Here is a 55241-nt window from a genome sequence, read left to right as displayed (position 1 = left end):
GCGCTGCGCCAGTTGCTGGCGGCCGCCCGCTTCCACGCCCCGGCATTGCGACCGGCCGTGCCGCTGCTGGTGCTGTCGTCGAGCGGTGACCAGCTGGTCGATCCGCGCTGCTCGCAACAACTGGCGCAGGCGTGGCACGCCGAACACCGCATCCACCCCAACGCCGGCCACGACCTGCCGCTCGACGATGGCGACTGGGTGGCGCAGCGGGTGGCGGCGTGGGTGGCTTGCGGCGACCTGGCTGCAGAAGCGCGGTAAAATACCGCCCCATGACGACTTCCTCCACCGCAAGCACGACATTGGCCTGCCGCCCGAACTGCGGCGCCTGTTGCATCGCTCCTTCAATTACTAGCCCCATTCCTGGAATGCCAGAGGGGAAACCTGCAGGCGTGAAATGCGTTCAGCTTGGGATTGATAGCCGGTGTCTTATTTTCGGCAAGCCAGAACGACCCGCATTCTGTGCAGGGCTACGACCTTCCGAGGAAATGTGCCGAACCAACCGTGGGCAAGCTATTCAATGGCTCGACGAGCTGGAATGGGCGACAATGCCCGGCTAGTCAGGGATGAACTACCCCCCTTATTTGCCGTGGTTGTCCAGCCGGGTTTATTCTTGTCGCCGGGATGCAACTGGACCACGTGCTTTTTTTCCTTGTCGATATGGAGCACGTTACCCTCATAAGACCTGGTAGCGCCGGACTTGGCATAAGTGCCCTCTTCCTTATTACAAAGTACGCGTGTGGGCCAGTGTGCGGTAACGCGTTCGTTCGTAAGGTGCGGCAGACGACTCAGCAGCCAAGGTCTGAATTGTGACATCCATGTAAATACTCAAAATGTGGTCGTTGATTTCCACGATGATAATCGGGTAGGGTCCGATAATTGGCTTGGGCTGATATATACTCGCCGGATCGGCTTCATGCAGCACCACATGATCGGGAAATACCTCGTCGAGATCTACGTCGGTGGACAATCGAGCTCCATCAAGCGCATTCCATTCAGCGTGTACTATACTTGCGAAAGTGCGGTATGTGCCGAATTTGCCATTTGTATAGCGCTGATCGTCAGCGGCTGTGCGTGCAGGAGCGATTTCACCATCGCTCCACCGATTGTGGGCGTGACCAGCATATATTATCTCCACGTTTGAAGCGGAGTAGCAGAAAATCGCGAAATCGTGCTCGGAAAAGCGTAGTACATCAGTGGTGATCATAGTGGTTCCTCATCAAATTCATCATGATATAAAATCCCGCCTGATGATTCGCAGGTCATCGCAAATCAACGTTCCGAGTTTTTGCCCCTGTCGATCATTTGCCCCATCGCGAACGTAATCAACTTGGTCATGCCGAGGGAGAAATTCCATCCTTCAGCCTCAAGCTGCTTTGCAGTGGCAATGGCTTCTTCGGACGTTTTGGGTTGCCGGGCCAGCCGCCCACCTACCACGCCAATAGCGCATGGGTTAAATCCGATTCAACATTGACAACCGCAGCCATTGTATATGGAGAAACAGTTGGGGGCACATTGCTATGCCATCGCCAAAAACTCCATCATTGTTGCATCTTCGATATCTATATCTATCCAACAGTCATGATAACTCAGCTTATCCGTCAACATAAGATTTATGGCAATTTTTCTAGTTTTCGCGCGTTGTGGTCGATGGCAAGTGTACGATCCACTAGCCTCGCTGCGATTCAGTTTCAGCAATGATAATTTGTTTTAAACTATGCTGTACGACTGCTAGTTCCTGAATACAAGGCCCAGGTAGACTCCGAACGCCTGGACGGAATGCAAGACTGCAGGCCGCGGTTTATAAACCATGAAAGGTGTTAATCATGTCCAAACAAGTGCAGATGACTGTTTCGGTCAGCCCGGAATTGCGCGCCGAATTTATGGAAGCGGCTGGACCTCAAGCAGTCGACGATGTGCTGCAACAATTAATGCGTGAGTTCGTCCAACAGTCGCTAGAGCGCACGCGTACAGTGCCAAACGCGGAAATTTCGGTTGAGGAAATGGAGAGGCGTGAGCGCGCAGTGAATTTCGCACGCGCTTCCGTTTTCCTGGAAGGCTTTGATCTTTCCGAAGCCGTAGAAGCGGCATCGCGCGACTACGTTGCCGGCCGACTCACTTTCGCCCAATACCTGAAAAAGACCACAGGAATAGAGAAGTCCGCTAATGACTAAGACACGGGACAATGAGTGACCTCGCAAAGCCACATGTTCAAGATGAAGAGACCAAGCGCAAAATTGTTTCCACCAATGAAATTGACGCGGTAGCAAGAATCGGCTAGGGTAGTTGCACAATACCGACCAGAGCGCCGCATGAATGAAATAAAACGCGTGATAGCCATAACGCTGCTGGCCATTCCTTGGGCTGCGGCTGCGCTGGCGGCAACCCTGGCCGCGCCTTTGGACAGAGCGCCCGTCACCATCCGCTACATCCACAAGGTCGAAGACGCGCCGGGCGAGACTGTCGTGTCGCGCCGTTCGGGCTTCCAGGAGGCGCTGGGGGCAGCGCTGGCGCGCCAACTCAAGCGGCCGGTGCGCTTCATGCCGCTGCCGCGCAAGCGCATGATGGGTGCGCTCGAAGCGGCCGAGGGCGATATCGTGTGCGGCTATTCGCCAGCCTGGTTCAAGGGCAAGGTCGACTGGACCCTCCCCTTCATTCCCACCTCCGAAGTGCTGATCGCCTCGCGCCGGGTGCCGCCGCCGGCCACGCTGGAAGATATTCGTGGCAAGACCGTCGGCACCGTGCTGGGCTTTCAGTATCCACAAGTCCAGGGCCGCCTCGGCGACGGCTTCGTGCGCGACGATGCGCCGTCGCTCGAGCTCACCTTGCGCAAGTGGCAGGGTGGCCGCTTCGATTATTTCCTGGCCACCGGCGTCACGGTCGAGCGCCAGTTTGCCAGCGGCGAGCTCGATGCCGGCTTCAGCCAGCTGGTGATCAGCGAAGAAAGGACCGGCTGCGCGCTCGCCCGCAAGGGCACGTTGCGGGTGGCCGACGTCAACGCCGCCATCGACGCCATCGAGAAAAGCGGTGAACTGAAGCGCTTGCTGCGATTGCGCTGAGCAGGCCGCAGCGGGCGATTTTGCTGCAACGCAGCCGTTGAACGCAGCCGGGCGTGGCAATCTGCCGCCCGCATCATATTTCCGCAGCGCACCATTGCACATTACAGCTTGGTCAGATTGCAAATAGTGCCCCCCGAACATGGTAAGCTTCGCCCCCGGTGCGTTCGTATTGGCAGCCATTTCCCTCCACTTTCAACCCTTTTTATAATTAACTTCATGGATATTGTTCTCGTCATTAAAGCCATCATCATGGGCGTGGTTGAAGGTCTTACGGAATTCCTGCCGATCTCTTCTACCGGTCACCTGATCCTGACCGAACACCTGCTGGGCTTTGCAGGCATGGAAGACAAGATGAAAGTGTTTGAAATCGTGATCCAGGCCGGCGCCATGATGGCGGTGATCTGGGAGTTTCGTGCCCGTATCGGCCTGGTATTGGCGGGCATCTTCAGCGATCGAGTGCAGCAGCGCTTCGCCCTCAATGTGCTGATCGCATTCCTGCCGGCCGCCATCCTGGGCTTGCTGTTCTCGTCGGCCATCAAGGCCCACCTGTTTGCACCGATTCCGGTGGCGACCGCCTTCATTGTCGGCGGCTTCATCATCCTGTGGGTGGAAAAGCGCGCCAAGGACAACCCGGCCGTTGAACGCATCACCTCGCTCGACCAGATCACCCCGCTCGATGCATTGAAAATCGGCGTGGCCCAGGCCTTTGCCCTGATTCCCGGCACCAGCCGTTCGGGCGCCACCATCATGGGCAGCATGATCTTCGGCTTTTCGCGCAAGGTGGCGACCGAGTTCTCGTTCTTCCTGGCCATTCCGACGCTGATCGGCGCGACCGTGTATTCGCTGTACAAGGACCGCGCGCTGCTGTCGATGGACGACCTGTCGTTCTTCACGATAGGCACCGTGGCCGCGTTCATCTCGGCCTTCCTGTGCATCCGCTGGCTGCTGCGCTACATCATGACCCATACGTTCGTGGTTTTTGCCTGGTACCGGATTGTGTTCGGCCTGATCGTCCTCATAACCGGGTACTATGGCATCATTGTTTGGGCCGACTAATACCATCACACTTTCGTTGTAGAAATGAGCAGTAAATGAATCAGGAAAACCAGGAGCGCGCTCTCCATTTGCTGGAAACCGTGTTCGGCTACCCGGCCTTTCGCGGTCACCAGGCCGAGATCGTCGATCATGTCAGCAACGGCGGCGACGCCCTGGTCCTGATGCCCACCGGCGGCGGCAAGTCGCTGTGCTATCAAATCCCTGCCCTGCTGCGCGACGGCGTCGGCGTCGTCGTCTCCCCCCTGATTGCGCTGATGCAGGACCAGGTCGATGCGCTCGAAGAAGTGGGCGTGCGCGCCGCCTTCCTCAATTCCACCCAGACCTACGAAGAAGCCAACCGCATCGAGCGGCTGGTGCGCACCGGCCAGATCGACCTGGTGTACGTGGCGCCCGAGCGCCTGATGACCGAGCGCTGCCTGAACCTGTTCCAGGATTCGAAGATCGCGCTGTTCGCCATCGACGAGGCGCACTGCGTGTCGCAATGGGGCCATGATTTCCGTCCTGAATATATTCGCCTGTCGGTGCTGCACGAGCAGTTTCCCGACGTGCCGCGGATTGCCCTCACCGCCACGGCCGACCCGCAAACCCGCGCCGAGATCGTGCACCGCCTGCAACTGGGTGACGCGGCGCAGTTCGTCTCGTCGTTCGACCGTCCCAACATCCGCTACCAGATCGTCGAAAAAGCCAACGGCCGCAAGCAGTTGCTCGATTTCATCACCACCGAGCACACCGGCGACTGCGGCATCGTCTACTGCCTGTCGCGCAAGAAGGTCGAAGAAACCGCCGAGTTCCTCAACGAGAACGGCATCCGCGCGCTGGCGTACCACGCCGGCATGGACCACGCCAAGCGCGCCGCCAACCAGGCCCGCTTCCTGCGCGAAGAAAACATCGTCATGTGCGCCACCATCGCCTTCGGCATGGGCATCGACAAGCCGGACGTGCGTTTCGTCTGCCACCTCGACCTGCCGAAAAGTATCGAGGGCTATTACCAGGAGACCGGCCGCGCCGGCCGCGACGGCGGTCCGGCCAGCGCCTGGATGGCCTACGGTTTGCAGGACGTGGTGCTGCAACGCCGGATGATCGACGAATCCGAAGCCGACGAAACCTTCAAACGCGTGCTCGGCAACAAGCTCGACGCCATGCTGGGCCTGTGCGAAACCCTGAGCTGCCGCCGCGTGCGCCTGCTCGATTATTTCGGCGAGCAATCGGGCCCGTGCGGCAATTGCGATACGTGCCTGATCCCGCCGGTGTCGTTCGACGGCACGGTGCCGGTGCAAAAGCTGCTGTCGGCCGTGTACCGGGTCGACCAGCGCTTTGCCGCCGGCCACGTGATCGAAGTGCTGCGCGGCGTGGAAACCGACCGCATCAAGACCTGGCACCACGACAGCCTGTCGGTGTTCGGCATCGGCGCCGACCGTAGCGAGCACGAGTGGCGCGCCATCCTGCGCCAGATGATCGCGCTGGGCCTGCTCACGGTCGATCACGAACAATACAGCTCGCTGAAACTGACCGACGCCGCCCGCCCGGTGCTCAAGGGCGGCCAGAAGGTGCAGCTGCGCCAGTACCAGAAGCCGGTCAAGCAAAAGACCCCGCGCGCCTCGAAAGGCTACGTGGAAAGCGACCTGTCGCCGCAGCAGGAGAAAATTTTCGACCGCCTGCGCAGCTGGCGCATGGGCACGGCGCGCGAGCACAACGTCGCTGCCTACATCATCTTCAACGACGCGACCCTGCGCGAAATCGCCAAGGCCCGCCCCACCGCACTGGACGACCTGCGCGGCATTTCCGGCGTGGGCGAGAAAAAGCTGGCGTCGTATGGCGACCAGATCGTCGAGCTGATCCGCGAGTTCGAGTAAGCCCTCAGCGGGCAAGCACGCTGCGATAGCGCCCCGGTGCGGCGCCCACGGCGTCGCGGAAGCGGTGGCTGAAGTGGCTCAGGTCGGCGTACCCACAGGCGTCGGCAATCTGCTGCAGCGGCTGGCCCGTGTGCTGCAACAGCCGCCGTGCATATTCGATGCGGCGTGCGGCGATCCACGCCGACGGCGTCATGCCGAACGATACCTTGAACATGCGCAGCAGGTGATATTCCGACAGGCAGGCCAGCTGCGCCAGCATTTGCAAGGTCATCGGCTGCGCCAGGTGCGCTTCGATATAGTCGGCCAGCAGCCGCCGCACGGCCGGCGCCAGGCCACCGCGCACGCGGCCCTGGTGGCGCGGCAGCGACTGTGCGTGCAGCAGGTGCGACAGGGTTTCGTGGGTCATTTCGTTGGCGCGCAGCCGGGCGTCGGGGCCGTCCCAGTCCGTGCCGGCCAATGCGGCGCACAACTGGCCGATGCGTTCGTGCTCGAAATAGGTGCGGTCGGCCAGGGTCAGCTCGCGCGGTTCGCGGTCCAGTTCCACCACGGCGCGGCGGGTGAAATGCTCGGGCAGGAAATACACGTGAAAGAAGCGCACCGCGCCGCGTACGGTCCAGCGCGACTCGTGCCAGTCCGGCAAAGTGCACAGGCGCTGCGGGGCGCCGAACAGGCCAGGCAACTCGTCGCGCTCGGTGCGGTAGCCGCCGCCCATGTAGTACGACAGCGTGTGGTGGCCGGGCTGGCAGTACGAGGTTTCGGCGCACGGCGTGTCGCGCCGCCAGATCGCCAGCGCCAGCTCGTCGCCGAGCCAGGTAAAACGCTCGAGCACGGCATCGGTCTCGGACATGGTCTTGAACACCGAATGCGACAGCCGGCCTTCCGGCAAACCGGGCGCAGGCAGCAAGGTGGCGGGCAAATCGAGTGGTCGGCGGTTGGGTAAATCCATGGATAAAGTCTAGCACGCGCCATCACGCCAACAATCGCAGTCGTGGCGATAAGCGCAATTTCAGACAAGCGCCGCCACTGCCCAGCCCTCATGCTGGCGCCATGAACATACTCCTCTACCTGCTGACCGTCCTGATCTGGGGTACCACCTGGATCGCCATCACCTTTCAACTGGGCGTCGTGCCCGCGCCGGTCTCGATCGCCTACCGCTTCTGGATCGCTGCCGCGCTGCTGCTGGCGGCGTTACTGGTCACGCGCCAGCGCTGGTGGCCGCCGCGCCAGGCCTGGCGCTATTTGTTCGCACAGGGCATTGCGCTGTTCTGCCTGAACTTCCTGTGCTTTTATTATGCCGCCCTCTACATCACCAGCGGCCAGGAGGCCGTGGTGTTTTCCACCGCGCCGCTGTGGATCGCGCTCGCTGGCCGCCTGTTCCTCGGTCGGCCGATCCGGGGCCAGGTGATGGTCGGCGCGCTGTTCGGCCTGGCCGGCATCGTGCTGCTGTTCGCGCCGCAAATGAGCGGCCACTGGAACGACAGCGGCGTGCTGCTGGGCCTGGCATTGTCGCTGGGTGGCACCTGGTGCTTCGCCTGCGGCAACCTGCTGTCCTCGCGCATGCAGTCGCTGGGCCTGACACCGTGGCTCACCAACACCTGGGCCATGCTGATCGGCGCCACCACGCTGGGCGTGGCCGCACTGGCGCTGGGCATGCCGTTCGCGCTCGACCCGTCGCCGCGCTACCTGTGGGCGCTGCTGTACCTGGCCATCCCCGGCTCGGTGATCGGCTTTACCGCCTACCTGCTGCTGGTCGGTCGCATTGGCCCCGACCGCGCCGCCTATTCCACGGTATTATTCCCCATCGTCGCGTTGACGATTTCAACCATTTACGAAGGCTACCAATGGACACCGGCCGCGCTGTGCGGGCTGGCGCTGGTGCTGGCGGGGAATGTGCTGGCGTTCCTGCCGCCCACCCTGCGGGCCCGTCTCAAGGCAGCCTTCTAGCGCCTGAGATTCTGGAGACTGCATGACCCGACCCGGTTTATTCGCCCTGCTGGCACTGACGTTTGCCACCGCCCATGCTGCTGCGCCGGCCGACACCGTCTACCGCAATGGCACCATCGTCACGGTGGACGCGAAAGACAGCGTGCAGCAGGCGCTGGCCGTGCGCGGCGGGCGCATCGTGTACGTCGGCGACGATGCCGGCGCGACCAGGCTGCAGGGCAAGAAAACCAAGGTCATCGACCTGGCCGGCAAGATGCTGATGCCGGGCCTGATCGACGGCCACATGCACCCGCAGTCGGGCGGCAGCCGCCTGCTCAACTGCAGCCTCGACTACCTGCCGCTGACGGTGCCGCAATTCCAGCAGCGCATCCAGGCCTGCATCGACAGCGATGTTCGCCTGGGCAAGGCCGATCCCAGGCGCTGGCTGGTGGTCGTCAACTGGTTCCAGCAAGGCATGTCGCCCGACGGCGTGACAACCACTGCCGCTACCCTGGACGCGCTCAAGACCGATCGTCCGATCCTGGTGCGCTCGTCGTTCGGCCACTCGTTGCAACTCAACAGCAAAGGCATCGCGGTGGCCGACATCACGGCGACAACGCCCGACCCGGCCGGCGGCAAGATCGCCCGTGACGGCAACGGCCAGGCTACCGGCCTGCTGGAAGACGCCGCGCAGGACATGGCGATGAATTTGCTGCCGCCGCTCACGGTGGCAGAGAACCTGGCGGCCTCGACCAAGGCGCTGGAAGCGATGCGCAAGCAGGGCATCACGTCTTTCCTCGACGCCTACACCGACCCCGAAACCATGACGGCGTTCACCGACCTGCAACGCCAGGGCAAGCTCACCGCCCGCGCCCACTTCGCGGTGCTGATCGATCTCGACAAGGGCGCCACGCCGCAGCGCGCCGTGGCCGAACTGCTGCGCCAGAAAAAGCAGTTCGACCAGGGCCCGACCAAAGTGGCGCCATCGATGCAGGTGCGCCACGCCAAGCTGTTCATGGACGGCGTGATCTCGGCGCCGGCCTTTACCGGCTCCATGCTCGAGCCTTACCTGGTCAACAAGGGCACCGAGCAGCAACCGGACTGGCAGCCGGGCCCCAGCAACGGCCCGCCCACCTATTTCTCGCAACCGGCGCTGCGCTCCACGCTCGACGTGCTGGCGCGCGCCGGCATCGACGCGCACATCCACGTCGACGGCGACCGCGCCGTGCGCGAGACGCTCGATGCAATTGCCTGGCTGCGCGGCACGCCGGCCGGCAAGAAGGCACGCCCGGCGCTGGCCCACGACGAGATCGTGGCGCCAGCCGACTATGCCCGCTTCGCCAAACTCGATGTGACGCCGGTGCTGTCGTTCCAGTGGGCCAAGCCGGCGCCCGACACGCTCGGCGCGCTCAAGCCCTACATGGGCCCGCAGCGCTACCCGCTGGTGCAGCCGCAGTCGGTGCTGCTCGACGCCGGCGCGCGCATCGCCTACGGCAGCGACTGGCCGGTCGATCCGCTCGATGCATGGTTTGCCTTGAAAGTGGGCGTGACCCGCACCGCCGCGCCCGACGCCGGCGCCGAATACGCAGGCCGGCTGGGTGACGTGGCCGGCATGCCGCGCGCAGCGGCCCTGCGGGCGATCACGCTCAACGCTGCGTACACGCTGCGCCAGGAAAAGCTGACCGGCTCGCTCGAGACCGGCAAGCTGGCCGACCTGATCGTGCTCGACCGCAATTTCTTCACGATACCGGCCGAGGACATCGCCCACATCAAGGTGCTGCAAACGGTGGTCGGTGGCAAGGTGGTGTACCAGTCGGCGGCGATGCAGTAGGCACGTGCGTGATCGGTTAAGATGGCGGCCTGATACTGCTGCCCGGTTACCTCATGCAACTCCTCATCTCCATCCTGATCATTGCCGTCACCGCGCTGGTGGTCTACCGCATCGTCAAATCCAACCCGGCGCAAAAAGTGGCGCTGCCGCCGCTGCCGGCCGCGCCGTACACGCCGGTGCTGCCCGACACCCCGGTCGCCCATTACTGGTCCGACGGCGGGCGCCTCCTGGTGGAGGTGGTCAACGAGTCGCGCTACCAGCCGGTGCTGAAGGCACTCGCTGGCGAGCATGGCGACGCTGCCGCGCGCGCGCAGCACACGGCCATGCTGTTCTGCGACGACCGCAACGCGTATGAAGACGCGGCCGTGGCCGTGTTCCTGCAAGGACAAATGGTGGGATACCTGGAAGCCAAGGCGGCGGTGGTGTTCCGCGCCCGCCTCAAGCGCGACGGCTTTGCCGGCCAGCTGACCAGCTGCGATGCGCAAGTACGCGGCGGCGGCTTATGGCAAACCGCGCGCCTGTCGTACCACGTGGTGCTCGACCTGGAGCCGCTCGAGAAGCGGTAGGCCGAACCCCGATTACTTCTTCGAAAACACCAGGTCCCACACACCGTGGCCCAGCTTGATGCCACGGTTCTCGAACTTGGTCAGCGGACGATAGGCCGGCTGCGGCGCGTAGCCGTCGGCGGTGTTCTGCAGGCCCTCTTCCGCGCTCAGCACTTCCAACATCTGTACCGCGTAGTCTTCCCAGTCGGTGGCGCAATGCAGGTAGCCGCCGGGGGCGAGCTTTTGCACCAGCAGCTTGACGAATGGCGCCTGGATCAGGCGGCGCTTGTTGTGACGCGCCTTGTGCCACGGGTCGGGGAAGAAGATGTGCACGCCATGCAGCGAGGCATCGGGAATCATGTGGTTGAGCACCTCGACCGCATCGTGCTGGATCGCCTTGAGGTTGGTGAGCTTTTGCTCGCCGATCAGCTTGAGCAGGCTGCCCACGCCCGGCGTGTGCACTTCCACGCCGATAAAATCCTTCTCCGGCATGGCGGCGGCGATGTGGGCCGTGGTGCCGCCCATGCCGAACCCGATTTCCAGCACCGTGGGCGCCTGGCGACCGAACGCCTGCGCGTAGTCGAGCGGCGCTTTTTCGTAGCCGATCAGGAACTGCTGCTGCTCTTCCAGCGCGCGCGCCTGGGCCGTGGACAGGCGCCCGGCGCGCGTGACGAAGCTGCGGATGCGGTGTTCGGTCGGGTCGTAGAGCATGCCCCGCGCTGGGGGTTCTTTGGGAGTATCGGAAGACATGGTGGCGGTGCGGTGAAAGAATGAGGCGGCATTATATCAGTGCGGTCAGGTCCTCTACCGGCCGGCGCGGCCATTCCACCCGGCTTGTTGCGTGCCGGCGCCGCTGAACAATGCCACCGTGTTATCAAATGATTGACACTGGATGGGAGTTCGGGTTTAATCTCCGCATCCGCTTGAAATCGTTTTCAAGCCCTCTTCCACCTGCAAGCCGACCCACAGCCGACCCATGACCGCCATTCGCCACGAGTTCACCCAATTCCCGCCATCGTTTACCTGGGGCATCGCCACCAGCGCCTTCCAGATCGAGGGCGGCGCCACCGCCGATGGCAAGGGTGCGTCGATCTGGGACACCTTCAGCCACACGCCCGGCAAGATCATCGACGGCACCAACGGCGATGTCGCCTGCGACCATTACAACCGCTATCCCGAAGACGTGGCCATCATGGCCAGCCTGGGCGTGGACGCCTACCGCTTCTCGATCGCCTGGGCCCGCGTGCAGCCGCAGGGCAAGGGCGCGTGGAACGAGGCCGGCTTCGCTTTCTACGACAAGCTCCTGACCGAGCTCGAGAGCCGTGGCATCGCCGCCCACGTCACGCTGTTCCACTGGGACCTGCCGCAGGGCCTGCAGGACGAAGGCGGCTGGCTCAACCGCGATACCGCTTACCATTTTGCCGACTACGCGGCCGAGGTCGCCCGCCGCTTCGGCAACCGCGTGAAAACGATTGCAACTCATAACGAGCCTTGGTGCACCGCCAACCTTGGCTACGGCAACGCCCAGTTCGCGCCCGGCGTGGCCGACATCAAGCAGTCGGTGCAGGTGTCGCACCACCTGCTGCTGTCGCACGGCCTGGCCATGCGCGCCATGCGCGACGTCGCCAGCTCGGCCCAGCTTGGTATCGTGCTGAACCAGTGGCCGGCGCACGCCGCCACCGACAGCGCGGCCGACATCGTCATGGCCGAATTCGAATATTCGCGCTCGGTGGAATGGTTCATGGACCCGATCTTCAAGGGCCACTACCCGGCGCTGGCGCTCAAGGTCCACGGCGACAACGCCCCGGACGTGCAGGATGGCGACCTGGCCATCATCCAGGGCAAGCTCGACTTCATGGGCCTGAACTACTATTTCCGCTCGTTCTGCAGCGCCGAAGTGCCGCCGCGCCAGCCCGAAAACAAGCTGGGCACCACCGACATGGGCTGGGAAATCTACCCGGACGGCCTGACCGAACTGCTGCTCAAGCTGCACGCCGACTACGACCTGCCACCGATCTACATCACCGAAAACGGCATGGCCAACGCCGACACCATCGTCGATGGCGAAGTGCCGGACGAAGCGCGTATCGATTTCGTGCTGCGCCACCTGAAAGCCATCAACGACGCCCGCCTGCAAGGCGTGGACGTGCAGGGCTATTTCCTGTGGAGCCTGCTCGACAACTTCGAATGGAATTCGGGCTACGCCAAGCGCTTCGGCATCGTCCACGTCGATTACGAAACCCAGAAGCGCACCCTGAAGCACAGCGCAATTTGGTACCGCGACTACCTGGTGCAGCAGCGCGCCGACGCCAAGCTGGAACAAGCCGCGTAATCGGCTGAGCACCGAGCAACCGAGCAACGCAACCGCAGTACAGTAGTAGTCCTTCGGCGTTCGCGCCGGAGGACCCGCAGAGCCGGCCGCAGAGCCCGCCCGCGCAGCTATACTCCATAGAGAACAACGAGGACGACACCATGCACCAAGAATCCACGCAGCCAGTGCAGCCCGTGCAGCCGCACGCTGCGCCCAAGCCGCAGCGCCTGCCGCCCGGCGCCGAGCACCCGTCGCTGCTGGCTGCCATGTTCCGCCCCGGCACGCCGATGCTGTGGGTGCCAAGCAGCTATTTCGCCATGGCGCTCACGTACATGATGCTCACCAGCGTGACGTCGATCATGTTCAAGAACCTGGGCATGGACAACGGCAAGGCTGCCGAATACGCGAGCTACCTGATCCTGGCCTACACCATCAAGCCGCTGTTCGCGCCGTTCGTGGAAATGTACCGGACCAAGAAATTCTTCGTGCTGTGCACCCAGGTGATCGTGGGCGTGGGCTTTGCCGGCGTGGCACTGGCCATGTCACTGCCTAACTACATGGTGGTGATGGTGTTCCTGTTCGGCCTGCTGTCGCTGGTGGGTGCGACGCAAGACATCGCCTCCGACGGCGTGTACGTCACCTCGCTCGACTCGCGCGCGCAGTCGCTGTTCTGCGGCATCCAGAGCCTGAGCTGGAACGTCGGCCCCATCGTCGCCTCGGGCGGCATGGTGTACCTGAGCGGCTGGCTGCACACCCGTTATTTCGGCCACCCGGCCGGCGAGTTCGGACCGCAGTGGATCGAATCGTGGCGCGTGATCTTCTTCATCGTTGCCGCCATCATCATCGTCTCGGCGATCTGGCACGCACGCGTGATGCCGGACGGCGCCAAGGCCGAAAACGCCCCGAAGTCGGTCGGCGAAGCCGGTTTCATTTTATGGGATTCGTTCGTCACCTTCTTCCAGAAGCGCGACGTCTGGCTGATGGTGGGCTTTGCCTTCCTGTTCCGCCTCAGCATCGGCCTGCTGGAAAAGATCGGCCCGTTCTTCATGGTCGATCCGGTCGCCAAGGGCGGCCTCGGCCTGTCGAATGAAATGCTGGGACTGGTTTACGGCACGTACGGTCTGATCGCCGTGCTGGTGGGCTCGCTGCTGGGCGGTATTTTTGTCTCGCGCCGGGGTTTGCCAGCCACCCTGTTCATCCTGTGCTGCGCGGTGAACATTCCGAACGTGACGTTCCTGTTGATGAGCATGTACCAGCCGGAGAGCCTGTGGGTGATCAGCGCCGGCGTGGCGATCGAGAAATTCTTTTACGGCTTCGGCTCGGTGGGCTTCATGATCTACCTGATGCAGCAATTGGCGCCGGGCAAGTACAGCACCACCCACTATGCATTCGGCACCGGCCTGATGGGCTTGTGCATGATGGTGACCGGCGTGGTCAGCGGCCACCTGCAACAGGCGCTCGGCTACGTGCACTACTTCTGGCTGGTGATGGCGGCGACCATTCCGTCATTTTTGGTGACGTGGTTTGCGCCGTTCCATCACAAGGACTGAACTGCCTGCAAGTCTTCAGCGCGGACCTGGCGCTCGGGGCCCAGCACGCGGGCGATCACCTGCGGGTTGAGCCCGATGTTTTGCAGCAGTTCCACCGCGCCCGGGGTGCCGATGTCGCGCTGCACCTGCAGGGCCTGGCGCACGATGAAGTCGAAGGAATGCCAGCCTGCGGTTTCCGATGTTTGCGACGTTTGCGGCTGTCGTTGCCGTCTGTCGAGCTCGGGTGTCATGGCGCTCTCCTGTTCAGAAGGCTCCAGCTTAGCGCAAGCGGCAAGGTCTTGCACGCCTGACACTACCGTGCGGACTTACTTGCATCCCGCATCTGGCGTGGCCAAACGTTCGGCGCCTGGCACCGCCGCACCGTTTTTTGCCCCCAGCCGCTGCAACTCGCCCGAGCGCACCATCTGCTCGAGCAGGGCGTTGTATTGCCGCCGCGCACCGGCAAAAGCGGCCGCGCGCGGGAACGCCAGGTAGCTGTCGATGGTGCCAATGTCGGGACACAAGGCAGTCAGCTTGTCAGCCAGGCCCAGCGCACGGACCAGATTTTCGGTATGCGGCCTGTTGCCCGCGAACAGGTCCACCCGGCCTACCGCCAGCATCTGCAAGCCATTCTCCACCTGCGCCACTTCGCTCAGCTCGAACCTCGGGCGCGCCGCATCGAAGGCGTTGCCGTAATACCAGCCACGCACCGCGGCCACCCGCTTGCCGGCCAGGCTGGCGTACTCGCCGTGCCACGTCATGCCACCCTGGCGCCTGGCATAAAACACCAGGCGGTCGCGATAAAAAGGCTGGTCGAGGAAGTCGAACCGCCTGAGCCGTTCGGCGGACCGGTAAGGACCGATCAGGATATCGGCCTGGCCCCGTTCGACCATGGCCTGCGCCCGCGGCCATGGATACATCTGGTAGCGGATGGTGTCGCCGGCGCGGGCCGCGAGCGCGTTGAGCACATCGACGCCCAAGCCACTCACACGACCTTCGGCATCCTGCTCGAACAGGTAGCGAAAGCTCGCGCCAACGGCCAGCCGCTCCACGGCCAGCGCCGGGAGAACGACACCGGCTGCCAGGGTCGATGCCAGCAAGCATTTGCTCAACACGGTGACGTGCATGGGCTCATCTTTCTAGTAAGAAACCCATCGATCTTAGCATGGCTGCCAGGCGGCAGGTGCTTGCGCTGTCTCGGGATTGACCCGCTATTTTTCGGCATCGCACGATTGGAACGAAGCCACCAGATTGATAAAGCTTGAGTATGATGAGGGCACAAAACAACAGCATAAGGAAGTGCGCCATGCCTACCCAGAATTCACGGTCCAGCAGCGTCGGTATCGAAGCGGGCCATGATTCGTCGGCGGCGGACATGGAAGACATCCGCCGCCAGATCGAAGATCGGCTCAGCCAGGCCCTGCCCGACCATGGCCGGGCCGATCCTCTCACCGGCGCCATGCGCGCCGCCGCGCTCGGCACCGGCAAGCGCATGCGCCCGTTGCTGCTGATGGTGGTCGCGCGCGACCTCGGCTGCACTTCGCCAGCCTTGCTCGACGCCGCCTGCGCGGTGGAACTGGTACACGCCGCCTCGCTGATCCTCGACGACCTGCCATGCATGGATGACGCCAAGCTGCGCCGTGGCCTGCCCACCGTGCATCGCCAGTTTGGCGAGCACGTCGCCATCCTGGCCTCGGTCGCCCTGCTCAGCCGCGCCTTCCAGTTGCTGTCGCAGGCGCCCGGCATTCCGGCCCACGTACGCACCCGCCTGGTCGGCGCACTGGCCGATACCGTGGGCGCGCAAGGGCTGGTGCGCGGCCAGTTCCTCGACCTGCACGGTAACCCGCAGCGCTCGCTCGACGACATCGCCCGCACCAACGAACTGAAAACCGGCGTGCTGCTGGGCCTGTCCGTGGAAATGGCCGCCCTCATCGCCGAGGCCGACGAACGCGTGCTGCAAGCACTGCGCGCGTTTGCGCTGTCGGCCGGCCAGGCGTTCCAGATCAAGGACGACCTGCTCGACGACGCCGACGCCGCCATCACCGGCAAGGACGCCGGCCAGGACGCCGGCAAAGCCACCTTCAACGCCACGCTGGGACGCGAACGCACGGCCGGCCGCCTGGCCGACCACCTGCGCGAAGCCGATACCTACCTGAGCGACGCCATCGGCGGCAAGCAGGGCACGCGCAGCCTGGTGGGCACGCTGTTCCGCAACGCCAGCCCGCTGGCCGCTGCGCGCGCGTCGTGACCGCCGAGTTACGCGCGCCGCGCCATTTCGGCGTGGTGGCGCCGGCGTTTCCCAGCCATTTCAGCGCGCTGGCCGCGCTGGCTGGCGAACTGGTACGGCGTGGCCACCGCGTGACCTTCCTGCATCGGCCCGATGCGGCTGCCTACCTCGGCCCCCGCAGCGCCCACGCCGCTAACGGCGGCATGGACCGCAGCCCCGGCACTGGCATAGGCCATGGCGGCGGTTGCATCGGGGGCGTTATCGTTCCCGGTATCGCCTTCCACGCGCTCGGCGCCGACCGTTTTCCGTCCGGCTCGCTGGAGGCGGCGCTGCGCCGCGCCGCCAATCCTGGCAGCCCGCTAGGCCTGCGCAAGGTCATCCTCGACATGGCCGCCGCCACCGACATGCTGTGCGAGGAATTACCAAACGCCATCGAGGCATTGCGCATCGACGCCCTGCTCGGCGACCAGATGGAAGCGGCCGCCGGCCTGGTGGCCGAGGCGCTGCAACTGCCCTTTATCTCGGTGGCGTGCGCGCTGCCCGTCAACCGCGAGGCAGCCGTGCCGCTGCCGGTAATGCCCTTCGGTTACGACGCCAGCGAACGCGGCCTGCAAATGGTGGCCGGCAGCACCGGTGTATACGACTGGATCATGACCCCCCACCGGCGCGCCATCGAACGCCAGGCGCGTCGGCTGGGCTTGTCCGCGCGCGGCGCCATGCACGAGTGCCTGTCGCCGCTGGCGCAGATCAGCCAGACCATCGCCGGCTTCGACTTTCCGCGCCAGCACCTGCCTGCCAGTTTTCATCACGTGGGGCCACTGCGCTCCAGTGACGGTGCAGGCACCCGGGCCACCATCACGCCGCTGCCCGCGTTCGATCCGGACCGGCCGCTGGTGTTCGCCTCGCTGGGTACCTTGCAGGGCCAGCGCTTCGGCGCCTTCCAGCGCATCGCCCGGGCCTGCCGCGCGCTGGACGTGCAATTGCTGGCAGCCCACTGTGGCGGCCTGTCCGAACACCAGGCCAAAGCCATCGAACACGCCGGCACGCCAGGCGCCACCACCGTGTGCGCGTTCGCGCCGCAGCAGGCAGCGCTGGCACGCGCCAACGCCGTGGTCACCCATGCCGGCCTCAATACCGTGATGGATGCGATTGCCACCGGCACGCCGATGCTGGCGCTGCCGATCGCCTTCGACCAGCCCGGCGTGGCCGCGCGCGTGAGCCATGCGGGCATCGGCCGGAAGGCGTCGGCACGCATCACTGGCGCCAGCGCGCTGGCTGCGCACCTGCGCGCGCTGCTGAACGATCCGTCGTACCAGCGCAGCCTGGCGCCGCTGTCGGCCGAACTGGCGCAGGCCGGCGGCACTGCGCGCGCGGCCGATATCGTGGAACAGGCCTTGGCGCGAACACCGGCAGGAGCAGCAGCGTGAGCACCAGCCATGACGACGCCAGCCGGCGCATGCGCCACAGCACCGGCAACGGCGCCGGCACCGGCGCAAAGCCCTACGACCTGGTCCTGGTCGGCGGCGGCCTGGCCAATGGCCTGATCGCCTGGCGCCTGCGCACGGCGCGCCCCGAGCTGCGCATCCTGCTGCTGGAACAGGACGCGCAGATCGGCGGCAACCACACCTGGTCGTTCCACGACAGCGATCTCGATGACGCCCAGCGCGCCTGGATCGCGCCGCTGGTCTCGGCGCGCTGGCCGCGCTACGACGTGATCTTCCCGGAACTCAAGCGCACGCTGGCAGGCGGCTACGCCAGCATCGCGTCCGACGATTTCGCCCGCGTGCTCACGCCGGTGCTGGGTGACACCTTGCGCACCAACACCACGATTGCCTCGCTCACGCCCACCACGGTCACCCTCGTCGATGGCACCGTGCTGCACGCTGGCGCCGTCATCGACGGACGCGGCGCGGCTGCCAGCAGCCGCCTGGCGCTGGGCTTCCAGACCTTTCTCGGCCAGGAAGTGCAGCTGGCCGCACCGCACGGCTTGACCGCGCCGATCCTGATGGACGCCAGCGTGGCCCAGCAGGGCGGCTACCGTTTCGTGTACGTGCTGCCGTTCGGGCCGGACCGGCTGCTGATCGAAGACACCCATTACGTCGATGCACCCGGGCGCGATCCCGAGCGCCTGCGCGCCAACATCGCCGCCTACGCGGCCGCGCGCGGCTGGTCCATCGCGCAAGTGCTGCGCGAGGAACGCGGCGCGCTGCCGATCACGCTGGCGTCCGACCACGACGGCTACTGGGACGACCTGCGCGGCCAGCCCAGCGCAGGGCTGCGCGCCGGCCTGTTCCACCCGACTACCGGCTACTCGCTGCCTCACGCGGTACGGCTGGCCGAACGCATCGCGCAACAACCAGACCTGCGCGCGCCGGCGCTGTTTGCCGCCATCCGCCAGCACGCCACCGGCGAATGGCGCCGCCAGCGCTTTTTCCGCCTGCTTAACCGCATGCTGTTCCTGGCCGGAGAAGCCGACCACCGCTGGCGCGTGATGCAGCGCTTTTATACGCTGTCCGCCCCGTTGATCGCCCGCTTCTATGCCGGCCGCCTGACCCTGGGCGACCAGCTGCGCGTGGTCTCCGGCAAGCCGCCAGTGCCGGTGGGCCAGGCCGTGGCAGCCGCACTCAAAACTCAACCTCAACAGATCAGGACATCCGCATGAACCAAGCAAAACAGGCCGTGGTGATCGGCGCCGGCTTCGGCGGCCTCGCGCTCGCCATCCGCCTGCAGGCGGCCGGCATCCAGACCACGCTGCTCGAACAGCGCGACAAACCGGGTGGCCGCGCCTACGTGTACCAGGACCAGGGTTTTACCTTCGACGCCGGCCCTACCGTGATTACCGATCCGTCGGCACTGGAAGAACTGTTTACGGTCGCCGGCAAGCGCCTGTCCGACTACGTGGAGATGCTGCCGGTGGCGCCGTTCTATCGCCTGTGCTGGGAAGACGGCAGCCACTTCGACTACGCCAACGACCAGGAAGCGCTGGACCGCCAGATCCACGCGCGCAACCCGGACGACGTGGCCGGCTACCAGCGCTTTCTGGCCTACTCGAAAGCCGTGTTCGACGAGGGCTATTTGAAACTGGGCGCGGTGCCGTTCCTGTCGTTCCGCGACATGGTGGCGGCCGGCCCGAAACTGGCCAAGCTCGAAGCGTGGAAAAGCGTGTACGGCATGGTCTCGCGCTTCATCAAGGACGAGCAGCTGCGCATGGCGTTCTCGTTCCACTCGCTGCTGGTCGGCGGCAATCCGTTTGCCACCTCGTCGATCTACACGCTGATCCACGCGCTCGAGCGCAAGTGGGGCGTGTGGTTTCCGCGCGGAGGCACCGGCGCCCTGATCAACGGCATGGTCAAGCTGTTCGAAGACATCGGCGGCAAGATCGAACTCAATGCCAGGGTGGCAGCGATCGACACGTCCGCCAACCGCGTCACCGGTGTGCGCCTGGAAGACGGCCGCACCTTTGCCGCGCAAGCAGTGGCGTCCAACGCCGACGTGGTGCACACGTACGGCAAGCTGCTGGGCCAGCACCCGCGCGGCCCGGCGCAAGCCAAGTCGCTGGCCGGCAAGCGCCATTCCAATTCGCTGTTCGTGCTGTACTTCGGCCTGAACCACCACCACAGCCAGCTGCAGCACCACACCGTGTGCTTCGGTCCGCGCTACCAGCCGCTGATCAAGGAAATCTTCAATGGCAAAACGCTGGCCGAAGATTTCTCGCTGTACCTGCATGCGCCGTGCGTGACCGATCCGTCGCTGGCGCCGCCGGGCTGCGGCAGCCACTACGTACTGGCGCCGGTGCCGCACCTGGGCAACGCCGACATCGACTGGGACGTGGAAGGTCCGCGCTACCGCGACCGCATCCTGGCCTACCTGGAAGAGCGCTACATGCCGGGCCTGCGCAGCCAGCTGGTCACCAGCCGCTTCTTCACGCCATTCGATTTCCGCGACCAGCTCAATGCCCACGTTGGTTCGGCCTTCTCGCTCGAACCGATCCTCACCCAAAGCGCCTGGTTCCGCCCGCACAACCGCGACGCCGACCTGGCCAATCTCTACCTGGTCGGCGCCGGCACCCATCCCGGTGCGGGCGTGCCGGGCGTGGTCGGATCGGCCAAGGCCACCGCCGGCCTGATGATCGCGGAAATGATGGAAGGAGCGCGATGAGCGAAGCCTTGATGGAGCACGCCACCGAGACCATCAAGGTGGGCTCGAAAAGTTTTGCCGCCGCCGCCACGCTGTTCCCGGCCGACGTGCGGCGCAGCGTGCTGATGCTGTACGCGTGGTGCCGCCATTGCGACGACGTGGTCGATGGCCAGGAGCTCGGTTTTGCGCCGGCGGCCGTGGCGCCTGCTCACGATGCCTACGCCGAACTGGCCATACTGGAAGATCAGACGCGCCGCGCCTACGCCGGCGAGCCAATGAAGGAGCCGGCGTTTGCCGCGCTCCAGGAGGTGGCGCTCGGTCATGCAATTGCGCAGCAGTACGCCTACGACCACCTGGCCGGCTTTGCCATGGACGTGCACGACGCGCGCTACGAAACCATCGATGACACGCTGCGCTACTGCTACCACGTGGCCGGCGTGGTGGGCCTGATGATGTCCACCATCATGGGCGCCAAGGACGCCGCTGTGCTCGACCGCGCCTGCGACCTGGGCCTGGCCTTCCAGCTGACCAATATCGCGCGCGACATCGTGGCCGACGCCCAGATCGGCCGCTGCTACCTGCCTGCGGCCTGGCTGCGCGAGGCGGGCATCCCGCCCTCCGAACTGGCGCTGCCGCAGCACCGCGCAGCGCTGGCCACCGTGGCGGCGCGGCTGGTCGATTACGCGGAACCGTATTACGACTCAGCCAACCAGGGCATCGTCGCCCTGCCCTTGCGGTCGGCATGGGCAATCGCCACTGCGCGCAATGTCTATCGGCAGATCGGCGTCGAGGTCAAGGCGCGTGGCGCGCACGCGTGGGACGAGCGGGTGGGCACATCGAAGGCAGCCAAGCTGTGGCTGCTGGCCAAGGGTGGCGTGAGCGCGCTTACTTCGCGCTGGCGGAAGATGGACCAGCGTCCTGCTGGCCTGTGGCAGCGCCCTCCGCCGGAACGGCGTCGCGCTGAAGACGGCCTTCGAGCGAGCCGCCGTGCAGGGCCTGCAGCTGGCGCTTGAGGTCGGCCACGGGCGGCGCGTACAGGAAGCCGAACGACACCGCGCCGTGCTTGCCCGGCACCGCGTGGTGCATGCGGTGAGCCTGGTACAAGCGCTTGAGGTAGCCGCTGCGCGGCGTGTAGGAAAACGGCCAGCGGCGATGCACCAGGCCGTCGTGAGCGATGAAGTACAAGGCGCCGTAGGCAGTCATGCCGGCGCCGATCCATTGCAGCGGCGCATAGCCTTCGGTGCCGAACCAGATCAGGGCGATCGCCACGCCGGCAAACACCACCGCAAACAAGTCGTTTTTCTCGAACCAGCCGGTGCGCGGTTCGTGGTGCGACTGGTGCCAGCCCCAGCCGAAACCGTGCATGATGTACTTGTGCGCGACGATGGAAAACAGTTCCATGAACACCACGGTCAGCAATACTATGCCCGTATTTAATAACGCATTCGATAACGCATTCGATAACATCGCCGCTCCAACCCACTGTTCACACAAAGGAAACACTATGAGCACAGCCTACCACAAGCCCCTTTTCCCGCGCGCCATGCTGTGGCTGGCCTGCGCCCTGTTTGCCGGCTCGGCATCGGCCGCCAGCGTGGAAGTCAAGGTCAGCGGCGTGGCCGGCGGCAAGGGCAAGATCAATGCCGCCGTCTGCGACAAGGAACACTTCCTCAAGGATTGCGCCTACTCGGGCTCGGCCCCGGCGCAAGCAGGCCAGACCACGGTCACCATCGACAACGTGCCAAAAGGTACGTGGGCAGTGCTGGTCTACCAGGATGAAAACCAGAATGACAAGCTCGACCGCAACTTCATCGGTGTGCCGAAGGAAAACTATGGGTTCAGCCGCGCTGCGCGCGGCAAGTTCGGTCCGCCCGATTTTACCGATGCGGCAATTGAGATCGGTGACGACAAGATCGTGGTGCCGGTCACGCTGAAATAAAAAAATGCCCCCACGGCAAACCATGGGGGCTGAAGACCACAGACAACACTGGACCACATGACCCGCAAAGGCCTTGAAATCGTTTTCATACTACCGAGTATCGGTTAAGGCTGTCAACGTAAGTTTGCAGCCCATGTTGTTTGTCGATCAGCTTTTTGCGTTCGCGCCCAGGCGGGCGCTGGCGGCAATCGCCAGCATCGCGCCACCGAGGCCTGCAAAGGCCACGGTCAGACTCGATGCGTGGGCGACGAAGCCGATCACGGCCGGCCCGGCCAGGATGCCGGCATAGCCGATCGTGGTGATGGCGCCGATGGCCAGTCCGGCCGGCATGGCGTCCTGGTTGCCGGCGGCGGTGAACAGGATCGGCACCACGTTCGAGGCGCCCAGTCCCACCAGCAAAAAGCCCAGCAGCGCCAGCGGCGCCGAGCTGGCCATGACGGCCAGGAAGAAGCCGAGCGCGCTGCACAGGCCACCGAGCAGCATCACCCGCTTGCCGCCCAGCCTGGCCACCACGCGATCGCCGGTCAGGCGGCCGATGGTCATCGCCGCCGCAAACGCGGCATAGCCGAGGCCGGCGCGGGCCGCGTCCATGCCATGCTCGGCCGTGAGCAACAGCGCGCTCCAGTCGAGCACGGCGCCTTCGGCCAGGAAGCACAGGAAACACAGCACACCGATGAAGATCACGGCGCCGTGCGGCACCACGAACATCGGCGCCTCGCGGTCGGCCGCCTCGGGCTCGCGCAGGAAATGCGGCGCGCCGAACAGCAGCGCCAACGCCACCAGCACCGCCACGATCACGATGGCCAGCACCGGCGTCAAGCCCAGCCACAACATGGCCGCCATCAGCCCGGCGCCAACAAAACCACCGACGCTGAACAGGCCATGGAAGCCCGACATCAATCGTCCGCCGCTCTCGCGCTCGACGATCACGGCCTGTACATTCATGGCCACGTCGAGCGCGCCGAGCGAAGCGCCAAAGCCGAACAGCGCGGCGCCCAGCGCCAGCGGCGTGGGCGCGATCGCCAGCGCAGGCAGGATCAGGCACACGCACAGTCCCGCCACCAGCATCACGATGCGGCAACCGAAGCGCGCGGTCATCAGGCCGATGGCCGGCATCGCCATCAGCGAACCAGCACCCAGGCACAGCAGCAACAGACCGAGGTCCGCTTCGCCGAGCTCCAGCCGTGCCTTGGCAAACGGCACCAGCGGCGCCCAGGCCGCCATGGCAAGACCGGCGGCAAGAAAAGCGAGGCGGGTGGAGCGGCGTTGCTGGGGACCGACGTGCATGGGGATTCCGGGATTTGAGCGAGGTGAACCGTGAAGTATACGGCAACCTGGCGCAGGGCGTGCAACGCGGCAAGAAACCTGCTATAAAGTGTCTGTCGAAAGAGCGCAGACCAGATGGTAGCCCGGTCACCGCCCCGCCCCGGGGTGGCAGCTTTTCCCTACAGGGTATCCGCGACACCTGACCCGGCTTTTGCCGGTCGTCCAGGTGTGCCTGCGGCATCCGTCCTTTCGTAGGCACGCCTTTCTTAAACTCGAGAAAGACAGCGACATGAATCTCACCAATAACACCATCCTCATCACCGGCGGCGCCGCCGGCATCGGCTTTGCACTGGCGCGGGCCCTGGCACTGCGCGGCAACCGCGTGATCATCTGCGGCCGCAACCAGACAGCGCTCGACTCGGCCCAGGCGCAGGTACCGGAACTGGTTACGCGCGTGTGCGACCTCAACGACAGTGCCAGCCGGCGCGCGCTGGTCGGGTGGCTGCACGCCGCCCATCCCGACCTCAATGTGCTGGTCAACAACGCCGGCGTCCAATACCGGCGCCAGCTGGCCGAGCCCGATGCGCTTGATGGCCTGGAGCTGGAAGTGGCCACCAACTTCACAGCGCCGGTGCTGCTGACCGGCGCCCTGCTGCCCGCGCTGCAACGCCACCCGTCAGTGATCATCAATGTCAGTTCGGGTCTGGCGTTTGCACCGATGGCCGACGTGCCCGTGTATTGCGCCACCAAGGCTGCGCTGCACTCGTACACGCTGAGCCTGCGCCACCAGTTGCGCCATACCAGCGTGCGGGTGGTGGAAATGGCGCCGCCCATCGTCGATACCGGACTGGGCGGCGGTGCCCGCAGCAGCGGCACAGCCAGCGCGCCGATGATGTCGGCCGACGACTTCGTCGCCGACGCGCTGGCGCAACTGGCCACCGGCCAGGACGAGGTGCTGGTCGGACTATCGGCCGGTTCGCGCAAGATGGGCGAGGCGCTGTTTGCGCGCATGAACCGCGCGTGAGGTCAGCGCAGCACGCTGGTGACAGGAACTGGCACCAGCGTGCGCTACATTGAAGCCTTACCAGCCCAACAGTGAGCATGACCATGATGAAACGACTCGAGTACCAGCAATACGGCGGCCCGCAAGAGATGCGCGTGGCGCCGTTTACGCTGGAAGCGCCCGCCAAGGGCCAGGTGGCGGTGCGCGTCACGGCTGCCGCCATCAACCCCATCGACTGGAAAATGCGCCAGGGCGAGATGAAAATCGTCACCGGCAAGCGCTTCCCGCGCGCCATGGGCATGGACCTGGCCGGCACGGTGATGGCGGTGGGGCCCGGTGTTACCCGCTTCAAGGTGGGCGACGAGGTCTTCGGCCAGTCGCGCTTCAAGCAGTGCGGCGCGCTCGGCACGGCCGTCATCGCCAACGACAGCGCACTGGCGCGCAAGCCGGCCAATCTCGATTTCGACCAGGCCGCCTGCCTCGGTACGCCCGGCGTCACAGCCTGGAACGCGCTGTTCGACAAGGCCGCCCTGGCAGCTGGCCAGCACCTGTTCATCAACGGCTGCATGGGCGCGGTGGGCGAAGCGGCGGTGCAACTGGCGCGCGGCGCCGGTGTGCGCGTATCGGGCACGTGTAGCGAGGCCGACATGGAACGCGCGCGCGCACTCGGCGTGGAGCACGCGTACGATTACAGCAGCACCGATTTGTCGCGCCTCGCCACCCGCTACGACGCCGTCTTCGACACCGCTGCCAACCTGACCATGGCGACCGGCTTCGGCCTGCTCAAACCGGGCGGCGTGCTGCTGGACCTGCATCCCACGCCGGGCAAATTTTTGCGCGCCGTGTTCGACCGGCGCCTCAAACTGGTGATGTGCGCGCCGCGCGCAGACCTGCTCGATCAACTGGCGCGCCAGGCCGGCGACGGCGCGCTGCGGCTGTCGATCGGCAAGGTGGCACCGCTGGGCGACGCGATCGCCATCATCACCGCGCTGGAACAGGGGCAACGGCTCGGTGGCAAGGCCGTGATCAGGATGGACCGGCCATGACGCGCAGTCACCGCTTGCAGGACCTGATGCAGGTGATGCGCCGCCATCGCGGCACGGTGGCCGGCGCGGTGCTGGCGCGCGAGACGGGCGTGTCGCTGCGCACGCTGCGGCGCGACATCGCCACCCTGCAAACCATGGGCGCCGACATCGCCGGCGAAGCAGGCGTGGGCTATCTTTTGAAACCCGGCTACACGCTGCCGCCGCTCACCTTCACCGAAGAAGAATTGCAGGCACTGGTGGCCGGCGCCCAGTGGGTCAGTCGCCACACCGACGAAGGCCTGGCGCGCGCGGTGCAAAACGCGCTGGCGAAAATCGACGCCGTGCTCACGCCGGACCTGCGCCGCACCCTCGACGACAACGCGCTCTACATCAGCCGCCACCAGGACCACGCCGGCGTGGTCCTGGGCCGTCTGCGGCGGGCGGTGCGCGAACAGCGCAAGGTGCGCGTCAGTTTGCTCGACGATGCCGAGCCGCGCGCGGCACTGGTCATCTGGCCGGTGATGCTGGGATTTGTCGATTCGCGCTGGTCGGTGGCGGCGTGGTGCGAGACCAGCGGCGCGTTCCGCGTGCTGCGCGTGGACCGCATCGCCACACTGGCGTTTCTCGACGAGTGCTACCCGGGCCACCGGCGCCAGCTGGTGAAGCAGTGGCGCGCGGATGTGAACAATCCGTGCCGCCAGCGCGATTGTGGCTGAAGGTTGGTGCGCGAACATACACCTGCTCGTCCTTGGCGCATGATCACCCCTGCCTGAATCACATTCAACAAGGAGCAATCATGCATGCACAACCAGCAGGACCGGGAGCGACAGTCGTCAGCCGCGAATCGAGTGACAATTTATCTTCGGGCGTATCGTGGGGGGCCATCCTGGCCGGCGCCGCAGCCGCGTCCACCCTTTCGTTCATCCTGCTGATCCTCGGCATGGGCCTGGGCCTGTCGTCGGTCTCGCCGTACGAGTACAACAACGGTGGCGCACTGGGCGCCGCCGCCATCGGATGGATCGCCTTTACCCAGCTGGCCGCAGCGGGCATCGGCGGCTACATGGCCGGCCGCCTGCGCGTCAAATGGGCCGGCGTGCAAAGCGATGAAGTGCACTTCCGCGACACTGCCCACGGCCTGCTGGCCTGGGCCGTGGCCACGCTGGTCACTGTTGCCGTGCTGGCCGGCGGCGTGCGCGCCGTGATCGGCGGCGCCATCGACACCGCCGGCGCCGCCGCACCGGCGGTCACCGCTGGTGTTGCAGCAGCTGGCGCCAAGGACGACGGCACCAACTACTTCTCCGACATGGTGCTGCGCTCGCCGGGCGGCTCGCCAGCGACCGAGGCCGAGCGCGCCGAGATCAACCGCATCCTGCTGGCCGACCTGGCCAACGGCAAGATCAACGCCGACGACCGCAACTACATGGCGCAAATCATCGCCAAGCGCACCGGCCTGACCCAGGCCGAAGCCGAGCAGCGCGTGGACCTGATTTACGCCCAGGCCAAGCAAGCGGCCGCCGACGTCAAGGCCAAAGCCAAAGCCGCCGCCGACGAAGCGCGCAAAGCCGCCGCCCACTCGGCCCTGTGGATGTTCGTCGCCCTGCTGCTGGGCGCCTTCGTCGCCAGCCTGCTGGCCACCGTCGGCGGCCGCCACCGCGACCATGCCCGCGTGTTCGTACGCACCACCATTTAATCGAAGGAGACCACCATGCGCTCGATCCTGTTGCTGTTACTGGGCATCCCGCTGCCAATCGTGATCCTGATTGCGTTGTTCGTGCATTGATTTTGTGCTGACGACGTTTTAGGGATACAAGCTGCGCCCTCGTGGTTCTATGGACTGCGGGGGCGTTGTGTCGTTTACCACGGGCGGGTTTGAAAAGCTCCAGACAAAGAGTATGCTAAGGTAATACCTATCAATAACGTACAGGAGTCCTGACATGACGGACAACATTGCCCGCCCCGTATCGGTAAAGCTCGACCCGGATACCCGCGCCCGTTTGGACCTCCTTGCGCAGTCTCGTCGCAGAACCCCGCACTGGATGATGCGAGAAGCGGTTGCGCAGTACCTGGAGCGCGAAGAGAAACGTGAAGCCTTCCGGCAGGATACGCTCAAAGCATGGGAACAATTCCAGGCCACAGGTTTGCATGCCACCGCCGAAGAAGCCGATGCGTGGCTGGCACAGCTGGCTGAAGGCCATGATGTTCCGCCCCCAGAATGCCACCGCTGATCTGGTCACCTCCGGCGCTGCACGATGTCCAACGCCTTTATCGCTTCCTGGCAGATAAAAATCCAGGTGCTGCGAAGCGTGCTGCTCAAGCGATCAGGCAAGGGGTGCAGGTATTGGAAAAGCAGCCGCAAATCGGTCGGCCAATAGAGGATATGGATGAGCCATTCCGTGAATGGCAAATCGATTTTGGCGATAGCGGCTACGTGGTGCGGTATCGCGTTGCGACATCTGCGGTGACGATATTGGCGGTGCGCCACCAGAAAGAAGCTGGCGAGTGAGACACCTGGAGCGGGTGAAGGGAATCGAACCCTCGTATGAAGCTTGGGAAGCTGCCGTTCTACCATTGAACTACACCCGCGTGGCTGGCATTTTACGCGCTGGCGGTAAACAACACCAGCATCACCGCTAAACATCGCCCCCGGCACACCGACTACTTGAACAACCCTGCCCCCACCCGCTACATTGTGCCCAGTTCACCTCAAGCGGATTCCACATGCCCACCACCTCCAGGCTAGCCGCCTGCCTGCTCGCCCTTTCGGCCTTAGTGACCACCTGCGCCACCGCCGGCCCCCTGCGCGCAGCGCCCGTGGATCCGGCCGCCAACGCCAAAACCCGCGCCATTTATACCTACCTGCGCGATACCTGGGGCAAGGCGGTCATCGCCGGCCAGACCGACCTGAGCTGGGACGACAGCATCGACATGGCCGAGCGCGTGCATGCCGATACCGGCAAATACCCTGCCCTGATGGGCTACGACTTCATGGACTACGGCCGCACCGGCGCCAACCTGTCCGGCCAGCGCCAGGTCGAGGAAGCGATCGCCTTTGCCGGCAGGGGCGGCCTGGTGACGTTCCACTGGCACTGGCGCGATCCGGCGCTGCTCAAGACGGCGCAGGTGAACCAGGCCAATTTCTATGCCGGCGGCGACGATCCGGCCAGGCGCACCGACTTCACCATCCCGATGGCCAATGGCGCGCTCGATCAAACCAGCCCGGCGTTCGCCCAGCTCAATGACGGTATCGACCTGGTGGCCACGCAACTGAGGCGCCTGCAGGATGCCGGCGTGACCGTGCTGTGGCGCCCGTTGCACGAGGCGGCCGGCAGCAACGGCGCGGGGTGGTTCTGGTGGGGCCGCGCGCGCACCGACGGCCAGTCGGCTGCTGCCGCCAATATCGCGCTGTGGCGGCATATGTATGACCGGCTGGTGCGCGTGCACGGCCTGCACAACCTGATCTGGGTGTGGAACGGCCAGGATGCGCGCTGGTATCCAGGCGACGACGTGGTCGATATCGTCGGCTACGATGTGTACGACACCACCGACAACCGCAGCTACCGCTCGCAGATCGACACCTATCGCAAGACCGCCGCCATGACGGGCGAACCGAAGACGGTGGCGCTGACCGAGACCAGCTACATCCCCGATCCCGATGCGATGGCGCAGGACGGCGCATGGTGGTTGTGGTTCATGGTGTGGAACGACGGCGGCGGGCCGGCCGGCGTCACCAACGCCAACAACTTCTGGACCGGTGAGCAGTACAACACCAGCGCCCACAAGCGCAAGGTCTACCAGCATCCGAATGTCATCACGCTCGACAAGCTGCCAAAGTTCTAAAAAGGCTGCGCACGCTTGAACTGCGCTTGAACTGTTCAAGCAGGCCACACTGATGCAAAATGGCAAAGCTCCCACCATCGACCAGAGGACTTTCCATGAAATCAGTTGTTTCGCTCAGTGTTGCGCTGGCGTTTGCCGCACCGCTGGCACTGGCCCAGGCTCCCACTTCCCAGGCTCCGGTGCAAACTGCTGCGCCGGTTGACCCGATCGCCACCCTGGTCGGCCAGCTGGAACTGGAAAAATACAAAGCCACCATCAAGAGCCTGACCCTGTTCGGCGACCGCCGCCAGGGCACGCAGCGCAACCGCGATGCGCTCGCCTGGATCGAGGCGCAACTGAAATCCTACGGCTGCAGCAACACCGAACGGATGCAATACCAGTACACGGAACTGGCCAAGGACGCGCCGCGTCCCAGGCGCGCGGCGGGCATCGCCAGTGGCGGCGCCGGCGGTCCGCCGGGCCAGGGCGGCAGCACGCTGTTCGGTAACCGCATCAAGACCGGCGTCAACAACGATCCGCTGTTGCAGCCCGATGAAAAGCTGCGCGCCATCAATGCCGAGCCGACGCCGCTGGGCACCTCGCAGCGCGAGAACGTCTACTGCACCAAGGTGGGCAGCAAGCATCCCGAGGAAATGTATATCGTCAGCGCACACATGGACGGCATCGGCTTTGGCGAGGCCGCCAACGATGACGGCTCGGGCACGGCGCTGGTGATGGAACTGGCGCGCATCTTCAGCGCGCCTGGCGTGGAAACCGACCGCTCGATCCGCTTCATCCTGTGGAACAACGAAGAGACCGGCCTCAATGGCGCCGCCGCGTACGTGGAGCAGCGCAAGGGCTTGCAGGGGATCGAGTCGCCCAAAGGCTCGGGCAAGTACCCGGAGCCGAAGTGGCTGGGCATGATCCAGCACGACATGATGTTGTTCGACCATGGCATGCCGTTCCAGAAGATCGACGGCTACGGCAAGCCGGTGGTCGATGAGCACGGCGAGCCGGTGTTCGTGGCGCCGCCCGAGCAGCGCCTGGAAGCGGACGTCAACATCGAGTACCAGTCGCAGTCGAAGCAGTCCGAAGGCTCGGCCAAGCTGGCCTGGCACTTCCGCAGCGCCAACGACAAGTACGCCTCGCACTACCCGGCAGCAGTGGGCTTCCACATGACCAATACCGATTCGACGCCGTTCATGGACCTGGTGCCGTCGATTTCGCTGCGCGAGAACGAGCGCGGCCAGCAGATCGGCGCCGGCTGGGATCCGCACTGGCACCAGCCGACCGACCTGTATAAAAACTTCTCGGACAAGGACTTCATGCTGGGACTGAACGCCGCCCAGACCACGCTGTCGGGCGTGGCGCAACTGGCCGGCGTGCGCATCAAGAAGTAGTTACTGGGTCATGTAACGGTCCGAACGCGGACCGTACAGGATGCCCTGCGCACCGCCTGCCGTCAGCAGGCGGGCATTGGCCACGCCAGCTACCGGATGCGACGCATCGGTGGTGCTGTTGATGATCTGCTTGACGGCAGCAGCCACCAGCGCGCCGATCAGGCCGCCACCACCATTGTTGCCGCCCTCGTTGTTGGAGGCGCTGGCCTTGCCGTTCCACAGCAGCGCGCCCGTCTTCAGGTCCACCAGCTTGGCTTCCACCGTCACGACTGCCACGCTGTTGAGTACCGTGTAGGTCGCGCCGTACTGGGAGATGGTGACGTACAGGCCGGCATCGGCGCCGAAGATCTCGTTGAGTTTTTTCGGGTCGAGGCCGTGGATGTCGGCCGCCGTGGTCATGCCGTTCTGCTTGAAGGTCTCGGCCACCACCGCCACCGGCAGCACGTAGTAGCCGCTCTCGGCCAGCGGATACGTCACCTGCGCATACACGCTGTTGCCGGCGTTGACTTCCGGCGAATTGTTCAGCGGCGGCAGCACCACGATCGAGCGCGGCTTGGCGGCCTTGAAGGCGGTGTAGTCGTACGCCGCCTGCTTGGTGGCGCAACCGAACATCAATACCGCCGCGCCAACACAGGCGCCCACTTTTAACAAACGACGCATCATGACTGGTCACCTTTCTTTACTTTGGCCAGCAGGAAATCCATGTAGGCGGCCGATTCGGGGAACAACTTCTTTTCATCTTCAAACTGCGCGACCATCTGGTCGGTCTTGCCGGTGACCGAGTACAACATGCCCAGGTGGGCATGGAAGCCCGGCGGCGCGCTGCCGCCCTTGGCGCTGAACAGCATCAGGTCTTTTTCCATGGCGGCGATTTGCTGGTCGGGGCTCTCGCCTTTCAGGTATTGATACACCTGCGGCTGGTAGCCGCCCCACTGGTACAGGGTTTTCGGTGGCGTGGCGCAGCCGGTTAGCAGCACGGCGCCAGCCAGCGCCAGCACGCCGGCGCATTTTTTCAATACGGACATCGTCATCATCGGCCTCACTGTGCTTGCAATTTCAACGCACCGGCATCCACGCCGGCCACCAGGCGGTCCACCGCTTCGCGCATGGCCAGGTCCAGCACCTTGCCGTTGAGCGTGGAGTCGTAGCTGGCGGTGCCGCCAAAGCCCAGTACTTCGCGGTTCGACAGGCTGTACTCGCCCGCACCGGACGCCGAATACACCACCTCCGAAGTCGTGATGTTGACCACGTTGAGCGTGACCTTGGCGTACGCTACCTGGGTCTTGCCACGGCCCACGATGCCGAACAGCTGATGGTCGCCCACTTCCTTGCGGCCGAATTCGGTGACGTCGCCGGTGATGACGAAATCGGCGCCCTTGATCTTCTGGCCCTGCTGCTTGAAGCCGGCTTCCTGCTGCAGTTCCTTCAGGTTGTCGCGGTCGAGCACATTGAAGCGGTTGGTGGTTTGCAGTTGCGCGATCAGGATGGTTTTCGACTGGCCGCCCAGGCGGTCGACACCGTCGGAGAACACGCCGCGCATGAAGCTCGAACGGTTGTCGAATTTGCCGACAGCGATCAGGGTGCGCGGACCGACGTACGGTGGCGGAGTGACGGCGCTGGCGGGAATCGCGACTGCCACGGCGCGCGACGATTCGGTGGCACAACCGGCCAGGGCGGAGACGATCAGCGCAGAAACCAGCGCGCCGGCGAGACGAGTATTCATGGACATCCTTGGAGTGAGAATTACTTTGAAATAATAAATTTTCTTATGAGAAATTATACGTTCTTGATGAGCGCTACAATCTATCCAATAATCACTGCGGCTTCTCCACCACATAGCCCTTGGCCTGCAACGCTGCCATCGCGCCTTTCGGATCGAGCAGGTCGTTGAGCGACAGCGTGGCGAAAGTCGAAGCATTGGCCGCCAGCGCTTTTTCGGCCGCCGCCAGCCAGCTCTCCTGGATGCGCGCTTCGATCGAGCGCATGCCGGGACGGCTCTGCATCACCGCGCTGTTGAAGACCGCGGTATTGCAGGCGCCGCGGCGGTCGGCGTAGCTGAGCTTTTCAATGACCGCCAGGTCGCCCTTGGCCCAGGCGTTGGCGCGCACGCGCATGGCGTCGATGTCGTCCTCGAGCCGCGCCAGCGTGTTGGCGAAGCAGGCGGCGTCTTCCAGCGGGGTTTTCTTGAACTCGCGCAGCATGGTGACCGGGTCGTCGATCGCGACCTTGACCTGGGTGTCGGTCTGCTTGATGCCGCTTTGCTTGATCAGCTTGCCAAGGGACTTGCTCAGCTCGCCGTCGTACAGGTCGGCCTGCCTGAGCGCCTGGTCGTACAGCGTGGCGGCGGCAAAGATCGGCCGTTCGCGCTCGATGCCGTCGTCCTCGCCCAGGTATTTCGACTTGAGCACCAGCCAGCGTGCATAAACCGGTGCGGGCACCAGGTCTTTCAACGTGGCGCCGTCGGGATTTTTCTTGACGCCGATGGCAAACGGCAGCATCGCCACCTGCTTGAAAAAGCCCACTTCGGCGTGCATGCCGGGCGGTTTCAGGTATTCCTGCGACTGCGCCAGGATGGTTTCCACCTGTTGCGAGCGCCATTCCATGTTCTTCGGCAGCGGGCCATAGATGCCGAACACCCACAGCACGTGGTCGCCCTGGCTCACTTTCCACAGGCCCGGGCCGGGGCGCTGGCCGGTGACCAGGATGATGTCGGACGCCGGCGCCTGCTCGGCGCCAGGATCGGCAACCACTGCGGGGACAACGTTGGCCGCTGGCGCTGCAGACGGCGGTGGCGGGGCCCCGGTCTGCGACCGGGCCGGCGCAACCGCCAGGGACAGGGACAGGGACAGGGAGGCGACCACGACCAGGCGGGGCCACAATGACAATCGCAACATATCCGAGCGCAACATATCGTTCTTCCAGGAGGGAATGGAGTTGCCGATTGTATTTTTCAATGTGGAAACCTGTAGCGGCGGGACACAAAGTATCGTCGGCCGCTACCAGTCGTAGCGTTTGCGGTTCAGGCGGCCAGACCGGGCACGTTGTCTAGCCTGGCACGCGCGTGCGCCAGTTGCTCGGCATCGAGACGGGCAGCAGCGGTCGCCAGGTAGCGGGCGGCGCTGGCGTGGCCGCTGCGCTCGGCCAGCGCCAGCCAGGTCCAGGCCTGGGTGGCGTCGGCGCGGGCGCCTTGCCCGGTCAGGTACATCAGCCCCAGGTTGAACTGCGCGCGCGCATGGCCCTGGGCGGCGGCCAGCGCGTACCAGTGCAGCGCCTGGGCATAATCCTGCGCCACGCCCTGGCCGTTGTCGTAGCGCAGGCCCAGCGCGAACTGCGCCAGCGTGTGGCCGTGGCGCGCCGCGCGGGCGTACCAGTGACCGGCCTGTTGTGGATCGGGCTGGGGGCCGGGTTGGGGGCCAGATTGCGGGCTGACATCGCGGTCGTACAGCAGCCCAAGGTGGAACTGGGCTGCCGCGTAGTCCTGCTCGGCGGCGCGGCGGTACCAGGCTTGCGCCTGGCGCAGGTCGTGCGGCGCACCGCGTGCCGTTTCATAGCGCAGACCGAGGTCGAACTGGGCGCGCAGGTGGCCCTGCTCGGCGGCCTTGCGATACCAGTCGGTCGCCGCCTCGGCATCGGCCGGCACGCCGAGGCCGGCGTCGTGCAACTGGGCCAGGTGGTACTGCGCACCGGGAAAATTCTGCGCGGCCGATTTGGCATACCAGGCGTGTGCTTCCAGGTAGTCCTGCGCCACGCCCTGGCCGTGGTGGTAGCGCAGCCCGAGGTTGTTCTGGGCGCCGGCGTGGCCCTTGGCGGCGGCCTTGCGGTACCAGTCGAGCGCCTTGTGTTCGTCGCGCGGCACGCCCTGGCCGTTATCGTAGATCAGGCCCAGGTTGAACTGCGAGCTGGCGTGGTCCTGCTCGGCCGCGCGGCGATACCAGAGGATGGCCTTCTGGCTATCCTGCGCCACGCCGTCGCCCTTGTCGAAGCGCAGCGCCAGGTTGAACTGCGCCGGCGCGTAACCCTGCTCGGCCGCCTTGCGGTACCACGACATGGCCTGCCCCACGTCCGCCATCTCCGGCGTGAGACCCTGGCTGTTCTCGTAGCGCAGGCCCAGCTGGTACTGGGCGCGTGCATAACCCTGCTCGGCGGCCTTGCGGTACCAGTGCAGCGCCTGCACCGGGTCTTGCGGCACGCCCTTGCCGGTGTCATACATCATGCCCAGGTTGTGCTGGGCGCCGGCGTCGCCCTGGCTGGCGGCCTTGCTGAACCAGTGCATGGCCTGGCGCGTGTCGGCCGCCACGCCCTGGCCCCTGGCGTACAGCCAGCCAAGGTTGTACTGGGCGGCGGCATAGCCCTGGCTTGCTGCCAGCTGGTACCAGGCAGCGGCTTCCTGGAAGTCCTGCGCCACGCCCTGCCCTTTCTGGAACATCACGCCCAGGTTGTACTGCGCCTGCGGCATGCCCTGCAACGCGGCCTGGCGGTACCACACCACGGCCAGTTCGTAGCTGGCCGCCACGCCCTGGCCGTTGAAGTACATGAAGCCCAGGCTGTGCTGGGCGGCAGCCACGCCGCGTTCGGCCTGGCCCCTGGTGCGCAGGAATTCCGCCGTGTGCGTGGCCTGGTTCATGCCTGTACAGCGACCAGCACCGGCTGCGCGTGCAGCATGGGCGGCACATCATAGTCCGGCATCAAGCGCACCTGGCCTTGCAGTATCTCGATAAAGCGCGGCAGCGGCACCGGCCGGTGGTACAGGTAGCCCTGCATGGTGGTGCAGCCGTTCGCTTGCAGGTAGCGCGCCTGCACAGCGGTTTCCACGCCTTCGGCCACCAGGTGCAGCCCCAGGCCGCGCGCGATCGAGATGATCGCCAGGATCACCGGGTAGTGGCCGTTTTCGTCGTGGATCTCCTTGACGAACGACTGGTCGATCTTGATGGTGTGGATCGGGAAGCGGTGCAGGTACGACAGCGACGAGTAGCCGGTGCCGAAATCGTCGATCGCCACCGACACGCCCAGTTCGCACAGCTTGTTCAACTGCTCGATGGCGTCCTGCGGGTTGCGGATGCAGATGTTCTCGGTGATCTCCACCTCGATCTGTTCCGGCGCGATGCCGTAGCGGGTGAGCGCGCCGCGCATCTTCTCGAAAAAGTCGCCGCGGTCGAGGTACTGCGGCGACAGGTTCAGCGACAGCTTGACCTGCTCGCCGCCGGCCGCGTTCCAGCGCACCAGGTCGCGGCACAGGGCGCCGAGCATCCAGTCCGAGATCGGCAGCATCAGGCCGTTGTCCTCGGCGAACGGCAAAAACTCGCCGGCCGACAGCACGCCGCGCTGCGGATGGTTCCAGCGCATCAGGCCCTCGGCGCCGACGATGCGCCCGGTGGAGACGTCGATCTGCGGCTGATAGTACATTTCCAGCTGGTTCAGTTCCAGCGCCTGGCGCAGGCTGCGTTCGAGCGCGATCTTCTGGTGCGACACTTCCTGCATCGACTGGTGGTAGAAGGTGTGGCCGTTCTTGCCCAGCGCTTTCACCTGGTACATGGCAATGTCGGCGTGGCGCAGCAGCTCGTCGATGCTCTCGCCATCGTGCGGATAAACGGCGATGCCGATCGAGGCCGAGATGTGCACCTGGTGGCCATCGAGGTCGAACGGCGCTTCCAGGCTGTCGATCAGTTTCTCGGCCACGGCCCGGGCCTCCTGGCGGTCCTGCAATTCCGGCAGCACGATGGTGAATTCGTCGCCGCCCTGGCGCGCCAGCGTATCGCCGCGCCGCAGGCAGTCCTGCAGGCGCCGCGCCACCTGCTGCAGCAGCTCGTCACCCTTGACATGGCCCAGCGTGTCGTTGACCAGCTTGAAGCGATCGAGGTCGATGAACATCACCGCCAGCTCGGCAGCCTTGCGCCTGGCCTGGATCACGGCCAGGCCCAGGCGGTCCTTGAACAGCATGCGGTTGGGCAGGTCGGTGAGGATGTCGTGGTAGGCCTGGTACGAGATCATCTCTTCGGCGCGCTTGCGGTCGGTGATGTCGCGCGCCACGCCGTAGGTGCCATACGTGTCCTGCGGACCGATGGCGTTGGGCGCCATCGAGGTGAGCGTAATGCTGAAGGTGCGGTCGATGCCGTTCTTGCACTTGAGCCGCAGCTCGGCGGTGCGCCCGCCCGTGTCGCTCACGCGACTGCGGACCAGGCCCTGGCGCTCGCCAAAGGCAAAGCGCGCGCGGTCCTGGTCGTCGTCGTGTACCAGCACCGAGTAATGGCGCCCCACCACCTCGTCGCGTTCGAAACCGAGCAGCTGCTGCACGCGGTCGTTGACAAACGTGACGCGGCCATCGGGGGCCAGCGTGTAGATGATGTCGGGCGAGCTGTCCACCAGGTAGCGGTACATCTTTTCCGACGTTTCCAGCTGCGCGGCGATGCGCTCGTTGTCGAGCGCCATGCGGCGCTTTTGCAGCACGTTCTCCACCGTCTTGAGCAGCTCTTCGCGGCCGTACGGCTTGCGCAGGTAGTCGTAGGCGCCGCGTTTGAGGGCGCCAATGGCGGCGTCGATGCCGACTTCACCGCTCATCACCACCACGTCGCCGCCGATGGCGCGCGCGTTCATGAAGTCCATGATGTCGTGGCCGCTCATGTCGGGCAGGCGCAGGTCGAGCAGCACCAGGTCGAACGGTTGCCGCGCCAGGTGGACCAGCGCCTCGGCGCCGGTGGCGGCGGTAAACAGCAGGTAGTCGCCGCCGGCGTGACTGCGCAGTAGCTCGTACAGCGACGACAGCAGGCGCGGTTCGTCATCGACCAGCAGCAGGCGCGGTCTCGAATCGTGGAGGGGGACGACGGGGGTTGGGTCGTCCTGAAAATTCAGGTTCATCATGGCCTTAAACGGAATCCATCAACCGGGGGGTTTGGCCGGCGATGGAACTTGCAACGGAATGAACTGCGGGCAGCAGGATTTCGAACGTGGTGCCGCCCTTGCCGGAACGGCAGGCGATCAGCCCCCCCATCTTGCTCACCAGGCTGTGGACGATCGACAGTCCCAGGCCGTGGTGGGGGCCTTCCTTGTTACTCTTGACGGGGACGAACAGGTTGGCCAGCAGTTCGGCCGACAAACCGGGGCCGGTGTCGGCCACCACCAGTTCCAGGTACAGCTTGCGCTCGCGGTTGACCAGGCCGCGGTTGGCGATCTCGATGCGGCCGCCGTCCGGCATGGCTTCCACCGCGTTCTTGACCAGGTTGACCAGTATCTGCTTGAGCAGGTCGGCGTCGCCTTCGATGGCGCCCGGGCCGTCCTGCGTGCGCACCACCATCTGCACCGAGGCCGGTACGAAACCGGTGGCGCGGAACAGCCGCAGCACGTCGTCCACCACGCCGGCCACCTCGGTGGTCGTGTCCGCGCCCGACGCATCGCCCGGCTGCAGGTCGGCCAGGCCGTTGATCAGCTGGCCCACGCGGTCGATCTCCTCGTTCAGGATCGACAGCTCGCCGACCACCGGTTCGCGCCGCGCCAGCTTGCTGTCGAGGACAGACAGGTAATTCTTGATGATCGACAGTGGGTTGTTTACCTCGTGAACCACGCGGCGCGACGCTTCGCGGTATTGCTCGGCCATTTGCGCCTGCTGGCGCCGCGCGTGACCGCGCTCGGACAGCGCCGACTCCAGCGCGCTGCCGGCCTGGGTGGCGAACGATTGCAGGAAGCGCTCACGCTGCTGGCAGCTGGCCAGTTGCCAGCCCGGCACACCGCCGATCAGCACCCCCAGGCAGCGCTGGCTGGCCACCAGCGGCAGGCATACCAGCGCTTCGCTGCCGAGGATGCGGAACAGCTGTTCTTCGGCCACCGACAGCGGCGCGCCAAGGCCCGCATTCGTGCCGGCGCGGCTGGCATACACGGGCTTGCGGGTGCGCGCCGACTGCGCCACCTGGCCGCCCTGCTGCGGGTCCAGCGCCAGCATGAACTCGGCCAGGCGCCCGGGATGGTTGCCGGTGGCGGTGCCCAGTAGCGCCTGGCCGGTGGGATTGGCCAGCATCACCACTACGTTTTCGAAATCGAACAGGATGCGCGCCGAACGTGTCATGGCGTCGAGCAGGCCGGTCTCGCCATCCTGGCGCGCGAACGTCTGCGCCATCTCGGAGACCAGCATCATGTTGCGCACTTCTTCCGACAGCCGCTGCTGCACCGGATCGACCGGTGGCGGCGGCACGTACGCCGACGGCGCGACGATGTCGTCGGCGCCGGCCAGGTCGATACCGAGGTAGTCGGCCGATGCCTCCACCTGGCGGGCGGCGTTGGCGAGGATGGGTTCGAGCGCGGCATCGTCGATGCCGCACAAGCTGGCCGCATCTTCGATGGCCTCCGGTGCGTCGCCGTGGCAGCACAGCAGGTGCGCCAGGCGCACCATGCGGATCAGGGGATGGGCCGCAGCCAGGCGCGCCACCGGCTCGTGGTGATAGAGCACGCTGTCGGCCAGGAAGGAGTCGAGCTGCCAGCGTTCGATCAGCCAGGCGCCCGCCTCGGCGTGGGTGATTTGCAGGGTGCGCTGCTCGACCGCGCACAGGTCTTCGTCGTCGCGCGCCATGAAGTTGACGGCGTATTCGCGCGGCGCGGTGGCCAGCAGCGCCAGGCGGCCAACGTTGTGCAGCAGGCCGGCCAGGTAGGCTTCCTCGACATGCGGATAGTCCATCTGGCGGGCCAGGTCGCGGGCGATGACGGCCGCGGTGAGCGCGCTTTTCCAGAAAGCGCGCAGGTCGGCGCTGGCAGAATGGGGAAAACTGTTAAAGGTCTGGAACACCGATTCGCTGATCACCAGCGTCTTGATCATGTCGGTGCCGAGCGCCACCAGCGACTGCTCGAGCCCCACCGTGCGGGCGACATTGCCATGACTGTTGCGGTGAAAGGCCGAACTGCTGGCGACCGACAAAATCTTGCTGGCCATGGCAGGATCCTGGGCGATCAGCGCGGCCAGCTCGGGCATGCCGGCGTCGTCGGCCTGCAAATGCTCGATCAGTTTGATCAGTATCTGCGGCATCGCCGGCAAGCGTGCGATCAGCAGCCGGTGGCGGATATCAAGGTCGGGTTGCAGCATCGTCATCTACCAATAATCAAGTCAAACCGGAAACGAATAATGCCGAGAAAGAACTTATATTAGCATAAAGTGTGATAGCAACTTGGCACTTGCAACCCTATCGTGCCGGTGCCGTTATCATTTACCAATGAAAACTTTTATTGTTCCGCGTGGGGTAAGAGAATGCGCCGGTAACGGCGTGCAGTCAACCATAAAACCAGCGCGGAGCCGGTAAGTACCAGTTGTCCGAGTGCTAAAGACAACACCGAGTGCGACAGCGCCGGCGCCATCACGCCAGCGACAATGGCGCCCACCATGGTGGTGGCAAACGACTGGCACGACGCCACCGTGCCGCGAATGTGCGGGAACAGGTCGAGCGCCAGCAGCGTGGCGCCCGGCGCCACGATCGACATGCCGAAGGTATAGAACAGCATCGGCAGCACGGTCCACGGCAGCGCCGGCGGCAGGAACACGTGGTATAGCGTGTTGCACACGGCGGCGGCGATCAGGAAGCAAAAGCCGATGCCGATCTGGCGCGAGAACGAGATCTTGCCGGCGAAGCGGTTGGCCACCAGGGCGCCCAGGAAAATTCCGCTCACCGAGGGAATGAACAGCCAGCCGAACTGGCTCGCGCCCAGGCCCAGCGAATTGGGCAGGAACTCGGGCGCTGCCGCGATGAACAGGAACAGGCCGCCGAAGTTGAGCGCCACCACGCCCGACTTCAGGTGGAACAGCTTGGAGCGCATGATCTCGGCGTAGTTGCGCGCCAGGTGGCGCGGGTTGAACGGCTGGCGCTTATGGACCGGCAAGGTCTCGGGCAGGTTGCGGTAGCAGTAGATAAACAGCAGCACGCTGTAGACCAGCAGCGACAGGAAGATCGCGCGCCAGTCGAACAGCGTGACGATCCAGCCGCCCAAAATCGGCGCAATCGCCGGCGCGATCGAAAAAATCATCGTCACCAGCGACAGCAGCCGCGCAGCAGCCGCATCGGAATACAGGTCGCGGATGATGGCGCGCCCCACCACCACGCCGGCGCCGGCCGAAATGCCCTGCATTACGCGGAACGCCCACAGGTAGGGCACCGAATGAACCGACGCGCAGCCCAGGGTACCGATCGCGAACATCACCAGCGAGACCAGGATGACATTGCGGCGCCCGAACGCATCGGACAGCGCGCCGTGCCACAGCACCATCCCGGCAAAGGCCAGCATGTAGAAGGTGAGGCTTTGCTGCACTTCCAGTGGCGTGGCGCCCAGGGTGGCCTGGATGTTGGGGAACGCCGGCAGGTAGGCATCGATCGAGAACGGCCCGAGCATCGACAGCAGGGCGAGGATCACCGCCAGCGCGGTGGCGCTGAGCACCTTGGGCGTCGATGGCGGTGGCGGCGGGACTTCCTTGACGGGATCGGGGAGGACGTTGTCGGGCGGGGTCGGGTACATATAACGCTTTCCAGGTGAATCAGGCGTGCACCCCTACCCGCAGATCGAAGACTGGGGTCGGACCCCATCCGGGGTCCGACCCCGCCCGGCCCTGCGGGGTTCAACGGCGGCGCAGCAGTGCAGACATCAGATTTCTTTGGGCTTGGCAGCTTCGCGGCGGTTGAAACCAGCCACCATGTCGAAGCGGAACAAACGGCATTCCAGCGCGCCGTTGAAGAACGGCGTCTTGCGCGATTCTTTCAGGCGCAGCATCTTGGGCAGGCCCAGGTCGGCCGTGAACAGGTACACGGTCCAGCCGGCGAAGCGCTGCTTGAGGGTGCCGCTGAAGTCCGAGTAAAAACTCTTGGCCAGTTCGTCCTCGCCCAGCGAACTGTCGCCGCGCACGCCGATCCGCTCGCCGTACGGCGGGTTGGTGAGCATGATGCCCGGCTGCTCGGTCGGCGCTTTCACTTCCTGCGCCTCGATCTGCTTGAGCGGCACGTCGAACATGATGCCGGCCGCGCGCAGGTTGTGGCGTGTCATGGCCACCATGTCGCCCGAAATGTCGGAGCCGAAAATCGTCGGTTCGGTCGGCAGCGGGTTCGGCTTGATGGCGTTTTTCATGTCGTTCCACGGCGCCGGGTCGAAGTCGTTGAAGGCTTCGAAGGCGAACCGGCGACGCGCGCCCGGCGGCACGCCCTGCACCATCTGCGCCGCTTCGCACAGGATGGTGCCGGAGCCGCACATCGGGTCGAACAATGGCATGCCCGGCTTCCAGCCGGCTACGCGCAACAAACCGGCCGCGAGGTTTTCGCGCAGCGGCGCGTCACCGGTTTCTTCGCGCCAGCCGCGCTTGAACAGCGCCTCGCCCGAGGTGTCGAGGTAGATGATGAACTGGTGGGCGTCGAGGAAACCGACGATGCGCATGTCCGGCTCGCGCGTATCGACCGACGGGCGCTTGCTGTACATGTCGCGGAAGCGGTCGCAGATCGCATCCTTGATTTTCAAGGTGGTAAATTCCAGGCTTTTCAACGGCGACTTGACGGCAGTAACATCGACGCGGATGGTGTGGTCGTAGGTGAACCAGTCTTCCCACGATTGCGCCAGTACCAGGTCGTAGATGTCGTTCTCGGTCTTGTAGCCGGTAACGGCCATGCGCATCAACACGCGCGAGGCGATGCGCGAGTGCAGGTTGATGCGGTACGAGTCGATCAGCTCCCCGGAGCAGTGGACGCCGCCGGGCACCTGGTTGTGCACCTTCATGGTGGTGCTTTGCTGGGCGATTTCGCCCAGTTCTTCGGCCAGCGCCGCTTCCATGCCGCGCGGGCATGGGCAAAAATATGAAGCCATAGGGGTACCTTTTATCCGTTAGTAAGTATGGTTGTGCGTGGTCAGAAGGGTTTGACCACCACGAGGATGATGATGGCCAGCAGCAGGAACACCGGCACTTCGTTAAACACGCGGAACCACTTGTGGCTGCGGGTGTTGACGCCCTTCTCGAATTTTTTCAGGATGCGGCCGCACGCATGGTGGTAGCCGACGATCAGCACCACGAACAGCAGCTTGGCGTGCATGAAGCCCGGCATGTGCGCGCCGTACAGCATGTACAACAGGATCGCGCCGAACACGATCGCCGGCACCGCGATCCACATCGAAAAGCGGTACAGCTTGCGCGCCATGAGCAACAGGCGTTCGGTAACGGCGGTATTGGTCTCCATGGCCAGGTTGACGAAAATGCGCGGCAAGTAAAACACGCCCGCCATCCAGGCGATGACGAAGAAGATGTGCAGCGATTTAATCCAGAGCATGGCGATCCTTTAGGGTGACGAGCAGGTTATTGACGGATTTCGCCGTGGCCGAACACGACGTACTTGAGTGAAGTCAGGCCCTCGAGCCCCACCGGGCCGCGCGCATGCAGCTTGTCGTTGGAGATGCCGATCTCCGCACCGAGGCCATACTCGAAGCCGTCCGCAAAGCGGGTGGACGCGTTGATCATGACGGAGGCCGAATCGACTTCGCGCAGGAAACGCATGCCGGCGCTGTAGTCTTCGGTGATGATCGATTCGGTGTGCTTGGACGAGTACTGGCTGATGTGGTCCATCGCCTCGTCGATGCCGTCGACGATTTTCACGGCCAGGATCGCGGCCAGGTATTCGGTGGACCAGTCTTCCTCGGTGGCTGCGGCCAGGTGCGGGTAGCCGGCCAGGATGGCAGCGGCGTCGGCGTCGGCGCGCAGCTCCACTTCTTTGGTGGCGTACAGCTTGGCCAGTTCCGGCAGCACCCTGGCCGCGATGGTGCGCGCGACCAGCAGGGTTTCCATGGTGTTGCAGGTGCCGTAGCGGTGGCACTTGGCATTGAAGCCGATATCGACCGCCTTTTGCAGGTCGGCCTTGTCGTCGATGTAGACGTGGCAGATGCCGTCGAGGTGCTTGATCATCGGCACCGTGGCTTCTTCCATCAGGCGCGCAATCAGCCCCTTGCCGCCGCGCGGCACGATCACGTCCACGTATTGCGGCATGGTGATCAGGGCGCCTACGGCGGCGCGGTCGGTGGTGTCCACCACCTGCACGGCGTTTTCCGGCAGGCCGGCGCCCAGCAAGCCTTCCTTGACCAGCTGCGCCAGCGCGCGGTTGCAGTGGATCGCTTCGGAGCCGCCGCGCAGGATGGTGGCGTTGCCGCTCTTGATGCACAGGCCGGCCGCGTCAACCGTGACGTTGGGGCGCGACTCGTAGATGATGCCGATCACGCCGAGCGGCACGCGCATCTGCCCCACCTGGATGCCGCTCGGGCGGAATTTCAGGCCGGAGATTTCACCAATCGGGTCGGGCAGCGCGACGATCTGGCGCAGGCCCTCGACCATGGTGGCAATCGCCTTGTCGGACAGCGCCAGGCGGTCGAGCATGGCCGGGGCCAGGCCGTTGGCGGCGGCGGCATCCATGTCGAGCCGGTTGGCCGCGCGCAGGGCATCGGCCTCGCGCTCGATGCCGTCGGCAATCAGCGTGAGCGCACGGTTGCGGGTGGCGCTGTCGGCACGGGCCATGGCGCGCGAAGCCTTGCGCGCCTGCTGGCCCAGTTGTTCCATGTAATGCTTGATGTCGAGCTTCGTGTCCATGTTTGTCCCGTTTCGATTCTTTTTAGCCGCGCGCGACTTTGAGCCCCAGCTGCAGCATGGCATCCCACGCATCGCCACTGTGATTCTTCGCGCGCAGGCCCTTGATCATCTTGTCCACCTGCGCGGCGTCCTTCATGGCCGCTTCCAGTGTGGCCAGTGAAATGCGCCGCAGCGCCGGGTCCATCATGCGCTCCTTCGGACCCCAGATACGGTATTCCTTGAGCAGCGCACCGAGCGGCCGGCCTTGCGCCATGCCCGACTTGAGCTTGAGCAGCGTGCGGATTTCTTCCGACACCGCCCACAGCACCAGCGGCAGCGCCTCGCCCTCGCCCTTCAGGCCTTCGAGCATGCGCATTAGGCGGGCGGGGTCGCCCATCAGCATCGCTTCGCTCAGTTTGAACACGTCGTAGCGCGCCACGTTGAGCACGGCGTCGTGCACCTGCTCGTAGGTGAGCTTGCCCGGTTCGTGCAGCAGGGCGAGCTTCTGGATTTCCTGGTGGGCCGCCAGCAGGTTGCCTTCCACGCGATCGGCGATGAAGTCGATGCTTTGCCGGTCCGCGCTCTGCCCTTGTGCGGCAAGGCGCTGGCCTATCCAGTTGGGCAACTGCGCCCGTTCGATTTGCGCGATGTCGATGTACACCGCCGCCTGTTGCAACGCCCCCACCCACGCCGCCTTCTGGGTTTGCCAGTCGAGCTTGGGCAGGGTAATCAGCGTCAGATTATCGGGGCTCAGATCTTTTACATACGCTTGCAGCGCAGCGCCGCCATCCTTGCCCGGTTTGCCGGTGGGGATGCGCAGCTCGATCAGCTTTTTATCGCCGAATAGCGACAGCGCCTGGTTGGCCGCCAGCAGTTCGCCCCACTTGAAGCTGCGCTCCACGGTCAACACGTCGCGCTCGGAGTAACCCTGCGCGCGCGCGGTGCGGCGGATCTTGTCGGCCGCTTCCAGCGCCAGCAGGTGCTCGTCGCTGGTGATGACGTACAGCTGCGACAGCGACTTGTTCAGGTGGCCGTCGAGCGCGTCCAGGCGCAATTGCATGGTGCCGCCTTACAGGATCGGCACGGCAGGCGCGGCCGACGGATCCTGCGGCGCCGGGCCCGGTGCGGGCACCGACATGCGCGTGGTTTTCACGGCTGCCATGCGCCGCATCATCTGCTGCACCAGGTCGGTTTGCATGTCGCGATACAGCAACGCTTCTTCCTGCTCCTTGGCCAGCAACTGGGTTTCGTTGAAGTCGATCGGACGGCTCAGCGCAATCGTGGTGGGGCCCAGCAGCTCGGCGCCCTGGCGGTCGAGCACGCGGAACACGATCGTGTATTGCAGCAGGTACTGGCGCACGCGGCCATTGCTGTTCAACGACAGAATGGTCTTGGTCTTGGTAGTTTCCGGGTTGGACAGCACTTCGACCACGCCGTCGGCATCTTTCGGGTTGTTCACCACGGTGGTGTTGCCGTTGACGCGGATGTTGCGCTTCAAGTCAATCGCCAGTGGCGACGACTCCGGCAATCCGATGTACATGGTCGGGAACGGCAGCGTGTAATGGCCGCCGTCGCCGCGCAGGTGGAAGCCGCAGGCGGACAACGAGGTTGCCACTACAGCTGCCAGCAGCAGCGCCTTGCCGGCCGCGCGGCCACGTCGGAACAGGGTCGTCGTCATGGGGTTCTCTCTTTACACTACGATATTGATCAGTTTGCCCGGCACGACGATGATCTTTTTCGGCGTCCCTTCGATGAACTTCTGCACCGCCTCGTTGGCCAGCGCCAGCGCCTCGATGCTGGCCTTGTCGGCGCCCTTGGCCACGACCACGCTGCCGCGCAGCTTGCCGTTCACCTGGATCATCATCTCGATCTCGGACTGTTCCAGTGCGGCCGGATCGACCTGCGGCCATGGCGCATTGAGGATGTCGCCTTCGTAGCCCAGTTCCGCCCACAGCACGTGGGTGATGTGCGGCGCGACCGGGTTGAGCAGGCGCAGGAAGATCGCGTAGCCTTCGGCCATCACGCCGGCTTCCACGTCCTTGGCCGCTTCGATCGTGTTGAGCATCTTCATGCAGGCCGACACCACGGTGTTGTACTGGATGCGCTTGATGTCGTAGTCGGCCTGCTGCAGCAGCTTGTGCAGCTCGCGGCGCAGGGTTTTGCCGGCGTCGGTGGCAGCTTTTGCGGTCAATGGTGAACCGGCAGCCTTGATGGCGGCCTGCTGCGCATAGCCGAACGCCCACACCCGGCGCAGGAAGCGGTTGGCGCCTTCCACGCCGCTGCCCGACCATTCCAGCGTTTGCTCCGGCGGCGAGGCGAACATGGTAAACAGGCGCGCGGTGTCGGCGCCGTATTGTTCGATCTGCGCTTGCGGGTCGATGCCGTTGTTTTTCGACTTCGACATTTTTTCGGTGCCGCCGATGTGGACCGGCTGCTGGTCGTCGCGCAGGATCGCCGCTTGCGGGCGGCCCTTGTCGTCCACCGTCAGGTCGACGTCGGCCGGGTTGAACCAGGTCTTCTTGCCAGCGGCGTCTTCGCGGAAGTAGGTTTCGTTCAGGACCATGCCCTGGGTGAGCAGGTTGGTGAACGGCTCGTCGAATTTGACCAGGCCGAAGTCGCGCATGACCTTGGTCCAGAAGCGCGCGTACAGCAGGTGCAGCACGGCGTGCTCGATGCCGCCGATGTACTGGTCCATCGGCATCCAGTAGTCGTTGCGTTCATCAACCATGCTGTTGGCGCCTGGCGAGGTATAGCGCATGTAGTACCACGACGAATCCACAAAAGTATCCATGGTGTCGGTCTCGCGCCGCGCCGGTTTGCCGCACTGCGGGCAGTCGCATTTCAGGAACGCTTCGTACTTGTTGAGCGGGTTGCCGCTGCCGTCCGGTACGCAGTCTTCCGGCAGCACCACCGGCAGGTCTTTTTCCGGCACCGGCACCGAACCGCAGTCCGGGCAATTGATCATCGGGATCGGCGTGCCCCAGTAGCGCTGGCGCGAAATGCCCCAGTCGCGCAGGCGGAACGTGATCTTCTTCTCGCCCAGGCCACGGGCCTCCATGTCGGCGGCAACGGCTTCGACGGCGTCGGCGTAATTCAGTCCATCGTACTTGCCCGAGTTGGTGACGATCGAAATGCTCTTGTCGCCGTACCACTCCTGCCAGGCGGCGTCCGAGAATTCCTGGCCTTCGGCGCGAATCACCTGCTTGATGGCGAGGTTGTATTTTTTGGCAAACGCAAAGTCGCGCTCGTCGTGCGCCGGTACGCCCATCACGGCGCCGTCGCCGTAGGTCATCAGGACGTAGTTACCGACCCATACCTCGACCTGCTCGCCGGTCAGCGGATGGGTGACGAACAGGCCGGTGGGCATGCCCTTCTTTTCCATCGTGGCCATGTCGGCTTCGATCACGGATCCCAGCTTGCACTCGGCGTTGAAGGCGGCCAGTTCCGGGTTGGTGTGCGCGGCGTGCACGGCCAGCGGGTGCTCGGCAGCGACGGCGCAGAAGGTCACGCCCATCACGGTGTCGGGGCGGGTGGTAAACACGTACAGCTTGCCCTCGCCGATCAGGGCGCCATCGGCGTCTTTGATCTGGTGCGGGAAGGCGAAGCGCACGCCGGTCGATTTGCCGATCCAGTTGGCCTGCATGATGCGCACGCGCTCGGGCCAGCCCGGCAGCTTGTCGTCGACATAGCCGAGCAGTTCATCGGCGTAGTCGGTAATGCGCGCGTAGTACATCGGGATTTCGCGTTTTTCAATCGCCGCGCCCGAGCGCCAGCCACGGCCGTCGATGACCTGCTCGTTGGCCAGCACGGTCTGGTCGATCGGATCCCAGTTCACGGTACCGGTCTTCTTGTAGATGATGCCTTTTTCGAGCATCTTGAGGAACATCCACTGGTTCCACTTGTAGTACTCGGGCTTGCACGCCGTCATCTCGCGCGACCAGTCGATGGCCAGGCCCATCAGCTCCATCTGCGCGCGCATGTGGGCAATGTTCGAGTAGGTCCACTGCGCCGGCGGCACGTTATTGGCCATCGCCGCGTTTTCCGCCGGCATGCCGAACGCATCCCAGCCCATCGGCATGAGCACGTTGTAGCCGTTCATGCGCAGGTAGCGGTACATCACGTCGTTGATCGTATAGTTGCGCACGTGGCCCATGTGCAGCTTGCCCGAAGGGTAAGGCAGCATCGAACAGGCGTAATACTTACCCTTGGGGAAACGCGGGTCGTGCTCGACCGCCTTGTAGGCGTCGATGGCTTTCCAATGGGATTGCGCTGCGGTTTCTACGTCGGCGTGACTATATTTATCTTGCATGATGGTGTGCGGCCAGAGTTGACTATGAACCGGACATTATACCGTTTGAAACGCCCGGATTGCCCACTCTGCCCATAATCCACGGATGACGCCGCAGTCTCAGCGCTGCGCGAACGCCGCCCGCGCCCGCATGATCTCGCCGTAATGGGTCTCGGCCCAGATCCACACGCCGCAAAAGGCCGCGCCCAGGCTCTCGCCCAGCGGCGTGAGCGTGTAATCAACGTGAGGCGGTATCACCGGGTGGACCGTGCGATGCACCAGGCCGTCGCGTTCCATATGGCGCACGGTTTGCGTCAGCATTTTCTGGCTGATGCCGGTCACCGCCTTGCGCAGCTGCGTGTAGCGCAGCGTGCCGCCAGCATGCAGGGCTTCGAGGATCAGCATGGTCCAGCGGTCGGCCACCTGGCCGATGATGTCCTGTACCAGCGCCTCGATGGCGGGATCGACCTGCTCGGGCGCCGGTTCGCGGCGGCGTTGTTCAATCACGGGGTCAGGTTCGGCTCGCAACATATGACTTTGACACTCTCTTTCAGGTGTGTATAAATCTTTTGGGTGCCTACTTTATCATCGTGCCCGTCCTTTGTACACTGGTCCCACTTTTACAGGAGGACTGACCATGAAATCGACTGGCAACACCATCTTGATCACCGGCGGCGGCAGCGGCATCGGCGAGGCGCTGGCCCATCGCCTGCACGACCTCGGCAACACCATCATCATCGCCGGCCGCAGGCTCGAGGTCCTGCAGCAGTCGGCCGCCGGCCGCGCCAACATCGTGCCGGTGCAGTTCGACGCCGACAGCACCGACTCGATCGAGGCGTTTGCGCGCCAGGTCGTGGCCGACCATCCCGCACTCAATGTGCTGGTCAACAACGCCGGCGTGATGCGCTTCGAAGACGTGACCGCGCGACGCGACCTGGCCGATGCCGAGGCGACGATTACCACCAACCTGCTCGGTCCGATCCGCCTGATCAACGCGCTGATCGACCACCTGCGCCAGCAGCAGGACGCGGCGATCATCAACACCACATCGGGCCTGGCCTTTGTGCCGCTGCTGACCACGCCCACCTACAACGCCACCAAGGCGGCGCTGCACTCGTACACGGTGAGCTTGCGCGAAGTGTTGAAGGGCTCGGTGGAAGTGATCGAACTGGCGCCGCCAGCCGTGCAGACCGACCTGACGCCGGGCCAGTCCACGCGCGAAGGCTACCAGCCGCTCGACGACTACGCCGACGAAGTGCTCAGCCTGTTGACCGCCAGCCCTACCCCGGCCGAGGTACTGGTCAAGCGCGTGCTGTTCCTGCGCAACGCTGAAAAGGAAAACCTCTACGAGCAAACGCTGGCAACGCTGAACAGCCACTAAAAAAACCTTCCGTTTTTACAATCACCAGCCCTTTTTTCATGCCAAGATGGTGTTTTAACATCGACGGGAGACGAACATGATCAAGGGACTGCGGACGGTGGTGTACCCGGTGGACGACCTGGCGGCGGCGCGCGACTGGTATGCCAGGGCATTCGAGACGGCGCCGTATTTCGATGAGCCGTTTTACGTGGGTTTCGCCATCGGCGGCTTCGAGCTGGGAATGATTCCCGCCGATAAGTTCAAGGCGGCCAAGGCGGGCAGCATGGTGTACTGGGGCGTCGATGATATCGAGGCCGAAACCGACCGCCTGGTGGGCCTCGGCGCCACCGTGCACGGCGCCATCGAGGATGTCGGGGAAGGTATCCAGACCGTGGAACTGGCCGACCCGTTCGGCAATTTGCTGTGCCTGATCCTCAACCCGCACTTCGACCCGGCGGCGGTTCGCTGAGACCGATACCCGTGGTTTGTGGCAAACTACGCCCCTTTGCCATAAGAATGAGGTAGTCATGTCCCGCCGTAACGCCAATCTGATCAAGTCGCCCGAGCAAATCGTCCTGGCGCGGGTGGCCGCCCAACTGGCGGCCGACGTGCTGACCATGATCGGCCCGCACATCAAAGCCGGCGTGACCACGGCCTACCTCGACCAGCTGTGCAACGACTACATCGTCAATGTGCAGAAAGTCACGCCTGCCAACGTCGGCTACGGTGGCTTCCCGGCCACCGTGTGCAGCTCGGTCAACCAGGTGGTGTGCCACGGCATTCCGTCAGACACCGAAATTTTGAAGGATGGCGACATCATCAACATCGACGTCGCCGTCATCAAGGACGGCTGGCACGGCGACACCAGCCGCATGTATTACGTGGGCGAACCGTCGAAGGCCGCGCGCAAGCTGGTGGAAACCACGTATGCGGCCATGTGGGCCGGCATACGCGCCGTCAAGCCGCGCGCAACGCTCGGCGACGTCGGTTTTGCGATCCAGACCGTGGCGGAAAAAGCCGGTTACAGCGTGGTGCTCGATTACTGCGGCCACGGCATCGGCATGACCTACCACGAAGACCCGCAGGTGACCCACTACGGCCGTCCCGGCCAGGGGCTGGTCCTGAAACCCGGCATGTTGTTTACCATCGAGCCGATGATCAACGCCGGCCGCGCCGCGACAAAGGAACTCGACGACGGCTGGACCGTGGAAACGCGCGACCAGTCGCTGTCGGCGCAGTGGGAACACATGGTGACGGTCACCGAGACCGGCTTCGAGGTGCTGACCCTGGCGCCCGGCGAAACCGGCGCCAAGGGCGATATTCCGATCGTCGGCTGAGTTTATAACCCGCACGGCCAGGACGCGACATGCAGGCGTCAACTCTTGGGGTCGGACCCGACCGGGTCCGACCCCAGCCTGGCCGTGCGGGTTTACTTAAGCGTGAGCTTCAGCGCCGGCTTCTCGCCGTAGTCGTCATAGCGGTCGTTGATGCCGGCCACGCAGTAGCTGACCTCTTCCAGCAACTCCGGCGCGGCCACCTTCACAGCGGCCGAGTCGGTGATGACGATTTCCAGCACTTCGCTCGGCTTGAGCTTGAACTTGCTCATGTTGTCGTCGTCGCGCAGGTAGCTCAGGCAGTCGATCCAGGCATCCATGGTGTTGCCGTAGCTGTCGGGAAAACCCAGTGCCGCCTTGCAGGCCGCATGGAAGCTTGCGGCATCAAGGATTGCTGCGCCGTTCAGTTGTGCGGTTGCCATGATTTATTCTCTGTTTTTCCGGGATCGGTCACGAAACCCAGTTTGGTTAAGCCATGCGTTTGCGCAGCGGCCATCACCTGCGCCACCACTTCGTAGCGGGTGTCCTTGTCGGCGCGCAGTTGCAGCTCGGGCTGCACGTCCAGTTTGGCCGCCTCCGCCAGGCGCTGCTCGAGCGCCTTGGGCGCCACTGGCTCGTTATTCCAGTACACCTGGCCCTTGGCGTCGATGGCCACCGTGACCGTGGTGGCCGGCGCCGGCGGGGCAGATGGCGCCTGCGCCTTGGGCAGCTCCAGCTGAACCGAACTGGTCCACACCGGCGCGCCGAGGATGAAAATCACCAACAGCACCAGCATCACGTCCACCATCGGCGTGACATTGATATCGGCCATGGGGCCGGGCTGGCGATGGTGGTTGAAGGCGCCGAAGCTCATTTTTTGACCAGGTACGCGTGCAGGTCATGGGCGAAAGCGTCGAGCTCGGCCAGGGTCAGCCGGTTGACGCGGTTGAAGCCGTTATACGCCAGCACGGCGGGAATGGCCACGGTCAGGCCCACGGCGGTCATCACCAGCGCCTCGCCCACCGGGCCGGCAACCTTGTCGAGCTGCATGGCGCCGCTGGTGGAGATATTGGCCAGCGCATGGTAAATCCCCCACACCGTGCCCAGCAGCCCGACAAACGGCGCGGTGGCGCCGATCGAGGCCAGCACGGTCAGGCCGCCTTCGAGGCGGTTGGTGGAATGCTGGATAGCCGCGCGCAGCACGCGCGTGATCTGCGCCGAGCGGTCCATCTCGCCACCCAAGGTGGGATGGTCGGGCACGACCAGTTGCGCCGCGCCCTGCAGCGCCAGCGGCACAAAGATTTTTTCCGGATCGGCCAGGCTTAGCGTGGCCACGCCGTCGGCCATGGTGGGCGCATTCCAGAATGCCTGCACGGCCGGCGCACTGCGGCGGATGCGCACCGCGCCATACAGCTTGGCCAGGATGAAGAACCAGCTCACCAGCGACATCGCCAGCAGCGCCAGCGCGACCGCGTGGCTGACCGCATCGGCCTGCGCCCAGAAGTGCGATACCGAGAAGTTGGACACTTGGCCGTTCACGCGAGCTTAGCCGTTCAGGGACAGCACGTCATACATGTCGAACAGGCCGGTCGGCTTGTCGGCCAGGAAGCGGCAGGCGCGCAGCGCGCCGTGGGCGTAGGTGACACGGCTGCTCGATTTATGGCTGATTTCGATGCGTTCGCCGATGCCGGCAAACAGCACCGTATGGTCGCCGACGATGTCGCCGCCACGGATGGTGGCAAAGCCGATCGACGACGGGTCGCGCTCGCCGGTCACGCCTTCGCGCGCGAACACGCCGCATTCCTTCAGGTCGCGGCCGAGCGCGTCGGCAATGACTTCGCCCATTTTCAGCGCAGTGCCCGACGGGGCGTCCACCTTGAAGCGGTGATGGGCTTCGACCACCTCGATGTCGTAACCGGTGGACAGCGCCTTGGCTGCCTGTTCGAGCAGCTTCATGGTGACGTTGACGCCCACGCTGAAGTTGGGCGAGAACACGATCGCGGTTTTCTTGGCCGCTGCGGCAATCGCCGCCTTGCCGGCCTCGTCGAAACCGGTGGTGCCGATCACCAGCTTGATGCCGTGCTCGGCGCAATAGGCCAGGTGTTCGAGCGTGCCTTCGGGGCGGGTGAAGTCGATCAGGTACCGGGCACCGGCCAGGCCGCGCGCCAGGTCCGATTCCACGATCACGCCGGCCGGCTGGCCGAGGAAGGCGGCGGCATCTTCGCCGATGCCGGGCGCGCCGGCGTGGTTGACGGCGCCAGCCAGGCGGGCGTCGTCGGCCTGCTGGACGGCTTCGATCAGGATGCGGCCCATGCGGCCACCGGCGCCGGCAATGGCGATATTCATCTCGGTCATGCGGTTTCCTTGCTGGTTACGCTTATTTTGTCACGCCCACGCCCACCGGCGCGGCATTGGCCTTGTCGCTGCCCGCTGGCAGCGGCGCGGTGGCCGGGGCCGGCTTGTTCTCGGGCGCGTCCGGATCTTTCTTTATTTTGGGGGCCGGACCGGCAATGCGGGCAATGTATTCTTTTTCGGTCGGCAGGTTGCCGCCTTCCCAACGCTCGACCTTGCCGTCCTTGTCGAAGAACACGATTACGCGGCTGGTGGTGATTTCGCCGCTGCCCTTGGCCATGCGGAACGCGTAGTCCCAGCGGTTGGCGTGGAACGGGTCGGCCAGCAGCGCAGTGCCGAAGATGAAGCGGACCTGGTCGCGCGTCATGCCCACCTTGAGCTGGTTGAGCATTTCTTCGGAGACGAAGTTACCTTGCTGGATGTCGGGACGATACGGCGAGAAGAACCACATGAAGCGTTGCAGCTTGGTGATGGTGGTGGTCTGTGCGCCCTTGCTGGCGTCCAGCGTCGGCTCGGTGTCCTTGACCTGGTTCGATCTCTCGCCCAGCGTGGTTTTGGAGGCGCAGCCACCCAGCGCTGCGGCCAGCACCACACATGCGACCACCTTGGAAGTAGAACCGTGCAACAACGACTGCGATAAAGCCTGGGTGACGCGCATAAATGTCCTCAATCTGGTCAAGCGGAATGCCAAAAAACGCCATATCATAAAGCACAATCCCTGATATGTCCTTGTTTTGCAAGGCGCGAGTGTAAAAGTTTGCAAATGCCAAAAAACCGCCGGCGCCGCAAGATGGCGGCGGATTGTATGCGGCGCGGCGCGGAGTGCGTTAAACTACGGGCTAGCTAATCGCCAACCAGAATAGAGTGTCCACTATGGGAAATAATCCAACCGATCTGAAGGCCAGCGGCCTGAAAGCCACGCTGCCTCGCCTCAAAATCCTGGACATCTTCCAGACCAGCGACGTGCGCCACCTGACCGCCGAGGATGTCTACAAGATCCTGCTGGCCGACAATATGGACGTGGGCCTGGCCACCGTCTACCGCGTGCTGACCCAGTTCGAACAGGCTGGCTTGCTTAACCGCAATCATTTCGAAACCGGCAAGGCGATCTTCGAGCTCAACGCCGGCTCGCACCACGACCACCTGGTGTGCCTCGATTGCGGCCGCGTCGAAGAGTTTTACGACGAAGCCATCGAAGAGCGCCAGAACGCGATTGCCAAGGAACGCGGCTTCAGCATTGCCGAGCATGCTCTCGCCATCTATGGTAATTGCACCAAAGTCGCCTGCCCCCATCGTCCTTGATTTACCCCCCAAAACCGGGGTCGGGCCCCCGACCGGGGCCCCCCCCACGGTAAGCCCCGCGGGGGAAAAAAGAAAGCCCCCCCCAGACCCCGCACCAGCACGCTGCCCCCGGAACCCCCCCCGCAACCCCGGGACCGGGGCGCAAAATACCCACCCCCCA

General features: G+C 64.5%; 55 protein-coding genes, 1 tRNA gene and 1 pseudogene (1 of these 57 running past the window's edge). 29 read left to right on the top strand and 28 right to left on the bottom strand.

Annotated features, from left to right (window positions below; translation table 11 throughout):
• Positions 1–258, top strand: the final stretch of a protein-coding gene (locus tag J2X54_RS13000) for an alpha/beta hydrolase (protein WP_310181243.1). It extends 519 nt beyond the left edge of the window; the window shows 258 of its 777 coding nt (coding positions 520–777); the start codon falls outside the window, past its left edge; its stop codon occupies positions 256–258.
• Positions 259–269: 11 nt separating this feature from the next.
• Entirely contained in the window at positions 270–557 is a 288-nt protein-coding gene (locus J2X54_RS12995; protein ID WP_310181242.1) for a YkgJ family cysteine cluster protein, read from the top strand.
• 164 nt (positions 558–721) lie between these two features.
• On the opposite strand, the gene J2X54_RS12990 is transcribed toward J2X54_RS12995, so the two are convergent.
• Positions 722–1204, bottom strand: coding sequence for a hypothetical protein (locus tag J2X54_RS12990; RefSeq protein WP_310181240.1), 483 nt, complete (start codon positions 1202–1204; stop codon positions 722–724).
• 619 nt (positions 1205–1823) lie between these two features.
• Between J2X54_RS12990 and J2X54_RS12985 the strand changes: the two genes are divergently transcribed.
• The 4 genes from J2X54_RS12985 (at position 1824) to recQ (ending at position 5965) form a co-directional block, all read left to right on the top strand.
• Positions 1824–2171: an antitoxin VbhA family protein gene (locus J2X54_RS12985; RefSeq protein ID WP_310181239.1), complete on the top strand. Its 348-nt coding sequence runs from the start codon at positions 1824–1826 to the stop codon at positions 2169–2171.
• Positions 2172–2309: 138 nt separating this feature from the next.
• A complete protein-coding gene (locus tag J2X54_RS12980; protein ID WP_310181238.1) occupies positions 2310–3056 on the top strand; it encodes a transporter substrate-binding domain-containing protein in 747 nt (248 codons plus the stop codon).
• Positions 3057–3272: 216 nt separating this feature from the next.
• On the top strand, positions 3273–4112 hold the full coding sequence (locus J2X54_RS12975) for an undecaprenyl-diphosphate phosphatase (RefSeq protein ID WP_310181237.1): 840 nt from the start codon (positions 3273–3275) through the stop codon (positions 4110–4112).
• Positions 4113–4147: 35 nt separating this feature from the next.
• Positions 4148–5965: a DNA helicase RecQ gene (gene recQ / locus J2X54_RS12970; RefSeq protein ID WP_310181236.1), complete on the top strand. Its 1818-nt coding sequence runs from the start codon at positions 4148–4150 to the stop codon at positions 5963–5965.
• A 4-nt stretch (positions 5966–5969) separates the two neighbouring features.
• On the opposite strand, the gene J2X54_RS12965 is transcribed toward recQ, so the two are convergent.
• On the bottom strand, positions 5970–6911 hold the full coding sequence (locus J2X54_RS12965) for a helix-turn-helix domain-containing protein (protein ID WP_404990908.1): 942 nt from the start codon (positions 6909–6911) through the stop codon (positions 5970–5972).
• A gap of 101 nt (positions 6912–7012) precedes the next feature.
• Between J2X54_RS12965 and J2X54_RS12960 the strand changes: the two genes are divergently transcribed.
• Genes J2X54_RS12960 through J2X54_RS12950 form a run of 3 tightly spaced genes read left to right on the top strand, consistent with a single transcriptional unit; the run spans position 7013 to position 10285 of the window.
• Complete coding sequence (locus J2X54_RS12960) at positions 7013–7909, top strand: EamA family transporter (protein WP_310181234.1); 897 nt, start codon at positions 7013–7015, stop codon at positions 7907–7909.
• 22 nt (positions 7910–7931) lie between these two features.
• On the top strand, positions 7932–9719 hold the full coding sequence (locus J2X54_RS12955; RefSeq protein WP_310181233.1) for an amidohydrolase: 1788 nt from the start codon (positions 7932–7934) through the stop codon (positions 9717–9719).
• Positions 9720–9772: 53 nt separating this feature from the next.
• The gene (locus J2X54_RS12950) at positions 9773–10285 is read left to right on the top strand and encodes a hypothetical protein (RefSeq protein ID WP_310181232.1); all 513 of its coding nucleotides are present in this window, start codon (positions 9773–9775) and stop codon (positions 10283–10285) included.
• Positions 10286–10297: 12 nt separating this feature from the next.
• Here J2X54_RS12950 and trmB read toward each other — a convergent pair whose 3' ends face one another.
• A complete protein-coding gene (trmB, locus tag J2X54_RS12945) occupies positions 10298–10975 on the bottom strand; it encodes a tRNA (guanosine(46)-N7)-methyltransferase TrmB (RefSeq protein WP_070249120.1) in 678 nt (225 codons plus the stop codon).
• A gap of 265 nt (positions 10976–11240) precedes the next feature.
• On the opposite strand from trmB, the gene J2X54_RS12940 reads away from it, so the two are divergent.
• Together J2X54_RS12940 and J2X54_RS12935 are read left to right on the top strand one after the other, a co-directional pair.
• Positions 11241–12596: a GH1 family beta-glucosidase gene (locus J2X54_RS12940; protein ID WP_310181231.1), complete on the top strand. Its 1356-nt coding sequence runs from the start codon at positions 11241–11243 to the stop codon at positions 12594–12596.
• A gap of 140 nt (positions 12597–12736) precedes the next feature.
• Positions 12737–14125, top strand: coding sequence for an MFS transporter (locus J2X54_RS12935; protein WP_310181229.1), 1389 nt, complete (start codon positions 12737–12739; stop codon positions 14123–14125).
• On the opposite strand, the gene J2X54_RS12930 is transcribed toward J2X54_RS12935, so the two are convergent.
• Positions 14113–14355: a hypothetical protein gene (locus tag J2X54_RS12930; RefSeq protein ID WP_070249122.1), complete on the bottom strand. Its 243-nt coding sequence runs from the start codon at positions 14353–14355 to the stop codon at positions 14113–14115. The two genes, J2X54_RS12935 and J2X54_RS12930, sit on opposite strands and share 13 nt — an antisense overlap.
• 75 nt (positions 14356–14430) lie before the next feature.
• Positions 14431–15231, bottom strand: a complete 801-nt coding sequence (locus J2X54_RS12925; protein WP_310181226.1) for a transporter substrate-binding domain-containing protein — start codon at positions 15229–15231, stop codon at positions 14431–14433.
• 179 nt (positions 15232–15410) lie between these two features.
• Here J2X54_RS12925 and J2X54_RS12920 point away from each other — a divergent pair, with 179 nt between their 5' ends.
• The 5 genes from J2X54_RS12920 to crtB are packed head-to-tail and all read left to right on the top strand — an operon-like array spanning position 15411 to position 21481.
• Positions 15411–16352: a polyprenyl synthetase family protein gene (locus J2X54_RS12920; RefSeq protein WP_310181225.1), complete on the top strand. Its 942-nt coding sequence runs from the start codon at positions 15411–15413 to the stop codon at positions 16350–16352.
• Entirely contained in the window at positions 16349–17758 is a 1410-nt protein-coding gene (locus tag J2X54_RS12915; protein WP_310181224.1) for a glycosyltransferase, read from the top strand. Before J2X54_RS12920 ends, J2X54_RS12915 begins: the two co-directional genes overlap by 4 nt.
• Positions 17755–18993, top strand: coding sequence for a lycopene beta-cyclase CrtY (crtY, locus tag J2X54_RS12910; protein WP_310181223.1), 1239 nt, complete (start codon positions 17755–17757; stop codon positions 18991–18993). Before J2X54_RS12915 ends, crtY begins: the two co-directional genes overlap by 4 nt.
• A complete protein-coding gene (locus J2X54_RS12905) occupies positions 18990–20489 on the top strand; it encodes a phytoene desaturase (protein WP_070249126.1) in 1500 nt (499 codons plus the stop codon). The genes crtY and J2X54_RS12905 overlap by 4 nt, the downstream gene beginning before the upstream one ends.
• Positions 20486–21481 carry a 15-cis-phytoene synthase CrtB gene (crtB, locus tag J2X54_RS12900; RefSeq protein ID WP_310181221.1) on the top strand — a complete coding sequence of 332 codons (996 nt, stop codon included), beginning with the start codon at positions 20486–20488 and terminating at the stop codon, positions 21479–21481. The genes J2X54_RS12905 and crtB overlap by 4 nt, the downstream gene beginning before the upstream one ends.
• Positions 21482–21569: 88 nt before the next feature.
• Here the strand turns inward: crtB and J2X54_RS25735 are convergent.
• Positions 21570–21833: pseudogene (locus J2X54_RS25735) on the bottom strand (beta-carotene hydroxylase); the annotation flags it as partial.
• Between the two features lie 139 nt (positions 21834–21972).
• Here J2X54_RS25735 and J2X54_RS12890 point away from each other — a divergent pair.
• Positions 21973–22407, top strand: coding sequence for a DUF2141 domain-containing protein (locus J2X54_RS12890; protein WP_310181220.1), 435 nt, complete (start codon positions 21973–21975; stop codon positions 22405–22407).
• A 147-nt stretch (positions 22408–22554) separates the two neighbouring features.
• Here the strand turns inward: J2X54_RS12890 and J2X54_RS12885 are convergent, their stop codons facing one another.
• A complete protein-coding gene (locus J2X54_RS12885) occupies positions 22555–23694 on the bottom strand; it encodes an MFS transporter (protein WP_310181219.1) in 1140 nt (379 codons plus the stop codon).
• 268 nt (positions 23695–23962) lie between these two features.
• On the opposite strand from J2X54_RS12885, the gene J2X54_RS12880 reads away from it, so the two are divergent.
• The 6 genes from J2X54_RS12880 (at position 23963) to J2X54_RS12855 (ending at position 28204) form a co-directional block, all read left to right on the top strand.
• Positions 23963–24697 (top strand): SDR family oxidoreductase, encoded by a 735-nt coding sequence (locus tag J2X54_RS12880; protein WP_070249129.1) that lies wholly within the window; start codon positions 23963–23965, stop codon positions 24695–24697.
• 83 nt (positions 24698–24780) lie between these two features.
• Positions 24781–25722, top strand: coding sequence for an NAD(P)-dependent alcohol dehydrogenase (locus J2X54_RS12875; RefSeq protein WP_310181217.1), 942 nt, complete (start codon positions 24781–24783; stop codon positions 25720–25722).
• Positions 25719–26417, top strand: a complete 699-nt coding sequence (locus tag J2X54_RS12870; RefSeq protein WP_310181216.1) for a YafY family protein — start codon at positions 25719–25721, stop codon at positions 26415–26417. The genes J2X54_RS12875 and J2X54_RS12870 overlap by 4 nt, the downstream gene beginning before the upstream one ends.
• A gap of 80 nt (positions 26418–26497) precedes the next feature.
• A complete protein-coding gene (locus J2X54_RS12865; RefSeq protein ID WP_310181215.1) occupies positions 26498–27391 on the top strand; it encodes a hypothetical protein in 894 nt (297 codons plus the stop codon).
• A 244-nt stretch (positions 27392–27635) separates the two neighbouring features.
• Complete coding sequence (locus J2X54_RS12860) at positions 27636–27926, top strand: CopG family ribbon-helix-helix protein (RefSeq protein WP_310181214.1); 291 nt, start codon at positions 27636–27638, stop codon at positions 27924–27926.
• Positions 27914–28204: a type II toxin-antitoxin system RelE/ParE family toxin gene (locus J2X54_RS12855; RefSeq protein ID WP_310181213.1), complete on the top strand. Its 291-nt coding sequence runs from the start codon at positions 27914–27916 to the stop codon at positions 28202–28204. Before J2X54_RS12860 ends, J2X54_RS12855 begins: the two co-directional genes overlap by 13 nt.
• Before the next feature lie 6 nt (positions 28205–28210).
• On the opposite strand, the gene J2X54_RS12850 is transcribed toward J2X54_RS12855, so the two are convergent.
• A tRNA-Gly gene (locus J2X54_RS12850) sits at positions 28211–28284 on the bottom strand.
• 135 nt (positions 28285–28419) lie between these two features.
• Here J2X54_RS12850 and J2X54_RS12845 point away from each other — a divergent pair.
• A complete protein-coding gene (locus tag J2X54_RS12845) occupies positions 28420–29538 on the top strand; it encodes a glycosyl hydrolase (RefSeq protein WP_310181212.1) in 1119 nt (372 codons plus the stop codon).
• A gap of 95 nt (positions 29539–29633) precedes the next feature.
• On the top strand, positions 29634–30917 hold the full coding sequence (locus J2X54_RS12840) for a M28 family peptidase (protein ID WP_310181211.1): 1284 nt from the start codon (positions 29634–29636) through the stop codon (positions 30915–30917).
• Here J2X54_RS12840 and J2X54_RS12835 read toward each other — a convergent pair whose 3' ends face one another.
• The 15 genes from J2X54_RS12835 to J2X54_RS12765 form a co-directional block, all read right to left on the bottom strand.
• Positions 30918–31580: a DUF799 domain-containing protein gene (locus tag J2X54_RS12835; RefSeq protein WP_070249169.1), complete on the bottom strand. Its 663-nt coding sequence runs from the start codon at positions 31578–31580 to the stop codon at positions 30918–30920. It abuts the gene before it with no gap.
• Positions 31577–31951, bottom strand: coding sequence for a DUF4810 domain-containing protein (locus J2X54_RS12830; protein ID WP_070249170.1), 375 nt, complete (start codon positions 31949–31951; stop codon positions 31577–31579). Before J2X54_RS12830 ends, J2X54_RS12835 begins: the two co-directional genes overlap by 4 nt.
• A 5-nt stretch (positions 31952–31956) precedes the next feature.
• Positions 31957–32646: a CsgG/HfaB family protein gene (locus J2X54_RS12825; protein WP_070249171.1), complete on the bottom strand. Its 690-nt coding sequence runs from the start codon at positions 32644–32646 to the stop codon at positions 31957–31959.
• Between the two features lie 85 nt (positions 32647–32731).
• Complete coding sequence (locus J2X54_RS12820) at positions 32732–33802, bottom strand: TraB/GumN family protein (protein ID WP_310181208.1); 1071 nt, start codon at positions 33800–33802, stop codon at positions 32732–32734.
• A 134-nt stretch (positions 33803–33936) separates the two neighbouring features.
• Positions 33937–35541: an SEL1-like repeat protein gene (locus J2X54_RS12815; RefSeq protein WP_310181207.1), complete on the bottom strand. Its 1605-nt coding sequence runs from the start codon at positions 35539–35541 to the stop codon at positions 33937–33939.
• The gene (locus J2X54_RS12810) at positions 35538–37772 is read right to left on the bottom strand and encodes an EAL domain-containing protein (RefSeq protein ID WP_084640729.1); all 2235 of its coding nucleotides are present in this window, start codon (positions 37770–37772) and stop codon (positions 35538–35540) included. The genes J2X54_RS12815 and J2X54_RS12810 overlap by 4 nt, the downstream gene beginning before the upstream one ends.
• A gap of 4 nt (positions 37773–37776) precedes the next feature.
• Positions 37777–39978, bottom strand: coding sequence for an HDOD domain-containing protein (locus J2X54_RS12805; RefSeq protein ID WP_310182063.1), 2202 nt, complete (start codon positions 39976–39978; stop codon positions 37777–37779).
• Positions 39979–40115: 137 nt separating this feature from the next.
• A complete protein-coding gene (locus J2X54_RS12800) occupies positions 40116–41396 on the bottom strand; it encodes a multidrug effflux MFS transporter (protein ID WP_208600051.1) in 1281 nt (426 codons plus the stop codon).
• Between the two features lie 126 nt (positions 41397–41522).
• Positions 41523–42725 (bottom strand): class I SAM-dependent RNA methyltransferase, encoded by a 1203-nt coding sequence (locus J2X54_RS12795; protein WP_371851794.1) that lies wholly within the window; start codon positions 42723–42725, stop codon positions 41523–41525.
• 41 nt (positions 42726–42766) lie between these two features.
• Positions 42767–43183 carry a CopD family protein gene (locus J2X54_RS12790; protein WP_070249174.1) on the bottom strand — a complete coding sequence of 139 codons (417 nt, stop codon included), beginning with the start codon at positions 43181–43183 and terminating at the stop codon, positions 42767–42769.
• Positions 43184–43209: 26 nt separating this feature from the next.
• Positions 43210–44487, bottom strand: coding sequence for a glutamate-5-semialdehyde dehydrogenase (locus J2X54_RS12785; RefSeq protein WP_310181201.1), 1278 nt, complete (start codon positions 44485–44487; stop codon positions 43210–43212).
• A gap of 22 nt (positions 44488–44509) precedes the next feature.
• On the bottom strand, positions 44510–45526 hold the full coding sequence (holA, locus tag J2X54_RS12780; RefSeq protein WP_310181199.1) for a DNA polymerase III subunit delta: 1017 nt from the start codon (positions 45524–45526) through the stop codon (positions 44510–44512).
• A 9-nt stretch (positions 45527–45535) separates the two neighbouring features.
• Positions 45536–46144, bottom strand: coding sequence for an LPS assembly lipoprotein LptE (lptE, locus tag J2X54_RS12775; protein WP_310181196.1), 609 nt, complete (start codon positions 46142–46144; stop codon positions 45536–45538).
• 12 nt (positions 46145–46156) lie between these two features.
• On the bottom strand, positions 46157–48775 hold the full coding sequence (gene leuS, locus J2X54_RS12770) for a leucine--tRNA ligase (RefSeq protein ID WP_310181194.1): 2619 nt from the start codon (positions 48773–48775) through the stop codon (positions 46157–46159).
• Between the two features lie 99 nt (positions 48776–48874).
• Positions 48875–49261: a helix-turn-helix domain-containing protein gene (locus tag J2X54_RS12765; protein WP_310181192.1), complete on the bottom strand. Its 387-nt coding sequence runs from the start codon at positions 49259–49261 to the stop codon at positions 48875–48877.
• 130 nt (positions 49262–49391) lie between these two features.
• Between J2X54_RS12765 and J2X54_RS12760 the strand changes: the two genes are divergently transcribed.
• The 3 genes from J2X54_RS12760 (at position 49392) to map (ending at position 51451) form a co-directional block, all read left to right on the top strand.
• The gene (locus J2X54_RS12760) at positions 49392–50135 is read left to right on the top strand and encodes an SDR family oxidoreductase (protein WP_310181191.1); all 744 of its coding nucleotides are present in this window, start codon (positions 49392–49394) and stop codon (positions 50133–50135) included.
• A 76-nt stretch (positions 50136–50211) separates the two neighbouring features.
• Entirely contained in the window at positions 50212–50583 is a 372-nt protein-coding gene (locus J2X54_RS12755; RefSeq protein WP_310181189.1) for a VOC family protein, read from the top strand.
• Positions 50584–50641: 58 nt separating this feature from the next.
• Entirely contained in the window at positions 50642–51451 is an 810-nt protein-coding gene (gene map / locus J2X54_RS12750) for a type I methionyl aminopeptidase (RefSeq protein WP_070249182.1), read from the top strand.
• A gap of 92 nt (positions 51452–51543) precedes the next feature.
• On the opposite strand, the gene J2X54_RS12745 is transcribed toward map, so the two are convergent.
• From J2X54_RS12745 to J2X54_RS12725, 5 genes are read right to left on the bottom strand one after another with little or no spacing between them, the layout of a single operon-like run.
• Positions 51544–51870, bottom strand: coding sequence for a barstar family protein (locus tag J2X54_RS12745; RefSeq protein ID WP_310181188.1), 327 nt, complete (start codon positions 51868–51870; stop codon positions 51544–51546).
• On the bottom strand, positions 51852–52301 hold the full coding sequence (locus J2X54_RS12740; protein ID WP_310181187.1) for a biopolymer transporter ExbD: 450 nt from the start codon (positions 52299–52301) through the stop codon (positions 51852–51854). Before J2X54_RS12740 ends, J2X54_RS12745 begins: the two co-directional genes overlap by 19 nt.
• On the bottom strand, positions 52298–52966 hold the full coding sequence (locus J2X54_RS12735) for a MotA/TolQ/ExbB proton channel family protein (protein ID WP_310181185.1): 669 nt from the start codon (positions 52964–52966) through the stop codon (positions 52298–52300). The genes J2X54_RS12740 and J2X54_RS12735 overlap by 4 nt, the downstream gene beginning before the upstream one ends.
• Positions 52967–52972: 6 nt before the next feature.
• On the bottom strand, positions 52973–53782 hold the full coding sequence (gene dapB / locus J2X54_RS12730; RefSeq protein ID WP_310181183.1) for a 4-hydroxy-tetrahydrodipicolinate reductase: 810 nt from the start codon (positions 53780–53782) through the stop codon (positions 52973–52975).
• 22 nt (positions 53783–53804) lie between these two features.
• Positions 53805–54437 (bottom strand): outer membrane protein assembly factor BamE, encoded by a 633-nt coding sequence (locus tag J2X54_RS12725; protein WP_070249187.1) that lies wholly within the window; start codon positions 54435–54437, stop codon positions 53805–53807.
• A gap of 215 nt (positions 54438–54652) precedes the next feature.
• Between J2X54_RS12725 and fur the strand changes: the two genes are divergently transcribed.
• A complete protein-coding gene (gene fur, locus J2X54_RS12720; protein ID WP_310181180.1) occupies positions 54653–55081 on the top strand; it encodes a ferric iron uptake transcriptional regulator in 429 nt (142 codons plus the stop codon).
• Positions 55082–55241 lie beyond the last annotated feature (160 nt).

This window comes from Duganella sp. 3397 (genome assembly GCF_031456625.1).
GTDB lineage: Bacteria > Pseudomonadota > Gammaproteobacteria > Burkholderiales > Burkholderiaceae_D > Rugamonas > Rugamonas phyllosphaerae.
This window is presented reverse-complemented; position numbering and strand designations above follow the sequence as displayed.

Excerpts from the sequence above, each read along its gene's own strand:
- J2X54_RS12935 (WP_310181229.1), top strand. The coding sequence starts at position 12,737 with ATGCACCAAGAATCCACGCAGCCAGTGCAGCCCGTGCAGCCGCACGCT.
- J2X54_RS12815 (WP_310181207.1), bottom strand. The coding sequence starts at position 35,541 with ATGAACCAGGCCACGCACACGGCGGAATTCCTGCGCACCAGGGGCCAG.
- J2X54_RS12920 (WP_310181225.1), top strand. The coding sequence starts at position 15,411 with ATGCCTACCCAGAATTCACGGTCCAGCAGCGTCGGTATCGAAGCGGGC.
- J2X54_RS12930 (WP_070249122.1), bottom strand. The coding sequence starts at position 14,355 with ATGACACCCGAGCTCGACAGACGGCAACGACAGCCGCAAACGTCGCAA.
- J2X54_RS12865 (WP_310181215.1), top strand. The coding sequence starts at position 26,498 with ATGCATGCACAACCAGCAGGACCGGGAGCGACAGTCGTCAGCCGCGAA.
- J2X54_RS12840 (WP_310181211.1), top strand. The coding sequence starts at position 29,634 with ATGAAATCAGTTGTTTCGCTCAGTGTTGCGCTGGCGTTTGCCGCACCG.
- J2X54_RS12845 (WP_310181212.1), top strand. The coding sequence starts at position 28,420 with ATGCCCACCACCTCCAGGCTAGCCGCCTGCCTGCTCGCCCTTTCGGCC.
- recQ (WP_310181236.1), top strand. The coding sequence starts at position 4,148 with ATGAATCAGGAAAACCAGGAGCGCGCTCTCCATTTGCTGGAAACCGTG.
- J2X54_RS12985 (WP_310181239.1), top strand. The coding sequence starts at position 1,824 with ATGTCCAAACAAGTGCAGATGACTGTTTCGGTCAGCCCGGAATTGCGC.
- holA (WP_310181199.1), bottom strand. The coding sequence starts at position 45,526 with ATGCAATTGCGCCTGGACGCGCTCGACGGCCACCTGAACAAGTCGCTG.
- J2X54_RS12965 (WP_404990908.1), bottom strand. The coding sequence starts at position 6,911 with ATGGATTTACCCAACCGCCGACCACTCGATTTGCCCGCCACCTTGCTG.
- map (WP_070249182.1), top strand. The coding sequence starts at position 50,642 with ATGTCCCGCCGTAACGCCAATCTGATCAAGTCGCCCGAGCAAATCGTC.
- J2X54_RS12785 (WP_310181201.1), bottom strand. The coding sequence starts at position 44,487 with ATGGACACGAAGCTCGACATCAAGCATTACATGGAACAACTGGGCCAG.
- J2X54_RS12790 (WP_070249174.1), bottom strand. The coding sequence starts at position 43,183 with ATGCTCTGGATTAAATCGCTGCACATCTTCTTCGTCATCGCCTGGATG.
- lptE (WP_310181196.1), bottom strand. The coding sequence starts at position 46,144 with ATGACGACGACCCTGTTCCGACGTGGCCGCGCGGCCGGCAAGGCGCTG.
- J2X54_RS12925 (WP_310181226.1), bottom strand. The coding sequence starts at position 15,231 with ATGCACGTCACCGTGTTGAGCAAATGCTTGCTGGCATCGACCCTGGCA.
- J2X54_RS12960 (WP_310181234.1), top strand. The coding sequence starts at position 7,013 with ATGAACATACTCCTCTACCTGCTGACCGTCCTGATCTGGGGTACCACC.
- fur (WP_310181180.1), top strand. The coding sequence starts at position 54,653 with ATGGGAAATAATCCAACCGATCTGAAGGCCAGCGGCCTGAAAGCCACG.
- J2X54_RS12740 (WP_310181187.1), bottom strand. The coding sequence starts at position 52,301 with ATGAGCTTCGGCGCCTTCAACCACCATCGCCAGCCCGGCCCCATGGCC.
- J2X54_RS12995 (WP_310181242.1), top strand. The coding sequence starts at position 270 with ATGACGACTTCCTCCACCGCAAGCACGACATTGGCCTGCCGCCCGAAC.
- J2X54_RS12725 (WP_070249187.1), bottom strand. The coding sequence starts at position 54,437 with ATGCGCGTCACCCAGGCTTTATCGCAGTCGTTGTTGCACGGTTCTACT.
- J2X54_RS12870 (WP_310181216.1), top strand. The coding sequence starts at position 25,719 with ATGACGCGCAGTCACCGCTTGCAGGACCTGATGCAGGTGATGCGCCGC.
- dapB (WP_310181183.1), bottom strand. The coding sequence starts at position 53,782 with ATGACCGAGATGAATATCGCCATTGCCGGCGCCGGTGGCCGCATGGGC.
- J2X54_RS12885 (WP_310181219.1), bottom strand. The coding sequence starts at position 23,694 with ATGCACGTCGGTCCCCAGCAACGCCGCTCCACCCGCCTCGCTTTTCTT.
- J2X54_RS12975 (WP_310181237.1), top strand. The coding sequence starts at position 3,273 with ATGGATATTGTTCTCGTCATTAAAGCCATCATCATGGGCGTGGTTGAA.
- J2X54_RS12800 (WP_208600051.1), bottom strand. The coding sequence starts at position 41,396 with ATGTACCCGACCCCGCCCGACAACGTCCTCCCCGATCCCGTCAAGGAA.
- J2X54_RS12890 (WP_310181220.1), top strand. The coding sequence starts at position 21,973 with ATGAGCACAGCCTACCACAAGCCCCTTTTCCCGCGCGCCATGCTGTGG.
- J2X54_RS12810 (WP_084640729.1), bottom strand. The coding sequence starts at position 37,772 with ATGATGAACCTGAATTTTCAGGACGACCCAACCCCCGTCGTCCCCCTC.
- J2X54_RS12805 (WP_310182063.1), bottom strand. The coding sequence starts at position 39,978 with ATGCTGCAACCCGACCTTGATATCCGCCACCGGCTGCTGATCGCACGC.
- trmB (WP_070249120.1), bottom strand. The coding sequence starts at position 10,975 with ATGCTCTACGACCCGACCGAACACCGCATCCGCAGCTTCGTCACGCGC.
- J2X54_RS12760 (WP_310181191.1), top strand. The coding sequence starts at position 49,392 with ATGAAATCGACTGGCAACACCATCTTGATCACCGGCGGCGGCAGCGGC.
- J2X54_RS12880 (WP_070249129.1), top strand. The coding sequence starts at position 23,963 with ATGAATCTCACCAATAACACCATCCTCATCACCGGCGGCGCCGCCGGC.
- J2X54_RS12830 (WP_070249170.1), bottom strand. The coding sequence starts at position 31,951 with ATGATGACGATGTCCGTATTGAAAAAATGCGCCGGCGTGCTGGCGCTG.
- J2X54_RS12755 (WP_310181189.1), top strand. The coding sequence starts at position 50,212 with ATGATCAAGGGACTGCGGACGGTGGTGTACCCGGTGGACGACCTGGCG.
- J2X54_RS12940 (WP_310181231.1), top strand. The coding sequence starts at position 11,241 with ATGACCGCCATTCGCCACGAGTTCACCCAATTCCCGCCATCGTTTACC.
- J2X54_RS12955 (WP_310181233.1), top strand. The coding sequence starts at position 7,932 with ATGACCCGACCCGGTTTATTCGCCCTGCTGGCACTGACGTTTGCCACC.
- J2X54_RS12860 (WP_310181214.1), top strand. The coding sequence starts at position 27,636 with ATGACGGACAACATTGCCCGCCCCGTATCGGTAAAGCTCGACCCGGAT.
- J2X54_RS12905 (WP_070249126.1), top strand. The coding sequence starts at position 18,990 with ATGAACCAAGCAAAACAGGCCGTGGTGATCGGCGCCGGCTTCGGCGGC.
- crtB (WP_310181221.1), top strand. The coding sequence starts at position 20,486 with ATGAGCGAAGCCTTGATGGAGCACGCCACCGAGACCATCAAGGTGGGC.
- J2X54_RS12855 (WP_310181213.1), top strand. The coding sequence starts at position 27,914 with ATGCCACCGCTGATCTGGTCACCTCCGGCGCTGCACGATGTCCAACGC.
- J2X54_RS12980 (WP_310181238.1), top strand. The coding sequence starts at position 2,310 with ATGAATGAAATAAAACGCGTGATAGCCATAACGCTGCTGGCCATTCCT.
- J2X54_RS12795 (WP_371851794.1), bottom strand. The coding sequence starts at position 42,725 with ATGGCTTCATATTTTTGCCCATGCCCGCGCGGCATGGAAGCGGCGCTG.
- J2X54_RS12875 (WP_310181217.1), top strand. The coding sequence starts at position 24,781 with ATGATGAAACGACTCGAGTACCAGCAATACGGCGGCCCGCAAGAGATG.
- J2X54_RS12990 (WP_310181240.1), bottom strand. The coding sequence starts at position 1,204 with ATGATCACCACTGATGTACTACGCTTTTCCGAGCACGATTTCGCGATT.
- J2X54_RS12825 (WP_070249171.1), bottom strand. The coding sequence starts at position 32,646 with ATGTCCATGAATACTCGTCTCGCCGGCGCGCTGGTTTCTGCGCTGATC.
- J2X54_RS12950 (WP_310181232.1), top strand. The coding sequence starts at position 9,773 with ATGCAACTCCTCATCTCCATCCTGATCATTGCCGTCACCGCGCTGGTG.
- J2X54_RS12835 (WP_070249169.1), bottom strand. The coding sequence starts at position 31,580 with ATGATGCGTCGTTTGTTAAAAGTGGGCGCCTGTGTTGGCGCGGCGGTA.
- leuS (WP_310181194.1), bottom strand. The coding sequence starts at position 48,775 with ATGCAAGATAAATATAGTCACGCCGACGTAGAAACCGCAGCGCAATCC.
- J2X54_RS12745 (WP_310181188.1), bottom strand. The coding sequence starts at position 51,870 with ATGGCAACCGCACAACTGAACGGCGCAGCAATCCTTGATGCCGCAAGC.